The sequence below is a fragment of the Plantibacter lichenum genome (assembly GCF_050587525.1).
Lineage (GTDB): Bacteria > Actinomycetota > Actinomycetes > Actinomycetales > Microbacteriaceae > Plantibacter.
In genome coordinates this window covers 1-57,671 of the sequence record NZ_JBOBFT010000013.1, presented here as the reverse complement: position 1 = coordinate 57,671, position 57,671 = coordinate 1, and the positions used below count along the sequence as shown (strand labels likewise).

General features: G+C 67.8%; 45 protein-coding genes and 1 pseudogene (1 of these 46 running past the window's edge). 29 read left to right on the top strand and 17 right to left on the bottom strand.

The genetic code is table 11. The annotated features are described in order from the left end of the window. Positions 1 to 1,957 carry the 3' portion of a bifunctional lysylphosphatidylglycerol flippase/synthetase MprF gene (locus ACQ3HB_RS16635; RefSeq protein ID WP_430921481.1) on the top strand. Its footprint begins 608 nt before the window's first position, so only the last 1,957 of its 2,565 coding nucleotides appear in the window; the start codon falls outside the window, past its left edge; it ends in the stop codon at positions 1,955 to 1,957. A gap of 84 nt (positions 1,958 to 2,041) precedes the next feature. On the opposite strand, the gene ACQ3HB_RS16630 is transcribed toward ACQ3HB_RS16635, so the two are convergent. Continuing rightward, positions 2,042 to 2,620, bottom strand: a complete 579-nt coding sequence (locus ACQ3HB_RS16630; RefSeq protein WP_430921479.1) for a TetR/AcrR family transcriptional regulator — start codon at positions 2,618 to 2,620, stop codon at positions 2,042 to 2,044. 398 nt (positions 2,621 to 3,018) lie between these two features. Here ACQ3HB_RS16630 and ACQ3HB_RS16625 point away from each other — a divergent pair, with 398 nt between their 5' ends. Together ACQ3HB_RS16625 and ACQ3HB_RS16620 are read left to right on the top strand one after the other, a co-directional pair. Beyond that, positions 3,019 to 4,026: a CE1 family esterase gene (locus ACQ3HB_RS16625; protein ID WP_430921477.1), complete on the top strand. Its 1,008-nt coding sequence runs from the start codon at positions 3,019 to 3,021 to the stop codon at positions 4,024 to 4,026. 359 nt (positions 4,027 to 4,385) lie between these two features. Next, positions 4,386 to 5,858, top strand: coding sequence for an HNH endonuclease signature motif containing protein (locus ACQ3HB_RS16620; protein ID WP_430921475.1), 1,473 nt, complete (start codon positions 4,386 to 4,388; stop codon positions 5,856 to 5,858). A 355-nt stretch (positions 5,859 to 6,213) separates the two neighbouring features. Here the strand turns inward: ACQ3HB_RS16620 and ACQ3HB_RS16615 are convergent, their stop codons facing one another. From ACQ3HB_RS16615 to ACQ3HB_RS16595, 5 genes are all read right to left on the bottom strand, one after another. Further along, positions 6,214 to 7,938, bottom strand: a complete 1,725-nt coding sequence (locus ACQ3HB_RS16615) for an ATP-binding cassette domain-containing protein (RefSeq protein WP_430921473.1) — start codon at positions 7,936 to 7,938, stop codon at positions 6,214 to 6,216. 137 nt (positions 7,939 to 8,075) lie between these two features. Next, positions 8,076 to 8,867, bottom strand: a complete 792-nt coding sequence (locus tag ACQ3HB_RS16610; RefSeq protein WP_430921471.1) for an ABC transporter permease — start codon at positions 8,865 to 8,867, stop codon at positions 8,076 to 8,078. A 243-nt stretch (positions 8,868 to 9,110) separates the two neighbouring features. Beyond that, positions 9,111 to 10,199, bottom strand: a complete 1,089-nt coding sequence (locus ACQ3HB_RS16605; RefSeq protein WP_430921469.1) for an ABC transporter permease — start codon at positions 10,197 to 10,199, stop codon at positions 9,111 to 9,113. A gap of 95 nt (positions 10,200 to 10,294) precedes the next feature. Then, complete coding sequence (locus ACQ3HB_RS16600) at positions 10,295 to 11,866, bottom strand: ABC transporter substrate-binding protein (protein ID WP_430921468.1); 1,572 nt, start codon at positions 11,864 to 11,866, stop codon at positions 10,295 to 10,297. A gap of 162 nt (positions 11,867 to 12,028) precedes the next feature. Then, positions 12,029 to 12,844: a DUF427 domain-containing protein gene (locus ACQ3HB_RS16595; RefSeq protein WP_430921466.1), complete on the bottom strand. Its 816-nt coding sequence runs from the start codon at positions 12,842 to 12,844 to the stop codon at positions 12,029 to 12,031. A 220-nt stretch (positions 12,845 to 13,064) separates the two neighbouring features. On the opposite strand from ACQ3HB_RS16595, the gene ACQ3HB_RS16590 reads away from it, so the two are divergent. The 5 genes from ACQ3HB_RS16590 (at position 13,065) to ACQ3HB_RS16570 (ending at position 18,855) form a co-directional block, all read left to right on the top strand. Then, complete coding sequence (locus tag ACQ3HB_RS16590) at positions 13,065 to 13,442, top strand: DUF427 domain-containing protein (RefSeq protein WP_430921464.1); 378 nt, start codon at positions 13,065 to 13,067, stop codon at positions 13,440 to 13,442. Continuing rightward, the gene (locus ACQ3HB_RS16585; RefSeq protein ID WP_430921462.1) at positions 13,439 to 14,545 is read left to right on the top strand and encodes an LLM class flavin-dependent oxidoreductase; all 1,107 of its coding nucleotides are present in this window, start codon (positions 13,439 to 13,441) and stop codon (positions 14,543 to 14,545) included. Before ACQ3HB_RS16590 ends, ACQ3HB_RS16585 begins: the two co-directional genes overlap by 4 nt. Continuing rightward, positions 14,542 to 15,876 (top strand): LLM class flavin-dependent oxidoreductase, encoded by a 1,335-nt coding sequence (locus ACQ3HB_RS16580; RefSeq protein ID WP_430921460.1) that lies wholly within the window; start codon positions 14,542 to 14,544, stop codon positions 15,874 to 15,876. Before ACQ3HB_RS16585 ends, ACQ3HB_RS16580 begins: the two co-directional genes overlap by 4 nt. Beyond that, positions 15,873 to 17,249 carry an NtaA/DmoA family FMN-dependent monooxygenase gene (locus tag ACQ3HB_RS16575; RefSeq protein ID WP_430921458.1) on the top strand — a complete coding sequence of 459 codons (1,377 nt, stop codon included), beginning with the start codon at positions 15,873 to 15,875 and terminating at the stop codon, positions 17,247 to 17,249. Before ACQ3HB_RS16580 ends, ACQ3HB_RS16575 begins: the two co-directional genes overlap by 4 nt. A gap of 343 nt (positions 17,250 to 17,592) precedes the next feature. Beyond that, positions 17,593 to 18,855, top strand: coding sequence for a helix-turn-helix transcriptional regulator (locus ACQ3HB_RS16570; protein ID WP_430921598.1), 1,263 nt, complete (start codon positions 17,593 to 17,595; stop codon positions 18,853 to 18,855). Between the two features lie 73 nt (positions 18,856 to 18,928). Here the strand turns inward: ACQ3HB_RS16570 and ACQ3HB_RS16565 are convergent, their stop codons facing one another. Beyond that, positions 18,929 to 19,570, bottom strand: a complete 642-nt coding sequence (locus ACQ3HB_RS16565) for a HutD/Ves family protein (protein WP_430921456.1) — start codon at positions 19,568 to 19,570, stop codon at positions 18,929 to 18,931. A 125-nt stretch (positions 19,571 to 19,695) separates the two neighbouring features. Here ACQ3HB_RS16565 and ACQ3HB_RS16560 point away from each other — a divergent pair, with 125 nt between their 5' ends. The 14 genes from ACQ3HB_RS16560 (at position 19,696) to ACQ3HB_RS16495 (ending at position 35,751) form a co-directional block, all read left to right on the top strand. Next, positions 19,696 to 20,442 (top strand): IclR family transcriptional regulator, encoded by a 747-nt coding sequence (locus tag ACQ3HB_RS16560; protein WP_430921454.1) that lies wholly within the window; start codon positions 19,696 to 19,698, stop codon positions 20,440 to 20,442. Then, positions 20,439 to 21,596, top strand: coding sequence for an ABC transporter ATP-binding protein (locus tag ACQ3HB_RS16555; RefSeq protein ID WP_430921452.1), 1,158 nt, complete (start codon positions 20,439 to 20,441; stop codon positions 21,594 to 21,596). Before ACQ3HB_RS16560 ends, ACQ3HB_RS16555 begins: the two co-directional genes overlap by 4 nt. After that, the gene (locus ACQ3HB_RS16550; RefSeq protein ID WP_430921450.1) at positions 21,593 to 22,243 is read left to right on the top strand and encodes an ABC transporter permease; all 651 of its coding nucleotides are present in this window, start codon (positions 21,593 to 21,595) and stop codon (positions 22,241 to 22,243) included. The genes ACQ3HB_RS16555 and ACQ3HB_RS16550 overlap by 4 nt, the downstream gene beginning before the upstream one ends. 97 nt (positions 22,244 to 22,340) lie before the next feature. Continuing rightward, on the top strand, positions 22,341 to 23,072 hold the full coding sequence (locus ACQ3HB_RS16545) for an ABC transporter permease (protein ID WP_430921448.1): 732 nt from the start codon (positions 22,341 to 22,343) through the stop codon (positions 23,070 to 23,072). Between the two features lie 139 nt (positions 23,073 to 23,211). Further along, positions 23,212 to 24,171 carry an ABC transporter substrate-binding protein gene (locus ACQ3HB_RS16540; protein ID WP_430921446.1) on the top strand — a complete coding sequence of 320 codons (960 nt, stop codon included), beginning with the start codon at positions 23,212 to 23,214 and terminating at the stop codon, positions 24,169 to 24,171. Positions 24,172 to 24,264: 93 nt separating this feature from the next. Next, on the top strand, positions 24,265 to 26,025 hold the full coding sequence (gene hutU, locus ACQ3HB_RS16535; protein WP_430921445.1) for a urocanate hydratase: 1,761 nt from the start codon (positions 24,265 to 24,267) through the stop codon (positions 26,023 to 26,025). Positions 26,026 to 26,027: 2 nt separating this feature from the next. After that, complete coding sequence (locus tag ACQ3HB_RS16530; protein ID WP_430921443.1) at positions 26,028 to 27,620, top strand: HAL/PAL/TAL family ammonia-lyase; 1,593 nt, start codon at positions 26,028 to 26,030, stop codon at positions 27,618 to 27,620. Beyond that, positions 27,613 to 28,821 (top strand): CaiB/BaiF CoA transferase family protein, encoded by a 1,209-nt coding sequence (locus ACQ3HB_RS16525; protein WP_430921442.1) that lies wholly within the window; start codon positions 27,613 to 27,615, stop codon positions 28,819 to 28,821. The genes ACQ3HB_RS16530 and ACQ3HB_RS16525 overlap by 8 nt, the downstream gene beginning before the upstream one ends. Continuing rightward, entirely contained in the window at positions 28,821 to 29,741 is a 921-nt protein-coding gene (locus ACQ3HB_RS16520) for a 3-hydroxyacyl-CoA dehydrogenase family protein (protein WP_430921440.1), read from the top strand. The genes ACQ3HB_RS16525 and ACQ3HB_RS16520 overlap by 1 nt, the downstream gene beginning before the upstream one ends. Continuing rightward, positions 29,738 to 30,541 (top strand): enoyl-CoA hydratase-related protein, encoded by an 804-nt coding sequence (locus ACQ3HB_RS16515; RefSeq protein ID WP_430921438.1) that lies wholly within the window; start codon positions 29,738 to 29,740, stop codon positions 30,539 to 30,541. Before ACQ3HB_RS16520 ends, ACQ3HB_RS16515 begins: the two co-directional genes overlap by 4 nt. A gap of 2 nt (positions 30,542 to 30,543) precedes the next feature. After that, a complete protein-coding gene (locus ACQ3HB_RS16510; protein WP_430921436.1) occupies positions 30,544 to 31,758 on the top strand; it encodes an allantoate amidohydrolase in 1,215 nt (404 codons plus the stop codon). Further along, complete coding sequence (locus ACQ3HB_RS16505) at positions 31,755 to 33,170, top strand: formimidoylglutamate deiminase (RefSeq protein WP_430921435.1); 1,416 nt, start codon at positions 31,755 to 31,757, stop codon at positions 33,168 to 33,170. The genes ACQ3HB_RS16510 and ACQ3HB_RS16505 overlap by 4 nt, the downstream gene beginning before the upstream one ends. Before the next feature lie 29 nt (positions 33,171 to 33,199). Further along, positions 33,200 to 34,363 (top strand): imidazolonepropionase, encoded by a 1,164-nt coding sequence (hutI, locus tag ACQ3HB_RS16500; protein ID WP_430921596.1) that lies wholly within the window; start codon positions 33,200 to 33,202, stop codon positions 34,361 to 34,363. A gap of 119 nt (positions 34,364 to 34,482) precedes the next feature. Then, on the top strand, positions 34,483 to 35,751 hold the full coding sequence (locus tag ACQ3HB_RS16495; protein ID WP_430921433.1) for an LCP family protein: 1,269 nt from the start codon (positions 34,483 to 34,485) through the stop codon (positions 35,749 to 35,751). Positions 35,752 to 35,839: 88 nt separating this feature from the next. Here ACQ3HB_RS16495 and ACQ3HB_RS16490 read toward each other — a convergent pair whose 3' ends face one another. Both ACQ3HB_RS16490 and ACQ3HB_RS16485 read right to left on the bottom strand, forming a co-directional pair. Continuing rightward, positions 35,840 to 37,027 (bottom strand): NYN domain-containing protein, encoded by a 1,188-nt coding sequence (locus tag ACQ3HB_RS16490; RefSeq protein ID WP_430921431.1) that lies wholly within the window; start codon positions 37,025 to 37,027, stop codon positions 35,840 to 35,842. Between the two features lie 81 nt (positions 37,028 to 37,108). Then, on the bottom strand, positions 37,109 to 37,918 hold the full coding sequence (locus ACQ3HB_RS16485; protein WP_430921430.1) for an isocitrate lyase/PEP mutase family protein: 810 nt from the start codon (positions 37,916 to 37,918) through the stop codon (positions 37,109 to 37,111). A gap of 212 nt (positions 37,919 to 38,130) precedes the next feature. Between ACQ3HB_RS16485 and ligD the strand changes: the two genes are divergently transcribed. Next, positions 38,131 to 39,153, top strand: coding sequence for a non-homologous end-joining DNA ligase (gene ligD / locus ACQ3HB_RS16480; RefSeq protein ID WP_430921429.1), 1,023 nt, complete (start codon positions 38,131 to 38,133; stop codon positions 39,151 to 39,153). A gap of 74 nt (positions 39,154 to 39,227) precedes the next feature. Here ligD and ACQ3HB_RS16475 read toward each other — a convergent pair whose 3' ends face one another. The 7 genes from ACQ3HB_RS16475 to ACQ3HB_RS16445 form a co-directional block, all read right to left on the bottom strand. After that, the gene (locus tag ACQ3HB_RS16475; protein ID WP_430921428.1) at positions 39,228 to 40,622 is read right to left on the bottom strand and encodes an APC family permease; all 1,395 of its coding nucleotides are present in this window, start codon (positions 40,620 to 40,622) and stop codon (positions 39,228 to 39,230) included. A 191-nt stretch (positions 40,623 to 40,813) separates the two neighbouring features. Continuing rightward, positions 40,814 to 42,292 carry a DUF2252 domain-containing protein gene (locus ACQ3HB_RS16470; protein WP_430921426.1) on the bottom strand — a complete coding sequence of 493 codons (1,479 nt, stop codon included), beginning with the start codon at positions 42,290 to 42,292 and terminating at the stop codon, positions 40,814 to 40,816. A 49-nt stretch (positions 42,293 to 42,341) separates the two neighbouring features. Then, on the bottom strand, positions 42,342 to 43,232 hold the full coding sequence (locus tag ACQ3HB_RS16465) for an Fpg/Nei family DNA glycosylase (protein WP_430921424.1): 891 nt from the start codon (positions 43,230 to 43,232) through the stop codon (positions 42,342 to 42,344). A 91-nt stretch (positions 43,233 to 43,323) separates the two neighbouring features. After that, complete coding sequence (locus ACQ3HB_RS16460; RefSeq protein ID WP_430921422.1) at positions 43,324 to 44,844, bottom strand: xylulokinase; 1,521 nt, start codon at positions 44,842 to 44,844, stop codon at positions 43,324 to 43,326. A gap of 131 nt (positions 44,845 to 44,975) precedes the next feature. Further along, on the bottom strand, positions 44,976 to 46,169 hold the full coding sequence (gene xylA, locus ACQ3HB_RS16455; RefSeq protein WP_430921420.1) for a xylose isomerase: 1,194 nt from the start codon (positions 46,167 to 46,169) through the stop codon (positions 44,976 to 44,978). 152 nt (positions 46,170 to 46,321) lie between these two features. Then, positions 46,322 to 47,389 (bottom strand): ABC transporter permease, encoded by a 1,068-nt coding sequence (locus ACQ3HB_RS16450; protein ID WP_430921419.1) that lies wholly within the window; start codon positions 47,387 to 47,389, stop codon positions 46,322 to 46,324. A 91-nt stretch (positions 47,390 to 47,480) separates the two neighbouring features. Continuing rightward, entirely contained in the window at positions 47,481 to 49,061 is a 1,581-nt protein-coding gene (locus tag ACQ3HB_RS16445) for a sugar ABC transporter ATP-binding protein (RefSeq protein ID WP_430921418.1), read from the bottom strand. Between the two features lie 412 nt (positions 49,062 to 49,473). Here ACQ3HB_RS16445 and ACQ3HB_RS16440 point away from each other — a divergent pair, with 412 nt between their 5' ends. The 6 genes from ACQ3HB_RS16440 to ACQ3HB_RS16415 all read left to right on the top strand — a co-directional run bounded on the left by ACQ3HB_RS16440 (position 49,474) and on the right by ACQ3HB_RS16415 (position 57,213). Continuing rightward, positions 49,474 to 50,520 (top strand): substrate-binding domain-containing protein, encoded by a 1,047-nt coding sequence (locus ACQ3HB_RS16440; RefSeq protein WP_430921416.1) that lies wholly within the window; start codon positions 49,474 to 49,476, stop codon positions 50,518 to 50,520. A 155-nt stretch (positions 50,521 to 50,675) separates the two neighbouring features. Next, a complete protein-coding gene (locus tag ACQ3HB_RS16435; RefSeq protein WP_430921594.1) occupies positions 50,676 to 51,887 on the top strand; it encodes a Gfo/Idh/MocA family protein in 1,212 nt (403 codons plus the stop codon). A 122-nt stretch (positions 51,888 to 52,009) separates the two neighbouring features. After that, positions 52,010 to 53,011: a sugar phosphate isomerase/epimerase family protein gene (locus ACQ3HB_RS16430; protein ID WP_430921415.1), complete on the top strand. Its 1,002-nt coding sequence runs from the start codon at positions 52,010 to 52,012 to the stop codon at positions 53,009 to 53,011. 99 nt (positions 53,012 to 53,110) lie between these two features. Further along, positions 53,111 to 54,430 carry an ROK family protein gene (locus ACQ3HB_RS16425; protein WP_430921413.1) on the top strand — a complete coding sequence of 440 codons (1,320 nt, stop codon included), beginning with the start codon at positions 53,111 to 53,113 and terminating at the stop codon, positions 54,428 to 54,430. A 19-nt stretch (positions 54,431 to 54,449) separates the two neighbouring features. Next, positions 54,450 to 55,739: an ROK family protein gene (locus ACQ3HB_RS16420; RefSeq protein WP_430921411.1), complete on the top strand. Its 1,290-nt coding sequence runs from the start codon at positions 54,450 to 54,452 to the stop codon at positions 55,737 to 55,739. A 298-nt stretch (positions 55,740 to 56,037) separates the two neighbouring features. Then, positions 56,038 to 57,213: an MFS transporter gene (locus ACQ3HB_RS16415; protein ID WP_430921410.1), complete on the top strand. Its 1,176-nt coding sequence runs from the start codon at positions 56,038 to 56,040 to the stop codon at positions 57,211 to 57,213. A 305-nt stretch (positions 57,214 to 57,518) separates the two neighbouring features. On the opposite strand, the pseudogene ACQ3HB_RS16410 reads toward ACQ3HB_RS16415, so the two are convergent. Then, positions 57,519 to 57,668 (bottom strand): annotated as a pseudogene (locus ACQ3HB_RS16410) (HNH endonuclease); the annotation flags it as partial. Between the last annotated feature and the right edge of the window lie 3 nt (positions 57,669 to 57,671).

Genomic DNA, 57,671 nt, shown 5'->3' with positions numbered 1-57,671 from the left:
AGACGCCTACCGGCTCATCGCCGGTCTCGCGGGTCTGCTGCTCGGTGCAGCCCTGCAGCACGGAGGTGCGCGCTTCAACCTGCACCGCAGCTCCCACGCGGAGACGCGCAACCTGCTGGCGCTCACCGTCGCGATCAGCGCGATCGGTCCCGTCATCGCCGCCCTCAACCCCACCGGGATCGGTGTCCTGTCCATGTTCGGTTGGATCTTCGGCGACCCGTTCCCGGACTCCGCGGGCGTCAAGGAGGCATGCGCGAACGAATCCGCCCTCGCTTGTGCGCACGACAGCGCGTTCCTGCAACTGCACGGCCCCGGGTCGATCATCCTGCTCTTCCTCCCGCTCGCCCTCCTGCTCGTGGCCGCCATGGGGCTCCGCAAGGGGCGTCGCCTGGGCCTCCTGCTCGCCGTCGTCGTGAACCTCGTCATCGCAGCGCTCGCCTCGGTGTTCGCGATCCTCGCCCTCGGTGTCGTCTTCGACCCGAGCTCCACCGGGCTCCGCGCCATCGATGCGATCGAACTCCTCCTCTGGGCCGGCGGACCGATGCTCGTGCCCGTCATCGTGAGCATCGTGCTGCTCGTCAACCGGAGGCACTTCGCGATCCGCTCGGATCCCTCGGCCGTTGCGCGGTTCTCCGTCTGGACGGGGGTCGGATTCTTGCTCCTCACGGGGCTCACCCTCCTCGCGTCGCTCCTCACGATCAGTTCGTTCAGCCCCGTCGTTGCGCCGCAACAGCTCCTCGTCGACGCGCTCCTCCGCTTCCTGCCGGTCAACTTCCTCCTGACGAACGACGCGGTCTACTCGTCCACGCATCCCGTCACGGCGATGGTGCTGCAGTGGGTCGGCCCCGTGTTCTGGACGCTCGTCGTCATCGGGCTCGTTCGGGTGCTCGGCTCCTCGCGTTCCGTCGCCAGTCGCCTCGGCGAGACCGAGGTGCGTCGACTGATCGAACGCGGCGCCGGTACGCTCGGCTTCATGGCGTTGTGGCCAGGCAACCAGTACTGGTTCAGCGCCGACAGGCAGGCCGCCGTCGCGTACCGCGTGATCGGCGATGTCGCCATCACCCTCTCCGACCCGATCTGCCGTCCGGAACTGGAACGCGAAGCAATGCTCGGCTTCATCGCGCACTGCGACGCGAACAGCTGGATCCCGGCGTTCTACAGCGTGCACGAACGGCTCCTGCCCATCGTGGATGAGCTCGGTTGGGAGTCGTTGCCCGTCGCCGTCGAGACGACGCTCGACCTCACCACGCTCGCCTTCACGGGCAAGTCGTGGCAGAACATCCGGACGCCGCTCAACCGAGGGACCAAAGAGGGCATCTCCGCCCAGTGGACGAGTTACGACGAACTCGCGAAGCCGCTGCAGACGCAGATCCGCGACATCTCGGAGCAGTGGGTCACGGAGAAGGAGCTGCCGGAGATGGGCTTCACGCTCGGTGGCTTCGAGGAGTTGCAGGACCCCGATGTCGCCCTCATGGTGGCGGTCGGTCCGGACGGTCGGTTGCAGGCGGTCACGAGTTGGCTGCCTGTGTTCCGTGATGGTCTCACCGTCGGCTGGACGCTCGACTTCATGCGGAAGTCTCCCGACAGCATGCCCGGGATCATGGAGTTCCTGATCGCTTCCGCAGCGCTGCGCATGCAGGCGGACGGGGCTGAACTCCTGTCGCTGTCTGGTGCTCCGCTCGCCACTCCGCCGCTCGCCGACGGTGAGGAGCAGGAGGCGCCGACCGTGCTCTCACGGGTTCTCGACGTCCTCGCCAGGAAGCTCGAGCCCGCCTACGGCTTCACGTCGCTGTTCCGGTACAAGGCGAAGTTCCACCCGCGGTACGAGACGCTGTCGCTGGCCTACCGGGACCCGCTCACGCTGCCCGTCATCGGGCGGGCGATCGGCGGGGCGTACCTGCCCGAGCTGTCGAGGCAGGAGACGTTCGCGCTCGTTCGGTCGTTGTTGAGCGCGTAGGTGCCTGGGCGGGGTGCGTGGATGCCTGGGTGCGGGGCGGGATGCGTGGGTGCGTGGTGCCCGGTTGGTGTCCGGGGTTTCCGCTCAGCGCTGCACGAGTCCGTCGAGCAGTGCGCCGAGATAGCGTTCGGCGACGACCGCTCGCGGACGTTCCGGTGACAGCCTGACGGCGTAGGCGATGCCGCACACGAGGGCCATCGCATCGTCCGCTCCGACCGACGCCCTGAGCCCGTCGGCGTCTGCGACCCGTTCGAGGAGACGGCTGAACTCCGTGAGCAGGCCCATCCTGAGTCGTCGCGTCTCCTGGCGCGCCGGCCTGGCATTCGTCGCGGCCGTGGCGAAGAGTTCGTCCTCGACGTAGACGAGCACGGAAGCGCGCAGGAACGTGCGGAACGCTTCGACGGGATCGATGGCGTCCGCTGCGGCTGCGGCGTCCGCGGTCAGGCTGATGAACCGGTCGTCGACGAGGGTCTCCAGGAGGTCTTCGACCGTCGGGAAGTGCCGGTAGACGGTTCCCACGCCCACTTCCGCGGCTCGGGCGACCGCGTTCAGCTGTACGGGTTCGCGGGCGTCCGCCATCGATCGGGCGGCCGTGATGATCGCCGTCCGGTTCCGTGCGGCGTCGCTGCGGAGGCGAGTCGGTGAGTCGTCTGCCGGCGTCATGCTTCGACCGTTCGTGTCATGGTTCGACCGTACACCAGACGGATCCCGAATCCGAGTGGATAGGTCATCCGTTTGTGGTACGGTCGGCGTGATGGCGGTCGCCACCGCGGATCGCGCGGTCGTCGCCATGGAGCACGGCGGTGATCGCCGGGAATCGAGGAGTGATGTCGCGAGTGGTGCGTGGGAGCGATGGGCGTGGGAGCGGCTCGGATGGAAACAGGGCGCATGGAAACAGTGGGCATGGAAACAGCGCGCATGGAAACAGTGGGCGTGGGGGTGCCGGTGGGGGTGGGTCGGTCGAAGAGCGTCGGCGGATCGGCGGGGATGGGCGCAGTGGTGAGCTGCGGAGTGAGCGCCTCGTCCTCGATGTCGGAGGGCATGAGCGTTCGGCTCTCGTCGTGCGGCCTCCGGTCGGGCGGGAGGACGGGTCCGTGGTCCTCGCGTTCCATGGTTCCAATCAGACCGGTGCCATCCTCCGCTCGTTCGCGGGTGGGACGTTCGATCGCTTCGCCGGTGGGTTCGGTGCTGCTGCTGCCGGCGGTACTGCTGCCGGTTCTGCGGGTGCCGCTGGTTCTACTGCCGGCGGGCTCGTCGGCGGTGGTTCGATCGTCGTCTATCTCGATGGTCACAAGCGTCACTGGAACGATGCGCGCCGTTCGTCCGACTTCGCTGCACGGCGTGACGGGATGGACGACACGGCGTTCACGATCGCTGTCGTCGATCGGCTTCGGGAGCGGTTCGGCATCGATCCGGCTCGTGTCTACGCCATCGGGTTCTCGAACGGTGGCCAGATGGTGATCCGTCTTGCTCATGAGATCCCGGATCGCCTGGCCGGCATCGCGATCGTCTCCGTCACGCAGTCCGTTCCGGCGGAGTTCGCGCCCGGTCCCGTGCCGTCGCGTGATGGTGGGCTTCCTGGTGCTGCTGTGCTGTCGAGTGCTGCTGTGCCGCCTGCCGATGTGCTTGCTCCGGCGCATCCTCATTCGCTGCCGACGATCCTCTTCCACGGCACCGCGGATCCGCTCGTGCCCTACGGTGGTGGGATGGCGAGCCTGTGGGGATTCCGTCCTCGTGGGCTCGGGATGTCGGCGCCAGAAACCGCTGCGTACTTCGCTGAGCGCAATGGTTTCCCGGTCGCTGGTGTGGGTTCTGGTGCTTCGGGGCTGCCGGGCGGTGTTGGCGGTGTTCCGACGACGTCCGCCGTGGACGCTCCGGGTCGTTCTCGGACGTCGATCGTTCGGACTGATTATCGTGCCGACGGGCTTCAGCCCGTCACGCTCGTGACGATCGAGGGTGGTGGACACGTCGTTCCGAACCCGAAGCGGGCTCCTCGGATCATGGGCAGATCGACCGATCGGCTCGTGGCTGCGGACTGGATCGCCGCCTTCTTCGGTCTGCTGGCCTGACGTTTGTTCTCGGCTTCCTGGCGCCGCGCTCTTTCCGCCCGGCCGCCGAGCCTGTCGAAGTGCGTCGCCCCAGCCCGGTCACTGAGTCCGTCGAAGTGTTCTCCCGGTCACTGAGCCTGTCGAAGTGCGTTGCCCTCGCAATACCGCCGCGCTTCTCGCTCCCGGTCACTGAGCCTGTCGAAGTGGGTCGCCCCAGCTCGGTCACTGAGACTGTCGAAGTGCGTCGCCCTCGCAATACCGCCGCGCCTCTCAGTCCCGGTCACTGAGCTTGTCGAAGTGTGGGGTCTAGGTGCGCAGAAGTTCTCCACAGATTCTTCGAACCCCTGTTCTAGAACACGTCTCCTTGGTATTCTTGATGAGTGGACATACCTTCGACTCCGGACGCGATCGCCGCTCGTCTCACGAGCCTCGGCGAGCAGATCGTCGCGGAAAACGTCTGTATCGCGGCAGCCGAAGCACGCAAGGCCACCCTGTTCGCCGAGGCCGCCCGCCTGTCCGACCTCACCGCGCTCACGCTCGCTCCTCCCGGCACGACCTCGGCCCGGGCGAAGGACCTCGCCCGTCTCTCCCTGCACCTGGAGCTCTCTGCGATGACGCGGGTTCCGGAGCGCACGATCCAACATCGCATCGCCGAGTCCAAAGTCCTCGTGGACCAGCTCCCTGCCACGCTTGCCGCGCTCTCCGGGGGTTCGATCTCGGTCGGGCATGCTCGGGTGATCGTGGAGCAGCTCGCGGATGTCGACTCTGCGGATCGTGCAGAGTTCGAGACTCGGATCCTGCCCCTCGCGCAGACCTGCACCGCGGCACAGCTGAAGCAGCTGGCTCGGCAGTTGCGGGAGAAGCTCCACCCGGAAACCATCGGTACCCGTCACCACCGGGCCAGGCAGGACCGCCACGTGACCCTGACCCCGGCACCGGATGGCATGTCGTGGCTGTCGATCCTCACCACGGCGACCATCGCAACTGCCGCCTACAACCGCCTGTCCGACCTCACTGCGGCCACGCAACGCCGCGGCGATTCCCGCACGCGTGCGCAGTTGATGGTCGACAACGCCCAGAGTCTGCTCCTCTACGGTGTCACGGCGTCTTCTGGGCGTCCCGCACTGGTCGCGGCGCCCATAACGGCCACACCAGTTGTCGAGGATGAGGAAGTCCCTGCGTGGGCGGCACGGTCCCTACCAGCGCGTCCCGCCGCGTCCATGGACGACGGGGCAACCACACCGACACCGAACGTGGCTGTCCTTGACCGTGGCCGCGCGGCCCTCTCGGCCCTTGAACCCCGCACCGCGACCCGTCCGCTCCCGAGCATCGAGGACATCACGGAAGGCATCATCCCCACCGTGCATGTCACGGTCCCGGTGATGACGATCCTTGGTCACGAGCACCAACCAGGTTCCCTCGAAGGCTACGGTCCCATCGACCCGGAGACCGCGGTCAGGCTGAGCGTGCACGCGAAGTCCTTCACCCGGATCCTCACCCACCCTGAGACCGGGGCGGTCCTCTCGGTGAGTCGAGAACGATACGTGCCACCCGCGGACATGAAACGAGCCCTCGCGATCCGAGACACCCACTGCCGAGCACCGGGCTGCAACCGCCTCGCGAAGGGATGCGAACTGGACCACACGGTCCCGTGGTCGGAGGGAGGTGAAACGTCGGTGGAGAACCTCGCGCACCTGTGTCCGAAGCACCACCACCTCAAACACGAAACCAACTGGTCCCTGGAACCGGGTCCGGACGGGGTGCTGCACTGGATCAGTCCGAGTGGTCAGGTATTCACCACGGAACCGGATCCCCCGGACTGGTACCCCCTCGAACCACTCCCTGACACATGACCACATCAACCCGGTCCCAGACCCTGCCGCACCCGGTCGCTGAGCTTGTCGAAGTGCGGACGACCCATATCCCCGACCCACACCCTTCGACAGGCTCAGGGACCGATACCGCACCCGGTCGCTGAGCCTGTCGAAGTGCGGACGCTTCGGATCCGTGCCCCCTTCCCTTCAACAGGCTCAGGGACCGACACGGCACCCGGTCACTGAGCTTGTCGAAGTGGAGACGCCCCAGATCCTCAAACCCCCGCCCTTTGACAGGCTCAGGGACCGAAAGGCTCAGGGACCGACAGGCTCAGGGGCCGAAAGCTCAGGGAACAGGGGTCAGATCGCGTCTACAACCTCACAGGAACGACAGCTAGACGACGCCAACCTCAACGTCACCCTCCACCGCACCCTCGACCTCAACAGCGCGCAGCTCTCGAGGACTCTGCTCCACGCGGTGGTCATGTTCCTCACGCTCACGCCCACGCGAACGCAGACGGCGAGCCGCACCGATCAACGACTCCGTGTACGGATGCCGACCACCCGCGAAGACCTCCTCAGTGGCTCCCACATCCACGAGCGAACCGTGATTGAGGACGGCGATCCGGTCGGCGATCCGACGAACGACAGCCAGATCATGCGTGATGAAGAGGTATGAGACACCGGTTCGTTCCTGCAACTCGGCGAGGAGATCGAGAATGCGGGCCTGGACGGAGACATCGAGGGCCGACGTCGGCTCATCGCACACGACGAGCGGAACAGGACCGGCGAACGCTCGAGCGATCGCAACACGCTGCTTCTGGCCACCCGACAACTCGTGCGGGAACTTGTCGAGCGCATCGATCGGGAGACCGGTCGACTCGGCGAGCGTGACGGCGTCCGTGTCTCCACCCAACAGGGTGATGGAACGCGACAACACCTGACGCACGGTCCTTCTCGGATTGAGCGAAGCATCAGGGCTCTGGAACACGATCTGTACGGGAGGGACGTCGCGCTTCGTGCGGTTCACTGAAACTAACGGAGCGTCCGTGGCATCAGTGGCGCCAGTGGCATCAGAGGCATCGGCGAATGTGATCGACCCCTCGAACGTCGTGAGCCCGGCCACTGCCCGACCGAAGGTCGTCTTGCCGCTGCCGGACTCGCCGACGATGCCGAGAACCTCACCCCGACCGAGCGTGAGGTCGACACCATCGAGCGCGAGCTTCGTTCCGTAACGTTTCGTGAGCGCACGAATCTGAACGAGAGGAGCCTCGACGAGTGGACTGTCGCTTCTGCCCGCAGCGCGGTCGACGACCGAAATCGCCTCGTGCGCACGCCCAGTATGCCCAGCACGCACAGCACGCGGAGCCTCGAGGTCCGGGAGCGCAGCGACGAGTGCCTGCGCATAGGGATGCTGCGGAGCATCGATGACGGCACCCGCCTCACCGGTCTCGACGAGGACACCGTTCTGGAGGACACCGATACGACGGCAGTGCGTCGCGACGAGCGGCAGGTTGTGACTGATGAGCAGGGTCGCGAACCCGAGGTCGGCCTGGAGCCGATCGATGAGCGCGAGAATGTCGGCTTCGACGTTGCTGTCGAGACCGGTCGTCGGCTCGTCGAGGATGAGGAGCGCAGGCCGCGTCGCAAGAGCCATGGCGATGACGACCCGCTGCTGCTGGCCACCGGACAGCTCGTGCGGATACCGGCTCACGATGCGGGCGGGATCGGGGAGGCCGACGAGTTCCATGGCCGCAATCGTCTGCGAGCGGCTGGCCTTCGCCGAAGAGCCGTGCAGCCGGTAGACCTCGGCCAGCTGTTCGCCGACACTCGACGTCGGATTGAGCGCCAGTCCCGGCTCCTGGTAGACGACGCCGATCGCCGTCGAGCGGTAGCGACGAAGCGCCCGTTTGCCGAGCGAAGCGACCTGCTCGCCGGCGACCGTGAGCTGATCGGCCGTCACCGTCGCAGTGCGGGGGAGATACCGGGTGAGCGCGAGAGCGATCGTGCTCTTGCCGGACCCGGATTCACCGACCAGACCGAACGATTCACCGGCCGCGATGTCGAAGGAGACATCGGCGACGACCTCCCGGTCCACCTCCTCCGTCCGGTAGCTCACCCGGATGCCTCTGACTCGGACGGTCGGTTCGGCTGCGGCGAGTCGGCCTGCCTCTGTTCCGACAGTCGCACCTGTTCCGACAGTCGCACCTGGTCCGACAGTCGCACCTGGTCCGACAGTCACTCCTGTCTCAGTACTCATCGGCGGAACACCTCCTTCAGGTTGTCGGCGATCAGATTCACGGCGACCACGAGCGATGCGATGCCGAGAGCCGGGAAGACGAGGGTCCACCAGGCGGTCTGCAGGTAGATGCGGTTCTCGTTGATCGCGAGTCCCCAGTCGGGAGACGGCGGAGCGGCGGCGAGCCCGAGGAAGGAGAGCGATGAGGAGATGAAGATCGCCGCACCGAGACTCAGTGTCGCCTGCACGATGATGACGGGGACGATGTTCGGAAGCAGCTCCCGGAAGAGGATCCGCACCGACGACTCCCGCTGCATCTTCGCACTCGTCACATATTGCTTGCCCATCTCGACGAGCACTGCGGCACGGACGATCCGGGCGATGCTGGGGGCGAAGAGGAGCCCGACCGTCAACGTGAGCACGGGAACACTGCTGCCGAACCCGCCGACGATGACGAGCAGGAAGATGAGCGTCGGCAGAGCGAGGAAGACGTCGAAGATCCGCATGAACACCGTGTCGACGAACCCGCGGTAGTAGCCGGCGATGAGCCCCATCGCGGAACCGAGCACGGTCGCGAGGAGCGTCCCAGCCGGACCGATCTGCAGTGCGGGTTCTGCACCGGCGAGGACCCGGGCGAAGACATCCCGACCCAGGTGATCGGTCCCGAACAGATGGGCGAGGCCGGGAGCCGCGAGCTTCGCGCCGGTGTCGCCGAATGGGTCCAATCCGAACCAGCGCCATGCGATCGCGGCGACGACCCACCAGAGGACGACCACGGCGCTCACGGTGAACGTCGGACGGCGGAGCAATCGCCTGATCCTGGTCGAACGGGGGGAGCGGCCGGACAGGGAAGACGGGCCGGACAGGGAAGACGGGCCGGACGGGGAAGACGGGCCGGACGGGGAAGATGGGCCGGATGGGGAAGATGGGCCGGATGGGGAGGACTGGCCCGATGGGGACTGGCTGCCAGGATCAGACCGCTCGGCCTCACCGAGTACTTCGGGAGGACTCGCGAGTCCACTCGTCACTTCAGATCGCAGGATGCTCACGGGTCACTCGCCGTCGTCGAATCGGATGCGGGGGTCGATGAGGAGGAAGCAGACGTCGGCCAGGAGCAGAGCGACGAGCGAGATGACACCCGTGACCATGACTCCAGCTTCGAGGAGGAACACGTCCTTCTTCTCCGTCGCGGTTACGAGCAGCGCGCCGAGCCCGGGATAGCCGAAGAGCGTCTCGACCACGGCACTGCCGCCGAGGAGGGTGCCGAGGTAGATCCCGAGGAGGGAGACGGTCGGGATGAGGGCGTTGCGCACGACGTGACGGCGGACGACCTGCGAGGGGGAGAGGCCCTTGAGGACCGCCGTGCGGTGGTACTGGGAGGTGATCGTCTCGAGGACGCCGGAGCGGACCATTCGCGCCAGGACGGCGAGGTAACCGAGCGCGAGCGTGACGGCGGGAAGGGTCATGGCGCGGAGTCGGAGGAAGGGATCGGCGGCCGTGGCATCGGCTCCCGCGTGGACGGGCAGCCAGGCCAGGCCGACGGCGAAGACGATGAGGAGGACCACGCCGATCACGAACTCGGGGATCGCGGAGAGCGACATGAGCACGACGGTGATGGCGCGGTCCGATCGCGACCCCTCGCGGTACGCCTGGACGGCGCCGAGGGCGATGGCGATCGGCACCATGATGAGGAACGCGTAGAGGCCGAGGAGGAGCGAGTTGCCGAGGCGGCCGAGGATGAGTTCGGAAGCCGGGCTCGAGTAGATGAGGCTCGTGCCCCAGTCGCCCGTGAGGAACCCGCCGATCCAGTGCCCGTAGCGTTCGAGCAGGCTTCCGACGAGGCCGTGCTGCTCGTTCCACAGCTGCACCTGCTCTGCGGTGGCGTATGGCCCGAGCGCGTTGCGACCGGGATCGCCCGGCACGACCTGGACGAGCCAGAAGACGAGGATCGAGACGACGAAGAGGACGAAGGGGATCTGCAGGACCCGGCGACCGATGACGCCGAGGATCCTGCGATGCCGTTCGGGGAGGGTGGGACGTGCCGCGGACGGAGGAGCGTGTTCAGCTCCCCGCCCGGACGCAGCGGGCGGAGCGGCAGGGCTCGCCGTCGTGCCGTCCTGGCGGGGGCTGAACACGCTCATGTGATGAGGTCTCTCTGGTCAGATGCGGCTGTGAAGAGCAGCCGCGGTTTCGTGATGGAGATGCCGGTTCCGTTCTCTCGGTTCCGTGATCTCGATCACGTGATGGAGATGCCGGCGAAGGAGAAGCCGGCCGGGAAGTCGAGTGCGCCCTTGAACTGGCCCTGCACGCGCTTGTCCTGGAGCACTTCCGCCCTGGTGAAGGCCGGCACGATGACCGCGAGGTCCTTCCACTGGATGGCCGCGATCTGGTCGGCGAGCTTCTGGCGCTCGCCCTGGTCGGTCGTGGCGTCGTAGGAGGCCGAGAGCGCTTCGAGCTCCGGGTTGCTGTAGTGCGAGGCGTTCCAGTCCGCGCCGGTCGTGAAGATGAGACCGATGTACTGTGACGGCACGCGGGCTGCCCAGTTCGTGACGGTGAGCGGAGCGTTCAGCCACGGCGAGTCGGCGCCGTCGGCGTAGTACTGCGCGCTCGTCAATACGTCGAGCTTGACGTCGAAGCCGGGAACAGCGTTGAGCTGCTGCTGCAGGACCTCGCCGTAGAGCTGGTTCTCGGTCGCGATCGTGATGGTGAACGAGACGGTGCGCCCGTCGAGCAGCTCCGCGACCTTCTTGAGGTCCTGCTCACGCTGCTCGAGTCCCTTGGGCTGGATGTCGTAGTCGGGGAAGTACAGGGCGTCGTTGGCGACATCGGCCGTTCCGTCGTACACCTTCTCGATGAGCTTCTTGCGGTCGATCGCCCACGCGACGGCCTGACGGACCGTCGGGTCGTTGAACGGAGCGACGGACTGGTTGAGGAAGATGCCGTCGAACTTGTTGTATCCGGCGCTGATCGTGTTGTACTTCGACACGTCGACGGCTGCTCGAACATCAGGGGACAGGGCGATGCGGTCGACCTCGCCGGCCTGGAAGGCGAGCAGCGCGGCCTGCGGGTCGGCGTAGACCTTGAGCTCGACGCCGTCCACCTTGATGTCCTTCGCGTCCCAGTACTTCGGGTTCTTCGTGAACTTCGCGGATTCGCCCACCGTGTAGGAGTCGAGGACGAACTGTCCGGCGCCCACCGGGTGCTTCAGCCAGTCGCCGGGCGTGTAGCCGGCCGGCAGGATGGCGGTGTTCGCTCCGGCGAGCAGACGGGGGAAGTCCGAGAACGGCCGGGCGAGCGTGAAGTCGACCGCGCTCCCGTCGGCGGTCGGCGCCACTCCGGAGAGGATGCCCGTGAAGCTGCTCTTGCCGGGCGACGTGCTGTCGGGACCGGTGATCGTCTCGAAGGTGGAGACGACGTCCTTCGCGGTGACGGGCGTTCCGTCGTTGAACTCGGCACCCTCACGCAGCTTCACCGTCCAGGTGAGGCCGTCCTCCGACGGCTCCCATGAGGTGGCGAGACGCGGGAACAGCTTGCCCTTGGCGTCGATCGAGACGAGTCCCTCCGATGCGAGGCCGGCGATGAGCATCGCGTTGTAATCGGAGACGGTGAGCGGATCGATGTCGCCGCCCGGATCGCTGATCGGCACGCGATAGATCGCGGTGCCCGTGCCGCCGCCGGCGGAATCCGCCGAGGTGGAGGTGCCGCATGCGGTGAGGGCGAGCGTGATGGCGCCGATCGCGACGGCCGCCGCGAGCAGACGCAAGCGGCGTGGCCTGGGGGGATCGATGGTGCTGGTGGCTGAATGCATGTGGATGCTCCTGTGGGTGCGGGCTGTGTTGTGCGGGCTGTAGCTGGGGAAGCCGGTCGGGTGGCCCGTAGGGCTTGGGTGACCATCGAACAGTTGTTGCCGTGATCCGTCGAATGCCCGGCGACACATCCCGCAACATGCGATCCGGCCGCGAGTGCGGGATCAGTGCGCGGGGACCCCGTCGACCGTGATCGAGACCCGCTCCGGGTAGAACGCGATGCGGTCGACGATGGGGCCGACGGGCGCCTTCGGCTCCGGATACGACCACGCGACGTCCTCGAGGACTCCTTCGGCGTCGGGGAGCGCCCAGTAGTCGGTCGCGTACCCCTTGTACGGGCACTCCGACCAGGTCTCCGACGGGGTGAGCCGGTCGAGATCCACATCGGCCCTCGGCAGGTAGTACCTCGTCGGCAGGCCGGTTTCGAAGACGAGGACGGGGGAGTGGCTGTCCGCGATCACCTGCCCGTCGTGAGTCACGACGACGTGGCGGCTGCTCGGGATCGCGTCCACACGGTTGTAGGGATCGCGGGGGTGCGTCATGACCTGCTCGTCCTCCTCCACCCACCGGTCGAGGACGTCGTGGAACCAGTTCACGGCGATGAAACCCTCGAGCTCTGGGACGTCCCACGTCCACGCGGCGTGCTCGACGAGGCGCTCGCCGAGACGCAGGTCGAACCAGCTCTTCGCCGGACGACGTGGTCGGTAGAAACCGCGATCGGCTGCGGGCGGTTCGGTCGGCACGAGGAGGTCGGTGCGCACCTGTTCGAGCGGGAAACCGTACTCCGGGACCTTCGCCCGAGGCTCCCAGACGAGGATCTGCTGGCGACTGTCGACGACGGCGACGTCGTCGACGAAGCCGCGCAACCAGCGGGAACTCGGGGTGAACGACCACGTCGACGGGTAGCTCGGGAATCGTTCCACGAGGTTCGGGCTGGACGTCGGCAGAACGGGGGCTTGCGTCGTGGGGAGAGCGGTCATCTGGGGGTCCTCCGGTGTCGGGAGCGGTGTCGGGACGGTATCGGTCGGGTGCTGAGACCCAGTGTGCGGTCGCGCTCGCCGCCACCGGAAGTCGTGCCGAAGGATGGAGGAAACATCTCGTCATCAAGGGCTGAACCGCCCGCATCCGCCGTTAGCGTTGCCCCGATTCACCTGAGCACGTCGAGGCTCACCTCACCAGACCAACCGCATGGAGGAACCCGTGGCCGAGAACCAGACAGCAACGCAGGCAGCCGCACAGTCGGAACGCATCCGGATCCTGCCTGCCGCAGGGACGGTCGAGATCCGCAACGGCGAGCGGCTCGTCGCCACGACGGATGCTGCGCTCGAACTCCACGAACGCGGCCACGACGTGCGCTACTACCTGCCGCGGTCAGACGTCGACCTCACGCAGTTGCAGCCGATCGACACGACGAGCCACTGCCCGTTCAAGGGAGATGCGAGCGACTACTGGGCGCTCGCCGACGATCCCGAGGGCACGCCCGTCGCCTGGTCGTACCCCGAGCCGATCGCCCTGTCCGCGCCCATCGCGGGCTACGTCGCCTTCACCGACACGCTCCAGCTCGAGGTGCACGCATGACCGGCGGCTTCTCGATCGATCGTGTGACCGATGCGCCGTTGCAGCTCGGCGTCTTCGCGCACTTCGCCGAAGAGGCATCGGCGCACGACGTGTACACGGACTTCCTCGACCTGTTCGCACATGCCGAGGAGCTCGGCTTCGGCTACGCGTGGCTCCGCCAGTTCCACCTCCAGGACGCCCACGGGAACCGGGCAGGCGGCCTGCCGTCGCCGTTCGTGTTCCTGGCCGCGCTCGCCAGCAGGACGAGTCGCCTGCGGCTCGGAACCGCAGCCGTGACGCTGCCGCTCGAGAGCCCGTTGCGGGTCGCCGAGGACGCGGCGGTGCTCGATGTGCTGAGCAATGGGCGCGTCGAGCTCGGCATCGCGAACGGAGGTGGGATCCCGGGGCTCGCCGACGCCTTCGGGCAACGGCTCGCCGAGGACCCGTCCCAGCGACGAGCAGCACACCTGCGCTCGCTCGAAGCGCTCCTCGCGGCCCTCGACGGGCTTCCCGTGAACGACTCCGGACAGGTCCTGTCTCCACCGACGCCCGGCCTGACCGCCAGGGTCTGGGAGGCGACGCTGAGCGACACGAGCGCGTTCGAAGCCGCCACCCGCGGACACGGCGTGCTGGTCGGCACGACGCAGACCGTGCCGGCCGAAATCACGACCGCCGCCTACTTCCGTGGACTGCCGGAGGGCGTCACGCCTCGCGTCGGCGTCTCGACCCTCATCTACCCGGCGGCCGACCGCGAGACGGCGCTCCGCGAGGCCGAAGCCGGCATCCTCCGCAAGTGGAAGTGGGGCAAGGACTTCCTGCCGCCCGCCCACACGCTCGCGGAGAAGGCCGCATCGCTCGGGATCCACTACGGCACGGCTGAGCAGATCACTGAATCGATCGCCGCACACCCGTCGTTCCCCTACACGACCCACCTCCAGGTGCAGGTCGAACTGCTCTACTCGAGCTTCGCGAAACGTCACGACGCGCTCGAACTGTTCGTCCGCGACGTCGCTCCCTCGCTCGGCTGGGCGCCGCCGTTCGAAGGTGCTGGTGCTGGTGCCGGTGCCGGTGCCGGTGCTGGTGCTGGTCTGGGCGCCGACGTATCAGCGGGAGCCCTCCGATGAGCGCGGAACGCGAACCCCTCGCCCTCGGCGCAGGGATCTTCTACCCGGGCGGCGAGCACGTCACGAGCTGGCGCTCCGAGGCCGGCCAACCCGATCGGTACCTCGACCTCGACTACTACGCGAACTTCGCGAAGACGGCGGAGGACGGGAAGTTCGCGACCCTCTTCATCGCCGATGAACTGTACGTCTGGGATCGCTTCGCCTCCGGCATCGACCACGGGGTCAACATCCGCCCGGAGCCCTTCACGCTCCTCGGCGCGCTCTCGCAGCTGACGACGAAGATCGGGCTCGCCGCGACCGTGTCGACGAGCTACAACGAGCCGTACCATGTGGCCAGGAAGCTCGCCTCGCTCGACCACCTGAGCCACGGACGAGCCGCCTGGAACCTCGTGACGAGCGCGAGCGACGAGGAGGCGCGCAACTTCGGGCGCGACAGCCACTTCGACCACGACGTCAGATATCGCCGGGGCGAGGAGTTCGTCGAGGTCGTGACCGGGCTCTGGGACAGCTGGGACGACGACGCCTTCCGCTACGACCGGGAGAGCGGGATCTTCGCCGACCGCGACAAGCTGCACGTCCTCGACCACGAGGGGGAGTTCCTGCGCGTCCGAGGCCCGCTCAACGTCCCGCGTCCTTCCCAGGGCCACCCGCCGCTGTTCCAGGCCGGGGCCTCCGAAGCGGGGCGAGCCCTCGCGGGACGGACCGCGGAGGCCGTCTTCACGATCAGCCCCGACGACCTCGACGGAGCCGTCGCCCTCTACGACGACTACAAACGACGAGCGGTCGAAGCGGGCCGCGACGCGGACGCGCTCCGAGTGCTCCCCGCCCTCTCGCCCGTCATCGGCAGGACCATCGCCGAGGCGGAGGAACGCTTCCGCGCGATCGAGGAGCTGACGCCCGACCGCGTCTCCCTCGACCTCCTCTCGCACCACCTGGGCGAGGACCTGAGCGACCGCGAACTCGACGCCCCGTTCGTCTTCGACTTCGATCCGGAGCGGTTCAACCAGTCGAAGTCGTTCTACGCGCTCATCGCCTCGCTCGTGGAAGGACAGGGCCTCACGCTTCGCGAGGTCTACCGGACGCTCCTGCGCCGGCGCTTCCTCCTCGGCACCCCGGACACGCTCGGCGACTGGATCGCCGACCGCTACGAACAGGGAGCGGCCGACGGCTTCATCGTCATGTTCCCCACCCTGCCCGACTCCCTCGAGGACTTCGTGGAGGGCATCGTCCCGCGGCTCATCGACCGTGGCGTCTACCGCTCCGAGTACCTCGGGGACACCCTGCGCGAGAACCTCGGTCTCGCTCGACCAGTAGGAAGGTACGTGCGATGAGCGAGTACACAGGCAGCACAGGCAGCGCCCGCAGACTGCTCCTCGGAGCGTTCCTCTTCCACCCGGGCGGGGCGCACGTCACGGGCTGGCGCCATGGCAGCGCTGAACCAGAGAAGCACCTCGACATCGATTTCTTCAAGCGGTTCGCGCAGACGGCGGAGCGAGGGTTCTTCGACACCCTCTTCCTCGCCGACGGCCTCTACCTGTGGGATCGCTACCCGTCCGGAACCGACCACTACAGCCAGGTGCGACCCGAGCCGCTCACGCTGCTCTCCGCGCTGTCCGTCCACACGAAGCACATCGGGCTCGCAGCGACCGTCTCGACGACGTACAACGAGCCGTACCACGTCGCGCGTGCGCTCGCGACGCTCGACCACCTGAGCGGGGGACGCGCCGCTTGGAACCTCGTGACCTCGCGCTACGACGAGGAGGCCCGCAACTTCGGCGGCGACAGCCACCTCGACCACTCGCGCCGCTACGAGCGCGGGGCCGAGTTCGTGCAGGTCGTGGAGGAGCTGTGGGACAGCTGGGCCGATGACGCGTTCCCCGCCGACAAGGCGAGCGGGATCTTCGCGGACGCCTCGAAGCTCGCCACCGCGGACCACCGCGGCGAGTTCTTCACGGTTCGCGGCCCGCTCAACGTGTCGAGGCCGCCGCAGGGGTACCCGGTTCAGTTCCAGGCGGGCGGATCACCGGCCGGTCAGGAGCTCGCGGCGGCGACGGCCGACGCCGTGTTCGCCAGGCTGCTCCCGCTCGGTGAGGCGCAGCGCTTCTACAGTGGGCTCAAGGAACGCGTCGCGGCTCACGGCCGGGATCCCGAGCGGTTCGCGATCCTGCCCTCCATCCGTCCCGTGGTCGCGGTCTCCAGAGCGGAGGCGGAGGACATCGCCGAGGAACTGCTCGCATCGACGCCAGACGCGCTCATCCTCGAGGACGTCGCGCACTCGATCGGTCAGGACCTCACCGGGCTCACCGCGGACGACCCGTTCGTCTACGCGCCGGACATCGACACCTCGAACGAGGGGAAGTCTCCCGGCCGCATCAACGATGCGCACATCAACGGCGGACCCGTGACGGCACGTGAGATCTACGCCTCCGCCTTCCGGGAGCAGACGCTCATCGGCACGGCGACGGACATTGCGGACGAGATCGAGGGCCGGTTCACCTCGCGGGCCGCGGACGGCTTCATCGTCCAGTCGTTGACCCTGCCGGACGGCATCGAACGGTTCGTCGACCTCGTGACGCCGGAACTGCAGCGCCGGGGACTCACGCCCACGGCGTACGGCGACGGCACGCTCCGGGATCGACTCGGTCTCGAGCGACCTGCGCGTGGGCGGGTCCACGGTGCTGCAGCGGTACCGGTGACGGCGTGAACGAGCTGCTGTTCTGGTATCCGGCGATCCACGGGACCGCTGCGATCGGTTCCGGTGACGGTTCGGCGTGGCCCCAGGGCGATGGCGTGACGGAGACCGCTGAGTAATTTTCACCGATGACGTCCGCACGCCCCTCCGCTGTAGTGTCGAGAGGTCGCGTGCAGCGCGCGCGACGACCCCGCCCGGTCTGACCCGACAACACCGGAGTGGCGGTGCGGTCCACGACGATGTGGCTCGCCTTCGGCTGACCGACCCGACATGGCAGCCCGTCGTCCTGCGCGCTGCACGGACCGTCTGCGCGAACGGCCCACTCCGGCTGAGCGATACGATGTGGAACGTGAGCATGGACGACGTCAGCGAGAGTATGGACGACGTCAGCGAGAGCGAGGAGACGAGCGACTCGCTGGAGGGCTCGGCCATGCAACTGCACCTGCACGACGGGGACCTCGAGGGTGCGCTCGCCCTCCTCGATGAGCTTCCCGAACCGCGTCGATCCGCCCTCCGCGCCCAGCACCGCTACTACAGCGGCGACCTGCGCGGCTCTGCGCCGCTGCTCAGCGCGGTGTGCGCGGAACCGCCCACACCGGCCACGATCGACTGCTTCGCCTCGCTCGTCGCCGTCCTCGGCATGCAGGGGCGCCGAGGAGAGGCAGGAACGCTCTTCCAACGAGGGGTTCGGGCGCAGCTCTCGATGCGGACGCTCGACTCCCAGCCCTTCGTCGAACTCGGCGCCGGCATCGTGCTCGCGGAACTGCTCGGCGGTCGCCCGCGGCGTGCGGGCCTCATCCTGACGGCGGGGGAGGCGATGCTCCGCGGCAAACGGGTCGACGCCACGAAGGACGCCTCGCTCATGTCCCTCGGCACCACGATGATCGACGTCGCCAACGGGCGGTGGAGCGATGCCAGGAGGCGGTTGGACGCGATCGCCGCGGAGCTGGAGGCCGCAGGACCGACGGAGGAAGCCGCGCCTACGGACGCAACCGCGCACGTCGCCGCCTACCTCGCGCTCGTCGCCGCGGTGCAGGGCGACGTCAGCGTCTCGCTCATCGCGAGGGAGGACGCGCGCACGGCCATGCTGACCGGTAATCGCTCGCTCGAAGCGCACATCCGGTACCTCTGCACGCTCGCATCGCTCTGGGTCCGGCTCGACGACGTCGCGAGACACGACGCCGACGAGTTGCGCGTGTACTCGATCCGCCACGATCTGCCGCTCATGGAACTGCATGCGATCCACCTGCTGTCTCTGTGCGGCGGGCGCGATGCCGCGCTGCTCGAACGCGCGGAAGTGCTCGCCCGACGATGCGATGCGGCCGTCGCGGAAGCCCTCGTCGATCAGATCGAGGTGGGTCGGACGACGTTCGGCGTCCGTGAACTCGCGAGACACGGTGTCTGGGTCCCTCCGCACCCGTCGACGCTCGACGAGCTGAGCGCCCGCGAACGCGAGATCGCGAACTACACAGCGCTCGGGTTCTCCGCATCCGATGCGGCGAAGCGGCTGTTCATCTCACGACGGACCGTCGAATCGCACCTGCGCAACATCTTCGCGAAGCTCGGCGTCACGAGTCGTGACGAACTCGCGGACGTCCTCCACGACCTGCGGTACTGAGTACCGGACCCGGTCACTGAGCCCGTCGAAGTGTACCGACCCGGTCACTGAGCCTGTCGAAGTGTGCCCAGCATCACAACCCGACGGAGGCGACCTCGACGACCGCAACGCACCCGTCCCCGACGAACAGCTCACCCGCGTGGATCCGCTCACCGGCGCCGACCCACAGGCAATCGCCGAAGCCGAGACCGGCCAGCCCCTCCTCCAACGCCACGAGCACCCGCGGGGCGTCCGTGACCGGAACGACCTCGGCGCCTGCAGAGACGCGCACCACGCCAGAGGCGGCGTCACGCCTCGTGAAGAGGTTGAGGACTCTGGTCGTTCCGGCGGGCGGCACGCAGTCGACCGTGGCCTCGCCCGCGAAGCGCTCCTGCTCGAAGCGGTCGACCGCGACGATCGGAGAACCGTCGAGAGAGAGCTCGACAGGACCTGGAGCGGCGGACTCCGCGCCTGGATCAGCAGCCGCAGCACCGATGACCGTGAACGTCCGGTCGTAGCCGGGGAACGACGAGAAGGCAGATGGTCCGGTGAGTTCGGCGATGCTCAGCCGCCACTCCGGATCGAGTAGGGCCTCGGAGAACGGCGGGAAGATCCGACCGGTCTCGAGGTCGCTCACCCGTCCTGCGGCGATCGTCGTGGTGGTCCCGCCGAGCCCTCCGGAACCCTTCCAGCCGGCGGGGACGAGGGACGCGAACGAACTCTGGAGAGGAGACATGCAGGCACGGTACTGCGAATTGACCATTGCTATCTAGTGGCAACCACGTTTTACTTAGTGGAAACATTCGCCGCTGAGCGACGAAACAATCCCTCACTAATGTCAATGACGACAGGAGGAACGACATGGCAGAATCGTCAACCCGCACGGTCGACCGAGCACTCTCCCTGCTGGGGATCGTGTGCGGTCGAGGCTCCGTGTCGCTCGCTGACGCGGCACGCGACGCAGACCTCTCTGCGAGCACTGCGCTCCGACTGCTCCGCACCCTCGAAGCGCAGGAGTTCATCCGTCGGGAGACCGACGGCCGCTACACACCGGGCGCCCGCATCGTCCAGCTCGGGGCCTTGGCCCTCGCGAACGAGTCGCTCGTCTCCCTCGCGAGCGAAGCCATGCACCGCATGGTCGCAGCGACGGGGGAGTCCTGCTACCTCTCCATCCACGGCGCCGGCGAGACGGCCCTCTACATCGCGATCGTCGAAGGCACCCACTCGGTCCGTCACGCGAGCTGGGTCGGTCGTTCCATCCCGCTCCACGGTTCCGCCGCCGGCACCGTTCTCACGGGCGACGTCGACCCGATCGGCTACACGATCGTCCGGCAGGGCGTGGAGTCCGACGTCACCGCCATCGCCGTTCCCGTCATGATCGGCCACCGCATCGTCGCGGCGCTCTCGAGCGTCGTCCCCAGCTACCGCGTCTCCGACGAGCAGATCGCTCGCATCGGAGAGCTGCTCATCACCGAAGCCGGCTCGATCATCGCTGCACCAGCGGCGTCGAGCGCAGCGACCGACCCCGTCGCCCAGGCAGACCTGAACAACACAGACCAACACAGCCGGAACCACACGGACCGGCCCTCCGAGGAGCTCGCCTCATGATCACCTTCGAGAACGTCACGAAGACCTACCCGGACGGCACCAACGCCGTCGACGGGCTCACGATGGTCGCCCCCACCGGCAAACTCACGGTCCTCGTCGGACCGTCCGGGTGCGGCAAGACCACCTCCCTCCGCATGATCAACCGCCTCATCCGCCCCACCTCCGGCACGATCAGCCTCGACGGCGAATCGACGAACGGCATGGACGAAGCGCTCCTGCGCCGCCGCATCGGCTACGTCATCCAGCACGCCGGCCTCTTCCCGCACCGCACGATCCTCGACAACGTCGCAGCGACACCACGCCTCGCCGGCAGGTCGGCGAAAGAGGCGCGGAGCATCGCGATGGAGCTGATCGAACGCGTCGGTCTGCCCGCGACCTTCGCGAAGCGGTACCCGTGGCAGCTCTCTGGCGGTCAGCAGCAGCGTGTCGGCGTCGCTCGTGCGCTCGCGTCCGATCCCGCGTTCATGTTGATGGACGAGCCGTTCAGTGCTGTCGACCCCGTCGTGCGAGCGCAGCTGCAGGACGAGTTCCTGCGCCTCCAACGCGAGATCGGCAAGACGATCATCATGGTCACCCACGACATCGACGAAGCATTGAAGCTCGGCGACCAGGTGGCCGTCATGCGCACGGGCGGCAAGCTCGCCCAGCTCGCGACGCCGGAGGAGCTGCTCACGGACCCCGCGGACGATTTCGTCGCCGATTTCGTGGGGCGCGACCGCGGGTACCGTTCGCTCGGGTTCACGCAGGCGGCTCCCGGTCTCCGGATCCGGCCGGAGCCCGTCGTGACCCTCGGCGCCAGTGCGGAAGAGGCCCTCGCGGCGACGACCGACGCGTGGCTCCTCGTCCTCGACGACGATGGACGACCCGTCGGCTGGGTGGAACCCCGCACCCTCACGGGCCCGGTCCGCTCGGGCGACCTGAATCTCAGCGGCACCGTCGCACCGACCACGGGGACGATGCGGCAGATCCTCGACGCAGCGCTCAGCACCCCCAGCCGTCGCGGCGTGCTCGTCGACGACCACGGGCAGCTCGTCGGATCCGTCACGGCCGCCGATGTCGTCTCCTCCCTCGACGAGAACCGCGGCAGCCTGCAGACGGGTGCGGTCCCGACCGTCCGCCAGCAGGCACACTCCGCAGGCCGGGCGACGTCATGAACTTCGACTGGATCGCCAGACAGTCCGGTGACATCGCCGTCCTCTTCGGCTGGCACGTCGTGCTGTCCATCATCCCCGTGGTCCTCGGCCTCGCGATCTCGCTGCCACTCGGCTGGTTCGCCCAACGCAGCGGGGTCTTCAAGTCCGTCATCCTCGGCACGACCGGCCTCCTTTACACGGTCCCGTCGCTCGCGCTCTTCGTGCTCCTCCCACCGCTCCTCGGGACGAAGATCCTCGATCCGCTGAACGTCGTCGTCGCGCTCACCGTCTACACCGTCGCGCTCCTCGTCCGGACCGTCTCGGACGGCCTCGACTCCGTCCCGCCCGAGACGGTGCAGGCGGCGACGGCGATGGGCTACCGCGGCTTCCAACGGCTCGTCTCGGTCGAACTCCCCGTCGCGGTGCCCGTCATCGCCGCCGGCCTCCGCGTCGCCGTCGTCTCCAACGTGAGCGTCGTCGCCATCGCGGCCCTCATCGGCACCCAGCAGCTCGGCCTCCTCTTCACCCAGGGCGCCCAATTGCGCTTCCTCACCCCGATCATCGTCGGCATCGTGCTCTGCCTCATCCTGGCGGTCCTGCTCGACGGGCTCGTAGTGCTCCTCAACACGTGGCTGACGCCCTGGACCCCGAAGGTGGTGGCGGCATGATCGACCGGCTGCTCGAGCTGTTCCGAACACCTGTGCGCATCGGACTGGCCTGGCCAGAATCGACCGCGTGGGCCACTGCGCGAGGGGTGGTGGCGGCATGATCGACTGGCTGCTCGATCCCGCGCACTGGACCGGAACCGATGCGATCCAGGTCCTGCTCGTGCAGCACCTGATCTACACGGGACTCGCCCTCGTCGTCGCCGCGCTCATCGGTGTCCCGATCGGCCTCTACGTCGGCCACACGGGCAAGGGCACCTTCCTCATCGCCGGTGTCGCGAACGCACTCCGCGCCCTGCCGACCCTCGGCCTCGTCATCCTCCTCGTGATCGTGATCGCACCCGTCTTCGCCTCCGACCTCGCGTTCATCGTCCCGAGCCTGATCGTCCTCGTGCTCCTCGCGGTGCCGCCGATCATGACGAACACCTACGCCGGAATCCGCGCCGTCGACCCGGGCGCGGTCGATGCGGCCGTCGGGATGGGCTTCCGCCCGCTCAAGGTGCTCTTCTCCGTCCAGGTGCCGTGTGCGATGCCGCTCATCCTCTCCGGGCTGCGCGGGGCGACGCTCCAGGTCATCTCGACGGCGACGATCGCCGCGTACGTCTCGCTCGGCGGCCTCGGTCGGCTCATCATCGACGGCCGCGCACAGAACGACTACGACCAGATGCTCGTCGGAGCCGTCCTCGTGGCCCTCCTCGCCCTCCTCGTCGACCTCGGCATCGGCCTCATCGCGAGGTTGACCGTGTCCCCAGGCCTCACCAGGCGCGTCACCCGCAGCTCGGTGATCCAGACCGCTCCCGTCCGCGCGACCCCCGCTCCGGCCGTGGTCTGAACAGGCCTCCCACCGCACCGCCAGCAGTACTCGCACCCTGAACCAACCGGCACCACAGCACACAGCACGGCTCCATGATCCTTCCCACCCACGCAGGTCCGATCCCCTCGACCAGCGTCAGAAAGCCTAAGGACCCACCATGAATAGCCCCTTCAGCCCCACCCGTCGAGGCACGCGCCTCACCCGCCGCACCGCGCTCGCGACGATCGCCCTCGCCGCGACGACGGCACTCGCCCTCTCCGCCTGCTCCGGCGGAGGCGACCCGCTCGCCGCCGACAAGCCCTCCGGTTCCACGGGCGGAGGCAGCATCATCGTCGGCTCGGCCGACTTCCCGGAGAGCCAGCTCCTCGCGACGATCTACGCGCAGGCGCTCAACACCGCCGGCATCGACGCCACGACGAAGCTCAACATCGGCAGCCGCGAGGTCTACATGCCTGCGCTGCTCGACGGCTCCATCAACCTCCTGCCCGAGTACGCCGGCGCGACGCTCAGCTACCTCGACAAGACCGTCGAGGCGACGACCCCGGAAGAGGTCGCGGCCGGCCTCGAGAAGGCCCTGCCGAAGGGCATCTCGATGCTGACGCCGTCGGACGCGCAGGACTCGGACACCCTCGCCGTGACACGAGAGACCGCTGACAAATACAAGCTCACGACGGTCTCCGACCTCATCCCCATCGCCGGTGACATCGTCCTCGGCGGCCCACCGGAGTGGAAGACGCGCCACGAGGGCGTCGCGGGACTCAAGGAGGTCTACGGCCTCGAGTTCAAGGAGTTCAAGACGCTCGACGTCGCGGGTCCGCTGACGCTCACGGCGCTCCTCAACGGGCAGATCCAGGTCGCCGACCTCACCTCGACCGACCCGGCGATCGCCGAGAACGACCTCGTCGCGCTGAAGGACGACAAGAACCTGTTCCCCGCGCAGAACATCGTGCCGATCGTGGCGACCGACCAGGTCACCGACAAGCTCACGAAGGTGCTCGACAGCGTCTCGGCCGCCCTCACGACGAAGGCGCTCATCGAGATGAACGGCCGCCTCGCCAAGCAGGAGAGCATCGACACCGTTGCAGCCGACTGGCTGAAGGCCAACAAGATCGGCTAGTCGATCGTCGGTCGCTGAGCGTGTCGAAGTGCCCTTCGACACGCTCAGGGGCCGGAACCAAGCGCTCATCGCATCACCGAAAGGAACCACACCATGACCGGATCTCGCGCCGTGCGCGCTGCCAGAGGAACCGACCTCACCGCCAAGAGCTGGCAGACCGAAGCACCGCTCCGGATGCTCATGAACAACCTCGATCCGGAGGTCGCCGAACGCCCAGAGGACCTCGTCGTCTACGGCGGGACGGGCAAGGCCGCTCGCAACTGGGCGAGTTTCGACGCCATCGTCGCCTCCCTCACCGATCTCGCGGACGATGAGACGCTCCTCGTCCAGTCAGGGAAGCCCGTCGGCGTCTTCCGCACGAACGTGTGGGCACCGCGTGTGCTCCTCGCCAACTCCAACCTCGTGGGCGACTGGGCCACGTGGCCCGAGTTCCGCCGCCTCGAAGCCGAGGGCCTCATGATGTACGGCCAGATGACGGCCGGTTCGTGGATCTACATCGGCACGCAGGGCATCCTCCAGGGCACCTACGAGACCTTCGGCGCCATCGCGAAGAAGCGCTTCAACGGGACGCTCGCCGGCACGCTCACCGTGACGGGCGGCTGCGGTGGCATGGGCGGCGCCCAGCCGCTCGCCGTGACGCTCAACGGGGGAGCCGTCCTCATCGTCGACGTCGACGAGACCCGCCTCCGTCGACGCCTGTCGAAGCGGTACCTCGACGCGGTCGAGACCGACATCGACGTGGCGCTCGAACGTGTCCTCGCCGCCAAGGCCGCTGGCGAAGCGCTCTCCGTCGGCCTCGTCGGCAACTCGGCGGAGGTGCTGCCGCTGCTCCTCGAACGGGGCGTGCCCGTCGACATCGTGACCGACCAGACGTCAGCGCACGACCCGCTGTCCTACCTGCCCGTCGGCATCTCGGTCGAGGACTGGCGCGCCGAGGCCGAGCGCGACCCCGAGGGGTTCACGCTGCGGGCCCGTGAGTCGATGGCGCGCCACGTGGAGGCGATGGTCGGCTTCCTGGACGCCGGTTCCGAGGTCTTCGACTACGGCAACTCGATCCGCGACGAGGCCCGTCAGGGCGGCTACGACCGCGCCTTCGCGTTCCCCGGATTCGTCCCGGCCTACATCCGTCCGCTCTTCTGCGAAGGTCTCGGACCGTTCCGCTGGGTCGCGCTCTCCGGCGACCCTGAGGACATCCGGGTGACCGACGAAGCGATGATCGAGCTGTTCCCCGAGAACGAGGGACTGAAACGCTGGATCAGGGCGGCACAGGAGCGCGTCGAGTTCGAGGGCCTTCCTGCTCGCATCTGCTGGCTCGGCTACGGCGACCGCGCGAAGGCAGGCGTCCGCTTCAACGAACTCGTCGCGGAAGGCAAGCTCAAGGCGCCCATCGTCATCGGTCGCGACCACCTCGACTCCGGTTCCGTCGCTTCGCCGTACCGTGAGACGGAGTCGATGGCGGACGGCTCCGACGCGATCGCCGACTGGCCCATCCTGAACGCCCTGCTCAACACGGCGTCAGGCGCCACCTGGGTGTCCCTGCACCACGGCGGCGGCGTCGGCATCGGCCGTTCCATCCACGCCGGACAGGTGTCGGTCGCCGATGGCACGCCCCTCGCGGCCGAGAAGCTCTCGCGCCTGCTCACGAACGACCCGGGCATGGGTGTCATCCGGCACGTCGACGCCGGCTACGACCGTGCGATCGAGGTCGCCGAGGAGCGCGGGGTCCGGATCCCGATGCTCGCCGAAGCGAAGGAACTCGCAGCGGCGCACGCGCGTCGGGCCGCAGAGCAGGCGGCGGCCCGTGAAGCCGACGAACGGGTGTCCGCGGCTGCATTCGCGGCAGCGCAGGCCTGATCGTGGCAGCGAGTTCCAGCAGCGGGGCCAGCAGCGGGGCCAGCAGCGCTGCAGACCCGACCGTCACGATCAGCCTCGGACACACCTCGATCGAGGACGTCGTCGCGATCGCGAGGGGTGCACGGGTCGAGATCGCGCAGGACGCTCTCGACGGCATGCTCCTGACCCACGACCTCGTCGGTCAGGTGCTCGCCTCCGGGCAACCCGTCTACGGGCTGACGACGGGCGTCGGCGACCAGTACTCGGTCGCCGTCGATCCGGACGGCATCGCGGAAGCCCAGCTCGGGATGCTCCGCAGCCACGCGAGCGGTGTGGGGGCTCCGCACGACGAGGAGGCGGTCCGGGCGATCATGGCCACGATGATCGTGGCGCTGGCGCAGGGCGCGAGCGGCGTGAGCCCTCGCCTCGTGCTCACGCTCGCGGAACTGCTCAACCGCGGTGTGACCCCGTGGGCGCCGTCGCAGGGCTCCGTCGGCTACCTGACCGCGACCGCGCACATCGGCCTCTCGCTCTACGGCCTCGGGAAGTCCTGGTTCGAGGGAGAGTTGCTGCCGGGAGCCGAGGCGCTCCGGCGCGCAGGCGTCGAGTCGTTCACACCCGGGCCCCGCGAGGGCCACGCGCTCGTGAGCGGCACCTATGAGATCTCCGGTCTCGGGGCGCTCGCGCTGCACCGGGCGAGAGCGCTCGTCGCGATCGCCGATGCGGCGGGTGCGCTCAGCCTCGAGGCCCTGCGCGGCAACAGCAAGGGCTATGACCCGAGGCTGCAGCGGATGCGTCCGCACCCCGGTCAGATCGACACGGCCGCCCGGCTGCTCCAGCTGCTCGACGGCAGCGAGATCCTCGAAGCCAACCGCGACCACCGCCTGCAGGACGCGCTGAGCCTCCGCTGCATCCCGCAGGTCCACGGTTCCGTGCGCGACGCGATCGACTTCGCCTGGCGCACGCTCGACATCGAGATCAACTCGGTCACCGACAACCCCGTGTTCGTCGTCGAGGACGGCGAGCTGATCGCACTCCCGGGCGGTAACGGCCACGGTGCGCCGGCGGCCGTCGCCCTCGACGTCCTCGCCATCGCCATCGCAGAACTCAGCACGATGTCGCAGGCGCGCTCGGATCGCCTCACCAACCGGCACCTGAGCGAACTTCCTCCGTTCCTCGTGACCGGCGGTGGGGCCGGCTCCGGGTTCATGATCCCGCCTTACGTCGCCGCTGCCCTCGCCGGTGAGAACCGGGCCCTCGCGGCTCCGGCGACCGTGCACACGGTGTCGACGTGCGCCGGGCAGGAGGACCACGTGAGCATGGGCACGACGGCCGCGATCCAAGCCCGGACGGCCGCTCGGAACGTGGCCAACATCCTCGCGATCGAGCTCCTGTGCGCGGCGCAGGCCATCGATTTCCACGCACCGCTCCGACCCGGGCGCGGAACGGGAGCGGTCTACGACGCGATCCGCAGTGTTGTGAGCGTCCGCGAGGACGACCGCGAGATGTCGCCGGACCTCGAAGCGGTGCTCGCGCTCGTCGACGACGGCACGCTCAGCACGATCATCAGCACGCACACGAGCACGCCAGCCCCGGAAGGGAACGATCATGACTGACCAGAACAGCAGCACCGGAGGACCGCTCACCGGGGTCAAGGTCCTCGACCTCGCTCGGGTGCTCGCCGGGCCCCTGTGCTCGGCGATGCTCGGCGACCTCGGCGCCGACGTCACGAAGGTCGAGCTGCCGGGGAGGGGCGACGACTCGCGCGACTTCACACCGCATGTGAACGGTGAGAGCAGCTACTTCATGCTCCTCAACCGCGGGAAGAAGAGCATCACGATCGACTTGAAGTCCCCGGAGGGGCACGCACTCCTGCTGCGGCTGATCGAGCAGGCGGACGTCCTGGTCGAGAACTTCCGGCCGGGCGTCACTGCTCGGCTCGGCATCGACTACGAGACCGTCAAGGCGCGGAACCCGCGCCTCGTCTACGTGAGCATCTCCGGCTTCGGCCAGACCGGTCCGTACGCGCACCGCGCCGCGTACGACCACATCGTGCAGGCCATGGGCGGCATCATGAGCGTCACGGGATGGGCCGATGGTCCGCCGACGCGCATCGGCGACGCGGTCGGTGACGTCGTGGCCGGCGTCTACGGCTCGTGGGGTGCTCTCGCCGCGCTGCTGCAACGCGGCATCACTGGCGAGGGCCAGCACGTCGACGTCGCGATGCTCGACTCGATCTTCTCGCTCCAGATGGTGTCGCTCTCGCAGCTGCTCGGTGGTGCGGGAGCACCGTCGCGCATCGGCAACAGCCACCCCATCAGCGCCCCCATGGACGCCTATGCCGCAGCTGACGGCCACGTGGTCATCGCGGTCGCGAACGATCCGCTCTTCGTCCGCCTGACCACGGCGATGGGACGTCCTGAGCTCCTTGCCGATCCGCGATTCGCGACCGATCCGGGCCGTCTCAGGCACCAGCACGACCTCCGCGTCGTCATCGAGGAGTGGACCGGAGCGCACACCGTCGATCAGATCGTGACCGTCCTCGAGACCGCCGGCGTCCCCGCTGCGCCCATCTGGGACATCGGACAGGTCGCCTCGAGCGATCACGCCAGGCACCGCGGCCTCGTCCAGACCGTCGAACACCCGGTCGCGGGAACCGTCCAGGTCGTGCCGCAGCCCGTGCACTTCAGTGCGCAGTCTGCTGCGCCGGACCTCGTTGCACCGACCCTCGGCCAGCACACCGACGCGATCCTCCGCGACGAGCTGGGGCTCAGTGACGCCGAGATCCGGGCCCTGCACGAGAACGGCGTCGTCTGATGGGCCGGGGATCACAGCAGGCAGGTGCCGGCTCCGGGCGCGTCGCCGTCGTCGGCGCAGGCACGATGGGCGCCGGGATCGCCGGGGTGTTCGCGGCGAAGGGCTACACGGTGTCGCTGTACTCGCGGAGCGTGGCGACCCTCGATCGTGCGCTGCAGGACGTCGAAGGACGCATCGGCTCGGCCGTCTCGCGGATCGCGACGACCACCGACCTCGCCGACGCGGTCCGAGGCGCCGAGCTCGTGAGCGAGAACGTCCTCGAGGACCTCGCGCTCAAACGGTCCGTGTTCGCCGAGATCGAGGCGATCGTGTCCGACGAGTGCGTGCTCACGACCAACACCTCAAGTGTCCCGATCACCTCGATCGCCGCGGGCCTCCGGCGTCCGGAGCGGTTCGTCGGCCTCCACTGGTTCAACCCGCCCGCGGTCATGCCGCTCGTCGAACTCGTTCGCGGCGAAGGGACCGACGACGAGACGGTCGCTCGCGTCCGTGAGCTGTGCGTGATCATCGGCAAGGAGGTCATCGAGGTGCGTCGGGACGTCCCCGGCTTCGTCGTGAACCGCCTCCAGTACGCGATGCTGCGCGAGGCCATCGCCCTCGTCGAGTCCGGTGTCGCGTCGATCGAGGACGTCGATCGCGCCGTCGAGACGACGCTCGCCCCCCGCTGGTCGGCTTCCGGGCCGTTGCAGCTCATGGACCTCGCCGGACTCGACACGGTCGAGAAGGTCTCCGCCGTGCTCATGCCTGCCCTCAGCACCGCTGCAGGTGTTCCGGACCTCGTCCGCGACCGGGTCGCCGACGGCGCGCTCGGCACCAAAGCTGGGCGCGGCTTCTACGAGTGGACGTCGGAGGCCATCGCAGCCGCGGTCAGTCACCGCGACGAGACCGTCAGACTGCTGACCGAACGGAGGACGTCATGAGCGGCCAGGACGTCATGAGCGACCAGCACGAGCGGCCCCTCCTCCGTATCGAGCGGGACGGGCACGTGGCGACCGTCACCCTCAACCGCCCGGAGAAGCGGAACGCGCTGAACCGCGAGTTGCTGAAACACCTCGTCGAGACGCTTCGAGCCCTCGAACGGGACGGCACGACCAGAGTCGTCGTCCTCCGCGGGGACCGTCGTGCATTCGCCGCGGGAGCCGACATCGGCGCGCTCGGCGATGCTGGAGCGATCGAGCTCTACACGGCGGGCTTCAGCGAGCTGTGGGATGACGTCGCGGCGGTGCGGCTGCCCCTCGTCGCGGCCGTGTCGGGGTACGCCCTCGGCGGAGGTTTCGAACTCGCCCTCATCTGCGACGTCGTCGTGGCGGGGGAGAGCGCGCAGTTCGGCTTCCCTGAGACGGGCATCGGGATCATCCCCGGTGCCGGAGGGACGCAGCGCATCGTTCGCGCCGTCGGGAAGTCGATGGCGATGGACCTCGTGCTGACCGGACGTCGTCTCGGAGCTGCGGAAGCACTCGCGAGCGGCATCGTCAGTCGTGTCGTCGCCGACGACGCGCTCGATGCCGAAGCGCGGACGGTCGCGGAGCGGATCGCCGCCGGTGCCCCGCTCGCGACCAGGATGGCGAAGCACGCCGTGCTGTCCGCGTACGACTCCGGGCTCACCGCCGGTGTCGCCCACGAACGAGCACTCTCGGCGCTCATCGCCGCGAGTGCGGACCGGGCAGAGGGCATGCGTGCCTTCGGCGAACGGACGACGCCGCGATTCGAGGGGAAGTGATGATGCCGGGTGCGAGCACGACCACCGTCAGCTCCCTCCTCGACGCCATCGAACCGCTCGGCCGCGACAGCGCGACGGGCGGATATCGTCGGCCCGTGTTCTCGGCGGCCGAGCTCGAACTGCGCGAGTGGTTCGTCGCGGAAGCGGAACGGCGCGGCCTCGGCGTCGACGTCGACCGCAACGGCGTCATCTGGGCCTGGTGGGGTGAGCCGATGACGGGGGCCCTCGTCACCGGCAGCCACCTCGACTCGGTTCCGGGAGGCGGCGCCTTCGACGGCCCGCTCGGCGTCGCATCGGCGCTCATCGCGATCGACCGGATGCGTGAGCGGGGCGTCACCCCGTCGCGCTCCCTCGCCGTCGTCGTCTTCCCGGAAGAGGAGGGCTCGCGGTTCGGCGTGGCCTGCCTGGGTTCGCGACTGCTCACGGGACTGCTCGACGCCGACCGGGCCAGGACGCTCACCGACCGCGACGGGACGACGCTCGCGGAGGCGTATGCCGCTGCGGGCATGGATCCGGCCCACCTCGGAGCCGACCCTGAAGCGCTCGCGAGGATCGGCCAGTTCGTCGAGCTGCACGTGGAACAGGGTCGTGGGCTCGTCGACCTCGGGAAGCCCGTCGCGATCGGTTCGTCGATCCTCGGTCACGGCCGGTGGAAGGTCGTCGTCCGCGGGCAGGGAAATCACGCCGGAACGACGCTCATGGTGGATCGGGCCGATCCCGTCGTCGCCGCGGCCGACGTCGTCGGAGCGATCGCGGAACTCGCCAGGCAGACCGACGACGCACGCGCCACGGTCGGCCGATTCGAACCGATCCCAGGCGGGACGAACGTGATCGCCTCCAGGGTCGAGCTCTGGATCGACGTCAGACACCCGGACGACGCCGTCACCCGTGAGCTCGTCCGGACGATCAGCCGTGAGGCCGCGGTCCGTGCCGAACGCCACGGCTGCACTGCGGAGGTCGTGGAGGAGTCCTGGAGCCCGACCGTCGGATTCGATCCTGCGCTCGGTCGTCGACTGGCCGAGCTGGTTCCCGGCGCCCCCGTCCTCCGGAGCGGTGCCGGACACGACGCCGGCATCCTCGCGGGCTCCGTGCCGAGCGCGATGCTCTTCGTCCGCAACCCGTCCGGGATCTCGCACTCGCCGGAGGAACACGTGGAACGCGCCGACGCCGACGACTCCGCCGATGTGCTCGCGACAGTGCTGGCGGGGCTGCTGTGAGCGGGGCTGTCGTCGGGGTTCATCGAGTCTGGGCTCATCGGGTCTGGATCGGGCGAAGCATCGCGAACGACGTGCGCATCGCCGTCGCCGAGGACGGGACGATCGCCTCCGTGACCGCGGGTGTCGCTGCGGAGCCGGGCGACACGGTCCTCCATGGTGTGGTGTACCCGTCCGGCGTCAACGCCCATTCGCATGCGTTCCATCGTCTCCTGCGCGGCCGCACCCACGGGGACGGCGGCAGCTTCTGGACCTGGCGTGAGCTCATGTACGAGGAGGCCGCGCGTCTCGAACCCGTCTCCTACGAACGTGTCGCGACGGCGGTGTACGCCGAGATGGTCGCCGCGGGCTGGACGAGCGTCGCCGAGTTCCACTACGTGCACCACCGGACCGATGGCACGCCGTACGGGAAGCCCGGAGCCTCGACGCACGGCGGGGAGCCGACAGCTCGTGAGCACGCGATGGAACGTGCGCTCGCGAACGCTGCGGTCGCGTCCGGCATCCGTCTGACGCTCCTCGATACCGCCTACCTGGCCGGCGGCTTCGGCACGAGCCTGGCCGGCGGCTTCGGCACGAGCCTGGGTCCAGAACAACAGCGCTTTGGCGACGGGTCGATCCAGGCCTGGCTCCGTCGTGGTCGACGTCTCCGAGATGCCTTCGCCGAGGAGTACGACCCGCGCTTCGTGACGGTCGGTGCTGCGCTGCACTCCGTCCGTGCGGTCCCGGCCGCAGACCTCGCGATCGTCGCCGCCGAACTTCATCCGGACATCCCGCTCCATGTGCACCTCTCGGAGCAGCCGGCCGAGAACGAGGCCTGCCTCGCGGCCACCGGCCTCACCCCGACGGAGCTCCTCGCCGCGAACGGTCTGCTCGGCCCTCGACTCTCGGCCGTCCATGCGACCCACCTCTCCGAGCACGACATCGAGCTGCTCGGAGGGGCCGGGGCGACGATCGTGATGTGCCCGACGACGGAAGCCGACCTCGGCGACGGCATCGGTCCCGCACGTGCGCTCGCGGACGCGGGTGCGACGATCGCCCTCGGCACCGACCAGCACGCCGTCGTCGATCCCCTCCTCGAGATGCGGGCGCTCGAACACGGTGAGCGCCTCGGGTCGGGTCGTCGCGGACGATTCAGCCCGGCCGAACTGGTGGCGGCGGTGAGCACGGGAGGAGCGGCGAGCGTCGGCCGCACGGGCCTCGGCTCGCTCGCCGTGGGATCGCCGTGCGACCTCATCGAACTGGATCCAGCATCGAGCCGAACGATGGGCGGTGATCCCGCACAGCTCGCGCTCACCGCGACCGCCTCCGATGTGCGGACCGTGGTCATCGGTGGCAGGGTGATGGCACGGAACGGTGTCCACGCCGAGCTCGGCGCACCCGCCGAACTCCTCGCATCGGGAATGGAGCTGCTGTGACCGAGCTGATCACAGGCATCGGGGAACTCATGACGCAGGACGTCGAGCGCCGGGTGCTCCGGGACGCGGCGATCGTCGTCGAGGAGGACCGCATCGTGTGGATCGGTCAGGCGGCCGAGGCGCCCGCCGCGGATCGCCGGACGGAGCTCGACGGTCGAGCACTCCTGCCCGGCTGGGTCGATTCGCACAGCCATCTCGTCTTCGCCGGCGACCGGACGGCCGAGTTCGAAGCCCGCATGGCGGGGGAGAGCTATTCGGCAGGCGGCATCGCGGTCACGACGGGGGCCACCCGGCTCGCGAGCGATGCGCAGCTCTCCGCCCTCGTCGAAGCGCGAGTGCACGAGGCTCTCTCGCAGGGGACCACGTTCCTCGAGACGAAGACGGGGTACGGACTCACGGTCGAGGACGAGCGCCGGAGCGCCGTGATCGCAGCAGGCCACGCGGACGAGTCCACCTTCCTCGGTGCACACCTCGTGCCGGACGGGATGGATCCGGACGAGTACGTCGATCTCGTGTGCGGACCGATGCTCGCGGCGGTGGCGCCCCACGTGTCCTGGGCGGACGTGTTCTGCGAGCGGGGCGCGTTCGATGAGGCGCAGTCGCGTCGGGTACTGAGAGCGAGTCGTGCGGCCGGTCTCGGGCTCCGCGTGCACGGCAATCAACTGGGCCACGGACCGGGGATCCGACTCGCGGTCGAGTTCGGTGCTGCGAGCGTCGACCACTGCAACTTCGTCGACGACGCCGACCTCGATGCCCTGGCCGGCAGCTGGTCCGGCTGGGACACGAGCACCGGCACGGGCGAGCGGGGGACAGTCGCGACCGTCCTGCCCGCCTGCGACCTGTCGACGCGTGCGCCGCTCGCTCCGGCGAGACGACTGCAGGACGCCGGCGTGCAGGTCGCGATCGCTTCCAACTGCAACCCGGGGACGTCGTACACGACGTCGATGGCGTTCTGCATCGCCACCGCGGTCCTCCAGATGGGCCTGAGTGTGAGCGATGCCGTTCGCGCCGCGACATACGGTGGAGCGCTCGCGCTCGGCCGCGCGTCCGGCGACGGAGCCGTCGGTTCGATCGCGGTCGGCCACCGAGCCGATCTGCACGTGCTCGACGCTCCATCGGCCACGCACCTCGCCTATCGGCCGGGTGTGCCCCTCACGAACGCCGTCTGGCGTGCGGGTGTGCGTGTGGTGTGAGCGGGCTGTGTGGTCTGCACACTCACCGCGCGCGGTCAGAGGCTGTTCAGGTCCGGATGGGTAGGCTCTCCCGGTGGCCTCGCCCAGGCCGCAGCATCACTTGAAGCGAATGGATCTGCGTGCGACGACCGACTCCGCCCAATCAGAACGAAGGCGCTGCACGTGCCCAGGAACCGCAGGCGGTCCTCCCATCGAGGCATGCGGCGAGGCGGACACGGGCCAAGCGAACTCGTCGTCGGCGGATCATCGGTTGGACCTCCGGCGTCCTCGCGGTCGTCCTCGTCGCCGGCATCGCGTTCGCCGCCGTGACGTACTTCCGCGTCGTCGGCAACATCTCCGACAACGTCGTCGCTCGTCCCGGCCAGAGTGAGACGCCCCTCGCCATCCCCAATTGGGACGGGGCCGTCAACCTGCTCATCATGGGCTCGGACACGCGGACCGGCCAGACGACTGGCGAGTACGGTCAGGCGGACGAGGCCGGTGCTCGATCCGACGTCATGATGGTGCTCCACGTCTCCGCCGACCACAAGAACGCGACGCTCATCAGCATCCCGCGTGACACGATGCTGCCGATCCCCGAGTGCACCGATCCTGACGGGACGGTCGTCGACGCGCAGAGCATCGGCCAGATCAACGGCGCCCTCGACCACGGTCCGTACTGCTCGCTCGACGCGATCAAGCAGTTCACGGGGCTCGACATCGATCACTTCATCGTCGTCGACTTCGACGCCGTCATCGGGATGACCGATGCCGTCGGCGGTGTCGACGTGTGTGTCGCCGAGGACGTCGACGACCCGTACTCCGGTCTGTCGCTCACCGCCGGCGAGCACAGCATCCAGGGCGCTCAGGCGCTCGCGTTCCTCCGCACCCGTCACGGGTTCGGCGACGGCAGCGACCTCGGCCGCATCGGTGCGCAGCAGACGTTCCTGTCTGCACTCGCCCGCAAGGTGAAGAGCGCTGGAACGCTCTCGAACCCCATCGCCCTGTTCAACCTGGCCGATGCCGCGACCAAGTCGGTCACGGTCGATGAGGGGCTCGGTTCGCCCGCAGCGCTCGTCGGTCTCGCCGGGACGCTCGCGAACGTCGACCTCGACAAGATGGTCCTCGTCCAGCTGCCCGTGGAGGACTACCCGGCCGACCCGAACCGCGTCCAGCCGATCGACGACCAGGCGCAAGCGATCTTCGCGGCGCTGAAGGCGGATCAGCCGCTCACGTTCCAGGCGCCGGACACGGGCGACGGGTCCACGGACACGCCGTCAGATGCGCCGACCGATGCGTCCACGGGTGCGCCGGGCGACGGTTCGACCACGCCCGCGACGACCGTCCCCGTCCCGCTGCCCGATCAGGCCAAGGGTCGCACTGCGAACGACGCCACCTGCGCGAAGTAGGGCACTTCGACAGGCTCAGTGACCGGAGTCCCGGTCACTGAGCCTGTCCCGGTCACTGAGCCCGTCGAAGCGCGTGAGACCCGCCGCCCTAGTCCTCGTCGGCGAGCGAAGGAGCCAACCGGACGAGCCGTGCGGTCGTGCTCTCGTCGAGCTCGGCGACATCGTCCCGTGACTTGATGAAGTCGGAGAAGGACCGGAACCCGAGTGCCTTCTCGCTGAAGGACGGGTCCATGCGCTTCATCTGGGTCTTGACGTTGGAGCTGTGCAGCCAGTCGGCGTCGTCCTTCTCGTGTCCGAGGCGGAGTGCGCGTTCGAGGAGCCCCGTCGCGATGTCCTGGGGGTCCTCCGCGTCCGGGTCGAGGTCGTCGAGCTGCTGGACGGGCGACTTCGCTCGTCGGGGTGAGCGCTTCCGGGGACCGTCCGCGTCTGCGTCGTCGCCGGCTCCCGTGCCGACTCCGGTTCCGTCCGCATCATCGTCGGCGTCCCCGTGATCGATGACCGGCATGGGCTCCGGGATCGTCCCGGAGTCGGACTGCGGGCCTGCTCCGGCCTCGGCGCTGAACGTGGGGAGGATGGTCGCCCGCGACTTGAGGTCGGGCTTCTCGGCTGTTGCGGCGCCGGTGGCGTCCTTGGCTGCTTTGGCGCTGCGGCCGGACTTCGCACCGGTCTCCTGGACGACGACGGTCGAGGGCGGAGCGATCGGCTTCACGCCGGGGAGAGCGTCGTACGTGGCGAACTCGTCGCACGCGGCGGCGAGTGAACGGCTCGTGGAGCCGGCGACGCCGATGCCGACGACGTACCGTCCGAGTCGCTTGCAGCGCTGGGCGAGGGCGATGTAGTCGGAGTCGCCTGCGACGATGACGACGTGCGTCAGGTCGGGCAGCCGGAACATGTCCTCGACGGCGTCGACCGCGAGGCGGATGTCGGCGCCGTTCTTGGCGTAGGCGGCAGCGGGGAAGAGCTGGACGAGGTCGACAGCTCGGCTGACGAGCTGGCCGCGGTAGTCCGCGTTGACCTGGGCGGACCAGTCCGCGTAGGCGCGGGTGAGGACGAGCGTGCCGAAGGAGGAGGCGAAGTCGATGACGGCTCCGATGTCGACCGTCGCGCGATTGAGCTTCTCGGCGATCTCGGGATCGGCCTGGCGGTCCGCCTGGCTGAAGCCCTTCTGCTTGTCGCGCATGAACTGGCTGCGGCCGTGGACCTGGTCGTACCGGGAGATCACGATGTTGTCGAAATCGATGTAGACGGCGACGCGGGAGTCGATGGGTTCGGTCATCTGGTGCTCTTCTCGATCGGACATGTACCCCCAGTCTGTCGTGTGTGTGCCGAGACCGGCAATCCGAGTGGGCCGGATCGGTCAGCCGAGGATGCGGTTGAGCTCGCTGTAGCTCACTGTCGGGGCGGTCGCGGTCGCCGTCCCGGCGGGGTCGAGCATCGCTCCGGCCAGATCGCCGACGAGCCCGTAGGCGGCTTCGGCGATCGAGGATCCGGCGCTGATCCGTGCGGCTCCCGCGGCGGCGAGCTCATGGACGGACAACGTCCCCGGGCCGTATGCGACGTTCACGGGGACGTCGACCGCCGTCACGAGCGCTCGGACCGCTTCGGCTCGGAGCGCGCCGAGGACGAACACTCCGCTGGCTCCCGCCGCCCTGTACGCACGTGCCCTCGCGACCGTCTCGTCGAGCCAGGCGGTGTCGGGAAGTCGATGCGTGTCGATCCGTGCATTGATGAAGAGGGGGATTCCCGCATCGTCCGCGGCGGCGCGGGCGGCCTGGAGCCTCAAGACCTGTTCGTCGATCGGTCGGAGCGAATCCTCGAGGTTGACGCCGACGACCCCGGATGCAATGGACCAAGCGACCGTGTCGCCGACGTCCGACGGTCCGTCGCCGAACCCTCGTTCGATGTCGGCAGTCACGGGGAGGTCGACGGCGTGCACGATCCGCGCGACTGCCTCGAGCGCGAGCGATCTCGTGACTCCTTCGCCGTCGGTTGCGCCGAGCGACCAGGCGACACCGGCACTCGTCGTCGCGACGGCCCGTGCGCCCGCGGCTGCGACGATGCGTGCAGAGGCCGCATCCCATGCGTTCGGCAGGACGAGCGGGTCACCGGGCACGTGGAGTCTGGCGAAGGCTCGCGCGTCGGCAGTCTGATCGGATGATGTCGGCATGGCTCAAGTTGAGCACAGGAGGAGGGGCTGCGGTGGCGGACGGTGCGGTCCACCTGCGGGTCCCCGGACTGCTCGTGCTGCGCTCGTGCTGCGCTCGTGGTGCGCTTCTTCTGGGCTCCTTCTGGGCTCCTTCTGGGCTCCTTCTGGGCTCCTTCTGGGCTCCTTCTGGGCTCCTTCTGGGCTCGCGCGAAGCACAGGCGTATGGTGCTGCCATGGCAGACACGGCGGTCCACCTGAGCGTTCCCGGCCCACACGGCGAGAGGGAGGTGCGGTTGTCGAGTCCCGATCGGGTGCTCTGGCCGGAGATCGGGCTCACGAAACGCGACCTCGCGGAGTACGTCATCGAGGTCGCGGATGCGTTCCTCGCTGCGAACGGCGATCGTCCGATTTCTCTGCAACGCTTCCCCGGTGGCGTCGACGGCGACCAGTTCTTCTCGAAGAATCCGCCGAAGGGTGCTCCCGACTTCGTCAGATCGGTTCCCGTCGTCTACCCGAGCGGAAGATCGCATCCGCAACTCGTCCTCGATGAAGCCGCGGGCATCGTATGGGCAGTGCAGATGAACACCGTCGTCTTCCACCCGTGGGCGTCGAGGGCCGGCGACCCGGACGACCCGGATCAGCTCCGCATCGACCTCGATCCGCAGCCGGGGACGGACTTCTCCGATGCGGTTCCGGTGGCCGAGGAGTTGCGTCGGGTGCTCGACGAAGCCGGTCTGGAGGCGTTCGTGAAGACGTCGGGGAATCGTGGGCTGCACGTCTTCGCCCCCATCGAACCGACCCACGAGTTCCTGGAGGTCCGCCACGCGGTCATCGCCGCCGCCCGCGAGCTGGAACGACGACTGCCCGAGACGGTGACGACGAATTGGTGGAAGGAGGAACGGGGAACGAAGCTCTTCGTCGACTACAACCAGGCGAACCGCGATCGGACGATGGCCGGTGCGTACAGTCCTCGTGCGCTCCCGAACGCCTCCGTGTCCTGTCCCGTGGAGTGGGACGAACTGCGCGACGTCGATCCGAGGGCTCTGACGATCCGCACCGTGCCGGAGCGGCTGCGTACGACCGGTGACCCGTGGGCGCGGATGGGTGAGCATCCCGGTCGCATCGACGCGCTGCTGGAGTGGTGGGATCGCGACCTCGCCGCCGGCCTCGGTGAGCTGCCGTTCCCGCCTGACTTCCCGAAGATGCCGGGGGAGCCGCCCCGGGTGCAGCCCAGTCGCGCTCGGAAGGAGTCGTGAGCGGGCTGCACCGGAGACTGAGCGGGCTGCACCGGAGACTGGGCGGGCTGCACCGGAGACACTGACGCCGGACGTCAGCGAATGACCTCCGCGGACGGCTGGAGTGCGGCCGGGTCCTCCTCGGAGAAGTCCATCACGGGAGGCGTCCGGCGGAAGCCCTTCGTGAGGGCCGCGAGGATGACCACTCCGACGACGACCCAGATCGCACCGGCGATGAGCGTCGTGCTCGTGAGGCTCGTCCAGAGCCACACGGTGAGCGCGAAGCCGATGAGCGGGATCACGCCGTAGAGGATGATCGCTCTGGCTCCCCGCCCTCCCTTGTCGAAGAGGTAGTGCTTGACGACGGCGAGGTTCACGAAGCTGAAGGCGACGAGCGCTCCGAAGCTGATGACCGATGCCGCGATGTCGAGCGGGATGAACAGCGCACCGAAGAGGCCGACGGCGCCCACGATGACGATCGCGATCCACGGGGTCTGGAAGCGCTTGTGGAGCACCGCGAAGACGCGCTTCGGGAGCTGGCCGTCACGCCCCATCGCGAACAGGATCCGAGCGACGCTCGCCTGTGACGTGATCGCGGAGGCGAACGATCCGGCGATGTACGCGGCCGTGAAGAATGTGAACAGGGCCGCTCCACCGATGCGGGTCATCACGTCGAGGGCCGCGGAATCGGTGTTCTGGAAGTTCTGGAAGTCGGGGAACACGAGGCCGGCGACGTACGCCGTGATCGTGAAGAGCAGACCGCCGACGAGCGTGCAGAGGATGATCGCGCGCGGGATCGACGTGCGGGGTTCCTTGGCCTCCTCGGACAGGGTCGATACGGCGTCGAAGCCGAGGAACGCGAGGGCGAGGACCGCTGCGCCTCCTGCGATGCTGCCGATCGACGCGTCGCCGCCGAAGATCGGACCGAAGACGTCGGCGGGCTGTGCGGCGCCGCTCAGGTAGCTGACGCCCGTCGTGACGAAGACGACGAGGAACACGAGCTGGACGCCGACGAGGGCGAGGTTGATGCTCGACACGAGCAGGACGCCCACGACGTTCAACGCGGTCACGAGGAGCACCGATGCCACGACGAAGACCCAGACGGGGATCGCCGGGAACGACGCGTTCAGGTAGATCCCGATCACGAGGTAGTTGAGCAGCGGCAGCGCCAAGTAGTCGAGGAGGAGCGTCCACCCCGTGAGGAAGCCGAGGTGCGAGCCGAAGGTGCGCTGCGTGTACGTGTACGCCGAACCCGCGACGGGGTACGCCCGAACCATGTTGGCGTAGCTGTTGGCGGTGAAGAGCATCACGATCGTCGTCACGATGTACGCGCCGGCGAGGTGGCCTGACGTCATCTCGGTCACGAGGCCGTAGGTGGTGAACACCGCGAGGGGAAGCATGTAGGCGAGGCCGAAGAGCAGGAGGGCTGGCGTCCCGAGTGTTCGTTTCAGTCGGTTGCCGGAGTTTGCTGCGAGTGCCGCTGTCGTCATTGAGTGCGTCATTCCTTGCGTGGGGGGTGCTCGGGTTCGGATGAGATCGCCGCGTCGGTACCGAGTCGGGAAACCGTTTACCCGCGGTGGAGTCATTCTTACACCCAATCGCCCGTGTGGTACAGATGTGGTCTTAATTTGGCGCGGAGAGGTAATGCGCGCGAAATGTGACCGTTACACATCCGGCCGCGCTAGCGCCCCTCGACGACGACCTCGACCTCGCCGCTCTCGGCAGCATCGCGGAGTCGCTCGAAGTCACGCAGCGACTGCGCCGCGTAGCCGAAGGACCACTCGACGACGGCTCGGTCGAAGCGGTCGGAACGGCCCAGGTAGCCCGCGACGGCGGAGGCGTTCGCACTCTGGGCGTGAGCCCTGGCGAGGAGGATGGCGCACCCCTCCACGTACGTCGTGAACGCTGCCGGATTCAGCGTCTCTGGATCGATCGACCCCTTCTTGTCGCGGAACTGGCGGACGTAGAAGTCGTGGTGCGTCGCATCATCGGTCGCACCGAGCTTGCCCGTGCTGCGGAGGAAGCCGAGGAACGGATCGGAGACCGCCTGCAGGATGCGCTGATTCCCGACGACTCGTCGTCCTTCGTTGGGAACGTGCGTGAGAGCGTCGATCTCTCCTCCGCCGATGAGGCCGGCGCCGACCGTCCAGTCGGCGGACGGGACCGCATCAGGAGCGATGCCGCCGTACCGCTGGAGGACCGACATCGGCGCCTCCTTGATCTGCAGGACGAGCGACTCCCGATTCGGTCCCGTGAGCATGAGGATGAAGCACCTGGTTCCGACGCTCCCGACGCCGACGACCCGCATCGCCAGGTCCGTCAGGGTGAACTGCGACAGCAGGTGGGCCACGTCCTTCGGAACCGACTCTCGATACTGTTCGAAGAGGGCCTCGATGTCGGTCTCCGACGCCTCGGGCACGTGGGTGAGCACCGGTGGGTTCTCGATCAGGACCCGCGTGCCGTCGGCAGCCCGGCTCGTGATCTTCTCGACGTAGGCGGCGGAGGTCCGTCGCTCGGCCTGCCGTGCGGCCTTCGTGAGGATCTTCCGTCCCTCCTTGCCGACCTGCGCTCGGATCGTCTCGATGTCGGCGAGCGAGTAGTAGCGGCGGAGCGCATCGCTCGACATGAGTGCGTTGATCGACTCGCGGTACACCCGTGCCGCCCCGAGCGCGGCGGAACGGATGTCGGCCTCGGCGAAGCGCGAGTGCTGACCGCTCACGACGACGCTCGTGAGGAGACGTTTGAGGTCCCACTCCCAGGGCGCTGGTGCTGCTTCGTCGAAGTCGTTGAGATCGAACACGAGGCTGCGCTGCGGGGAGGCGAAGAAGCCGAAGTTGCTGATGTGGGCGTCACCGCAGGCGACGACGGGGATGTCCGTCGAGGCGTTCCTCGCGAGGTCCGCTGCCATGATCGCTGCGGTTCCCCGGTAGAAGGTGAACGGGTTCGCGAGCATCCGCCCCATCCGCAGCGGCACGAGGCTCGGCACCCGCGTCGCGTTCTGCTCGGCGAGGATGACGAGGGGGTCGCGATCGCCCGTCCGGTACTCCGCGTGGGCGGATCGCGGGACGTCGCCGCGTTCCGCTCTGCCGACCTCGAGGAGTTCGGCGTGGGTCGCGGTGGGGGCATGCAGCCGTTGCAACCGGCTGAGGTGTGTCGACATGGTCTCATCTTGCCGGACCCGAGTGCGGTGACGGGTCGATTCCGGCCGGCTACTTCAACAGTCTCGACAACACCCGATCTGCCAGTGGCTTCCCGCCCGTCTGGCAGGTGGGACAGTACTGGAGGGTCGAATCCGTGTAGATCACCTGTCTGACGGTGTCTCCGCACACCGGGCACGCTTCGCCGGTCCGCCCGTGGACCTGCATGCTCGTGTGCTTCTCCCGCTTGAGCTCGGATGCCGCCAGGCCGTCCGAATGCTCGATCGCGCCGCGGAGCGTGCTCTGCATCGCGGCATAGAGGCGGGAGACGTCGTCCTCAGCCATGTCCGCCGGCGTGAACGGTGACATCCGGGCGGCGTGCAGGATCTCGTCCGAGTACGCGTTCCCGATGCCGGCGATCACGGACTGGTTCCGGAGCAGCTTCTTGATCTGCGATCGGCCGGCTCCGGCGAGGATCCGCTGGAACACGGCCTCCGTGAATGCGTCGCCGAGCGGGTCCGGCCCGAGGTTCGCGATCGCCGGGACCGATGCCGGATCCGCGACGAGCCAGATCGCGAGACGCTTCTTCGTTCCGGCCTCCGTGATGTCGACGCCCGATCCCGGCTGTGGTGCTGACAGTATGAGCCGAGCAGCCAGAGGGCCTCGACCAGCTCGTCCCGTCGGCGGCTTCGGTGCGCCGTCCCGCCAGCGGATCCCGCCGGCGCGCGCCAGGTGGAGGACGAGGTGCAGGACGCTGCCCGCGGCATCCGGAGCGATCGCGATGTCGAGGAACTTGCCGTGCCGCAGAACGCCTGTGATCGTCCCGCCGGCGATGGCGGACACCGGCGGGTCGAAGGTCTTGAGCGCGGCGAAAGAGACGACGTCGAGCCGCTCGATGACCCGACCGGTCAGTCGAGCACTCAGATCGGTGACGAGCGCATGGACTTCGGGAAGTTCCGGCATGGTTCCAGTCTCGTGGGACGAGGCCCGCCGCGCCAGGGCTTGTGCGCCCCGACGCGAGCACCCCGACACGAGCACCCCGACGCGAGCACGGCTACACGAGCACGGCTTCACGGTCGGCGAGACCGGACGCCGAGGAACCGGCCGCCGCCGCGGTGGCCGCCGCGGCAGCAGCCGCGTACTGCTCGCGGATCACGGCCCGATGGTCCGGGGCGGGTTCCGCCACGACGTCGAGGGGCCATTCCGGGCGGGAGCCCGTGAGTGCCCACACGGCCTGGACCGCGCCTCCGTCTGCGACGTACTCGCCGGGCTTCGGGATCACGATCGGGGTGTCGAACACCTGTGCTGCGATCCGTTGCACGGCCGGGTTCTGGGCCGCTCCACCGACGAGCAGGAGTCTGGTGTCCTGCACGCCGACGGCTCGTACCGCGTCGAGCCCCGCTGCGAGACCGCACAGCATCCCCTCGATCGCTGCACGGGCGACGTTCGCCCGTGTCGTCGAACCGATGGTGAGCCCCGTGAAGCTCGCGGTCGCATCGGGCAGGTTCGGAGTGCGTTCGCCTGCGAAGTAGGGGACGAGGACGACTCCGTCCGCACCGGGTTCGGCCGAGAGCGCGAGGTCGGCGAAGTCGGCGTGGTCGACGCCGAGGAGCTCTGAGACCGAGCCGAGCACCCGTGCCGCATTGAGCGTCGCGACGAGGGGGAGGAATTGTCCGCTCGCGTCCGCGAACCCGGCGACCGCTCCGGTCACGTCGGTGACGGGGTCCGGCGTCACCGCGAACACGGTCCCGCTCGTCCCGATCGACACGACGACGTCGCCGGCTCGTGCGCCGAGTCCCAGAGCCGCCCCCGCGTTGTCGCCCGCCCCTGCAGCGATGACGATTCCGGCGGGGATGATGCCGGCGGGGAGAGTGCCGGACGCGCCGTCCGGCGTGACGCCCGCTCGTTCGCCGGGACCGAGGATGCGCGGGAGGACCGCTGCGTGGCCGAGCGCGAGGTCGACGAGTTCGCGGTCGTAGTCGTCGGTGACGGGGCTCCAGTAGCCTGTGCCACTCGCGTCGGACCGGTCGGTCGTGAGCGCGCCGAGATCCGGTCCCGCCGGGTTCTCGGTCCGTTCCGCAGCGGTCGTGTTCGGTCCGTGACCGAGAAGGCGCCAGGTGAGCCAGTCGTGGGGGAGCGCGACCGCAGCGACCCGGGCGGCGTTGTCGGGTTCCGCATCGCGGAGCCAGCGCAATTTCGTCGAGGTGAAGGAGGCGACGGGGACCGATCCGCTTCGCGTCGCGAGGGCATCCGCCCCGAGCTCGTCGATGAGGTCGAGGGCCGCCGGAGCCGACCTCGTGTCGTTCCAGAGCAGTGCCGGACGGATGACCCGACCGTTCGCGTCGAGCGTGACGAGGCCGTGCTGCTGTCCGCACACCGCGAGCGCTGCAACATCGTCGAGCCCTCCCGCATCGATGATCGCGGCTTGCAACGCGTCCCACCAGGCTGCGGGGTCCACTTCCGTCCCTGTCGGGTGGGTCGCTCGTCCTTCGCGGACGAGTGCTCCGGTGTCGGCGTCGCGGATGACGACCTTGCAGCTCTGTGTCGACGAATCGACGCCTGCGACGAGTGTCACGGGATGGCCCCTGTTCTGTGCTGGTGGGTGTCCTGGTGGTGGTGTCCTGGTCGTGGTGCGCTGGTGGTGGTGCGCACGGTGCGATGGCGCCGCCGGTGAGCCGGCGGCGCCATCGTGTTCCGGGGGAGGTGTTAGCCCCGTGCTCCCATGAGGTGCTCGATCGTCAGCTGCTGCAGACGGACGAAGCCGTAGCCGTTGCCACCGAAGTGCGCTTCTGCGTCGTAGTCCTCGTAGGCGCTGCGGTCGGCGAGGAAGTCGTCGTACGACTCCCCGGCGTTGAGCGTCGGCTGGGCGAGCTCGGCGACACGGGCGGCGAGCAGTGCCTCCTGCACGTCAGGGTCCGCACGGAACGCTTCCGTGCGCTCCTTGAGGAGGAGGTACATGCGCATGTTCGCCTTGACCGACTCCCACACGCCGTCGATGTCCTCGGTGCGGGACGGCTTGTAGTCGAAGTGTCGCGGACCGGTGTAGGACGGGCCTCCGCCGGGGCCTCCGTGCTCGAGGAGGTCGACGAGCGAGAACGCGTTCTGCACGTCGCCGTGGCCGAAGACGAGGTCCTGGTCGTACTTGATGCCGCGCTGACCGTTGAGGTCGATGTGGAAGAGCTTGCCCTGGTAGAGCGCCTGGGCGATGCCGGCCGTGTAGTTGAGCCCGGCCATCTGCTCGTGCCCGACCTCCGGGTTCACGCCGAAGAGCTCCGGGCGTTCGAGCGTGGAGATGAACGCGAGAGCGTGGCCGAGGGTGGGGAGGAGGATGTCGCCGCGCGGTTCGTTCGGCTTCGGCTCGATCGCGAACTTGATGCCGTAGCCCTTGTCCTCCGTGTACTGCGCGAGGAGGTCGACGGCTTCACGGTAGCGCTCGAGTGCGCTCTGCACGTCCTTCGCGGTGTCGTACTCGGCGCCTTCCCGACCGCCCCACATGACGAAGGTCTTGGCGCCGAGTTCTGCGGCGAGGTCGACGTTCCGCATGACCTTCCGAAGCGCGAAGCGCCGGACGCCGCGGTCGTTCGAGGTGAAGCCGCCGTCTTTGAAGACGGGTGCGCTGAAGAGGTTCGTCGTGACCATCGGGACGACGATGCCGGTGTCGGCGAGCGCCTGCTTCATCCGGTCGATCTGCTTCTGGCGTTCCGCATCGGTCGAGCCGAAGGCGAAGAGGTCGTCGTCGTGGAAGGTCAGCCCATATGCGCCGAGCTCGGACAGTTTGTTGATGCCCTCGACCACGTCGACGGCCGGTCGGGTCGCTGGACCGAAGGGGTCCGTTCCGTTGTACCCGAAGGTCCAGAGGCCGAATGCGAAGCGGTCGGCGCGGGTGGGAGTGATCGTCATGAACTGGTCTTTTCTGTTCGGCAGAGCGTGCTCTGCTGGGTGTTCTGGGTGTTCTGGGTGTTCTGTGGTGTTCTGGGTGTTCTGGGTGTTCTGCGGTGTTCTGGGTGGAGAGCGAAGCTGCGTTGGTGGAGCAGTGGGCTGGCGCGGTGCGCTCAACCGCCCCGTTTCGCCCGAGCGGCGAAGCGCTGCTGCAGGAGCACGGCGGCGACGATGATGACGCCCTTCGCGATGGCCTGCACCGAGGTGGACAGGTTGTTCTGCGTGAAGACGTTCGTGAGGGTCGCGAAGATGAGCACACCGAGGACGGTGCCCATGATCGTTCCGCGTCCACCGATGAGCAGTGTTCCACCGACGACGACGGCTGCGATCGCGTCGAGCTCGTACAACGTGCCGTGGGTGGAGGTTCCAGCGGTCGTCCGACCGAGCATCATGAGCCCTGCGATGCCGGCGGTGAGGCCAGCGAGGACGTACAGGTACACGAGGTGTCGCTTGACCTTGATGCCTGCCAGTCGTGCGGCTTCGAGATTGCCGCCGATCGCGACCGTGCGACGGCCGAACGTCGTTCGGTTGAGGAGGAACCACCCCGCCACCACGACGACGATGAAGATCCAGATGAGGACTGGGATACCGAGGAAGTCGCCGCGGAAGAAGTCGAGGAAGCCCTTCACGTTCACGATCTGGGTCGTCCTGTTCGCGAGCACTTCCGCGAGTCCCTTCGCCGCGACGAGCATGGCGAGGGTCGCGATGAACGCCACGACGTTGCCGTAAGCGATCACGACCCCGTTGATGAGGCCTGCGCCTGCACCGACCGCGAGGGCGATGACGACCATGAAGACCCAGCTCGTCTGGTTCGCGAACTGCTGCACCCACGCCATCGTCGCGACGACGGAGGAGAGGCCGAGGACGGAACCGACGGACAGGTCGATGCCTCCCGCCGTGATCACGAAGGTCATGCCGATGCTGACGACGCCGATGATGGAGGCGTAGCGGACGATCGTGAGGACGTTCTCGATGTTCGCGAAGCGGTCTCCAGCGGTGATCGTGCCGACGATGAACAGCACCACGAGGGCGATGATGAGGCCGATGCTGCGTGCGGCGGAACCGCCGAACAGTCGGCTGAAGACGTTTCCGGAGGTGCTTCCGGTGTCGCCGGAGTGCGGCGCGGGTCCGCCGGACGGGTCGAGGGTGACCTGTCCGGCCGCTGTGGTGTGCTCGCTCACGCGACGCTCGCTTTCTCGAGGATGGTGCTCACTGGGATTCGGGTTGGGGCTGCGATTCTGCTGTGCGCTGGGGGCCGAGCGGTGCGCTGCATCATGCTGCGCTGCCCTGCATCACGAGGTCGAGGACGCCGTGTTCGTCGATCTCGCTCGTTGCGGTCGTGTGGACGACTCGTCCTTCGGCGATCACGAGGACGCGGTCGGACAGGCCGAGCACCTCGTCGATCTCGCTCGAGATGACGACGACGGCCGTTCCCGCTTTCGCGAGCGCACGGATGAGCGAGTAGATCTCCGCTCTGGCTCCGACGTCGACGCCTCGTGTGGGTTCGTCGAGCAGGAGCACTCGTGTGCCGTGGACGAGCCAACGGGCGAGGAGGATTTTCTGTTGGTTTCCGCCGGAGAGCGTCCGTGCTGCGCGGTCGGGGTCTGCCGGACGGAGTTCGAGCGATTCGAGTTCCGTGCGTGCGACGGAGCGTTCTTCACGTTCGTTGAGGAATCCGAAGCGCGCCCACCGGGTGAAGGTGGCGAGCGTCACGTTGCGGTAGACGGGCTGGTCGAGGATGAGCCCCTGGCTCTTGCGTTCCTCGGGGGAGAGGCCCATGCCGGCGTGGACTCCCGCTCGGACGGAACCGGCGGGGAGTGCCTTCCCGTCGACACGAACGGTCCCTGAGCTCGCTCTCCTGGCTCCGTAGACGGTCTCGATGATCTCGGAGCGACCGGAGCCGACGAGACCTGCGAGCCCGACGATCTCACCGGCTCTGACGTCGAAGCTCACGTCGCGGAAGACGCCGTCGAGGCTCAGCCCTTCGACCGAGAGGAGGATGGGCGCGTCCGCGGCGATCGGGGTCGCGGCCGGGAAGATGTTGGTCACGGAGCGACCCGTCATGAGCTTGATCAGCTCCGCCGTCGGCGTGTCGTCGACGGGCAGGTTGTTCGCGACGCTCGCGCCGTCTTTGATGACCGTGATCCGGTCGCCGATCTGGCGGATCTCCTCGAGGCGGTGCGAGATGTAGATGACCGCGATGCCTGCTGCCGTCAGTTCCCGGACCACGCGGAACAGGTTCTTGACCTCCTCGGAGTCGAGGACCGCGCTCGGTTCGTCCATGATGATGAGCTTCGTGTCGTGGGACAGTGCTCTCGCCATGCTGACGATCTGTTTGTTGGCGGCGGACAGGTGGGCGACCTCGCGGGTCGGTGGGATGCTGCCGTGACCGAGGCGCGTCATGATCTCGCGAGCCCGCTTGTTCGTCGTCCGGCGGTCGGTCACGCCGGCCGTCGAGTACTCGTGACCCAGGAAGATGTTCTCGGCGACGGTGAGGCCGTCGACGACGTCGAGTTCCTGGTACATCGTGGCGATGCCGAGTCCGAGTCCCGCGACGGGATCGGTGATGGCGAGCGTCTCGCCCTGCCAGGTGATGGTTCCTCCGTCGGGCTGGTGGACGCCGGAGAGCGTCTTGATGAGCGTCGACTTGCCGGCGCCGTTCTGACCGAGGACGCAATGGACCTCTCCCGGGATGACATCGAGGTCGACGCCTTTCAGCGCCTGGACTCCGGCGAAGCTCTTGGTGAGGCCGCGCACCTGCAGGAGCGGAGCTGGCAGGGGCGATGCCTGCTGATGTGGTGCTCGAGCTTCGGGCTCCTGGCCCGACGCCGCAGCATGGTCGTCGTTGATCATGGAGGCAACATAACAGAATTGTTGTGGCTGTGCACGCAATTGTTGCGATGGCGCTCGAACAGGGGCTTCCCGCGGATTCGTTCTGCCCGAGAATCGCGATTATGCTCGCGAATGCCCGTCGGTGAGCCGGTGTTGCACTGAAGTATCTCGACGTCGCGCGGTTTGTTGTCGTCCACCATGCCGAGGAAGCCGTTGCTGAAAAGTGACCGAAATTAATCCAACACTCGGTGCAGAAGTCTGTTATGTTGCATCAAACGTCAATGTGGACTCTCGTCGAGACGACGGCATGAACCCCCTGTGCCGCAGCTCGCCAATGCACCCTCCTCGTTGGCGCGCACTGCACTCTCACCCGCATTCACCGCATGGGGCCGCACTCAGCTGCAGCCACGTGCATTCACCCAGGAGGAAACACATGCTTGCATCACGCACGCTGCGCCGTCGGCTGCTGATCGCTTCGGGCGCTTCGCTCGCCGTCATCGGTCTCATGACCTCGTGTACGGCCGGGACGACCGAATCCACCTCTGCCCCGGCGGGCAACTCCGCCGAGGACAACGCCAAGGCCGGAGACACGATCACGATCGGCTTCTCCGGTCCTGCCGCCGACCACGGTTGGCTCGGCGCCATCAACACTGCCGCCCTCGCCGAAGCGAAGAAGTACAGTGACGTCAACCTCGTCGTCGCCGAGGGCACCAACGACGCCAACCTGCAGATCAGCCAGGTCGAGACCTTCATCAACGACAAGGTCGACGCCATCGTCCTCCTGCCGACCGACGGTGCAGCACTCACCGACGTCGCCATCAAGGCCATGCAGGCGGGCATTCCCGTCATCAACGTCGACCGGGAGTTCTCGAGCACCTTCGCCGCACGCACGACGATCCTCGGCGACAACTACGGCATGGGCGTGAGCGCCGGTACGTACATCTGCGAGCAGCTCGACGGCAAGAAGGACGCCGTCGTCGCCGAGATCGCCGGCATCGACAGCCTTCCGCTCACGCAGGAACGCAGCAAGGGCTTCAAGGACGCGCTCGATGACTGCGGTCTCGACGTGACGAACCGCGTCGCAGCCGACTTCACGGTCCAGGGCGGTGAGGCTGCAGCATCGCAGCTCCTCGCCTCCGCACCCAAGATCGACGCCATCTGGAACCACGACGACGACCAGGGCGTCGGCGTCCTCGCAGCCATCGACGCTGCGGGTCGTTCCGAGTTCTTCATGGTCGGCGGCGCCGGATCCGCGAACGTCATGCGTTCCATCAAGGCCGACGACACGGTTCTCAAGGCGACGGTCATCTACCCGTCAACGCAGGCCGCAGACGGCATCGCGCTCGCTCGCCTCATCGTGCAGGGCAAGGGCATGAGCGACCTCGTCGAGTCGAGCGTTCCCCGCAAGGTGCAGCTGTTCGCACCGGTCGTCACGAAAGAGAATGTGGACGTCTACCTGCCGAGCGCTTTCGAGAGCTAAGCAGCCGCACCGATCTGGTGCCCGGCCGCTCGGGTGCCGTTCCACGACCGGGACGGCACCCGAACTCCACCACCTGTACCAGACGCATCCACACACCACAGAAAGAGAGCAGCAGCGTGACCGTGAGTGAACCAGGACCCGGACTTCGGGTCGCGATGATCGGCGTCGGCTTCATGGGAGCAGCGCACTCGCAGGGATGGAGGGTCGCTCCTCGATTCTTCGACCTCAGTGCCCAGCCGGAGATGGCCGTCCTCGTCGGTCGCGATACCGCTCGCACGGCCGCTGCCGCCGACAACTGGGGCTGGGCGGAGTCCTCGACCGACTGGCGTGAGGTCATCGCCCGGGACGACATCGATGTCGTCGACATCGTCACTCCGGGGGACTCCCACGCCGAGATCGCGATCGCTGCGCTCGAGGCCGGCAAGCACGTCCTCTGTGAGAAACCTCTCGCCAACACCGTCGCCGAGGCCGAAGCGATGACGGAGGCCGCGGCTCGTGCCGTCGAGCGCGGTGTCCTCGCGATGGTGGGCTTCACGTATCGTCGGGTTCCCGCGGCGACGTTCGCTCGGGACCTCGTCGCCTCCGGTCGCATCGGTCGGATCCGTCAGGTGCGTGCGTCCTATCTGCAGGACTGGCTCATCGACGAGCAGAGCCCGATGACCTGGCGCCTCGACAAGCAGCTCGCCGGCTCCGGTGCGCTCGGCGACATCGGTGCGCATGCCGTGGACCTCGCTCAGTTCATCACCGGTCTTCGGCTCGCCTCCGTGTCCGGTGTCCTCGAGACGCTCGTGACCGAGCGGCCTCTCGAAGCCGACGGTCGTGGGCTGTCGGCATCCGCTGGTGGACTGACGGGTGGACAGACGGGTGCCGGGTCTGCAGGTGCAGGCACGAGCTCGAGCACGGCCAGCGGCACCGTCACCGTCGACGACGTCGCCCTCTTCACCGGACGGTTCGAGAACGGTGTCCTCGGGTCGTTCGAAGCGACGCGCTTCAGTACGGGCCGCAAGAACGCCCTTCGCATCGAGATCGCCGGCTCCGCAGGTGCGATCTCCTTCGACCTCGAACAGCTGAACAGCCTGCAGCTCTACGACGCGACGGCTCCCGCCGGCGAACAGGGCTTCACGACGATCCTCGTCACGGAGCCGGAACACCCCTACATCTCGGCCTGGTGGCCGGCCGGTCACCTGCTCGGCTACGAGCACGGGTTCTCCCACCAGGCGCGCGACTTCGTCGAAGCGATCGCGGCCGGTGTGCAACCGGAGCCGTCCTTCGCCGACGGGCTCCAGGTGCAGCGTGTCCTTGATGCCGTCGAGACGAGCTCGGCCAACAACAGCGTCTGGACTCCGGTCACTGCCGATCGAGTCTGAGACACCGGGACCACGTCGCCGGGATCATGTCACCGGGATCACTTCCCGGAATCCTTCTCCCGGAACGATCCTTCCGAACCCTCTCCCCGAAACACCTCCACGAGACCTAGGAGCAGAACACCATGGCACGACCGATCACCCTGTTCACCGGCCAGTGGGCCGACCTTCCGTTCGAAGAGGTCTGCTCGCTCGCAGCGGGCTGGGGCTATGACGGCCTCGAGATCGCCTGTTGGGGCGATCATCTGGACCCGTGGCGCTGGGACGACGAGGAGTACGTCGCGGGCAAGCTCGCGACGCTCGAACGTCACGGACTCCAGGTGTTCGCGATCTCCAATCACCTGAAGGGGCAGGCGGTGTGCGACGATCCCATCGATCAGCGTCATCGTGACATCCTGCCCGATGTGGTCTGGGGTGATGGAGACCCTGAGGGCGTCCGTCAGCGTGCCGCGGAGGAGATGAAGAACACGGCTCGCCTCGCGGCGAAGCTCGGCGTCGAGACCGTCGTCGGATTCACGGGTTCCAGCATCTGGAAGTACGTCGCGATGTTCCCTCCCGTGTCACAGGAAGCGGTCGACGCGGGGTATCAGGACTTTGCCGATCGCTGGAACCCGATCCTCGACGTGTTCGACGAGGTCGGCGTCCGGTTCGCCCACGAGGTCCACCCGTCCGAGATCGCCTACGACTACTGGACAACGGTACGGACGCTCGAGGCCATCGGGCATCGGAAGGCCTTCGGTCTCAACTGGGACCCCAGTCACTTCGTCTGGCAGGAACTCGATCCGGTTGCCTTCATCCTCGAGTTCGGTGAGCTGATCTACCACGTCGACTGCAAGGACGTGAAGATGAACACGGGCAACGGTCGCAACGGTCGGCTCGGCTCCCACCTCGCCTGGGCGGACCTCCACCGCGGCTGGGACTTCGTGTCCACCGGTCACGGTGACGTCCCCTGGGAGATGAGCTTCCGTGCGCTCAACTCGATCGGCTACGACGGTCCCATCTCCGTCGAATGGGAGGACGCGGGCATGGACCGACTGCTCGGCGCTCCTGAAGCCCTGGCGTTCGTGAAGCGGCTCGCCTTCGAAGCGCCGACGGCCGCGTTCGACTCGGCGTTCAGCACGCGCTGAGCGCACGCGCGTGAGGCACCGGGGCGGCTGGATCGCAGCCGCCTCGGCGCAGCTGTGCCTCCGCTCACCGATCTCATGAGAGCCGAAGACAGGGGACCGATGTCCAGGACCGAACCACCACTGTTCGGTGAAGCGCGTGCCGCGACCACGAACGACCACACCCGTCGGACCAACCTGTCGCTCGTGCTGTCCCTCGTACACCACCAGGGCACGTTGACGAGAGCCGAACTCGCCAGGGCGACGGGGCTGAACCGATCGACGGTCGGAACGCTCATCGGCCAGCTCGGTGAGCTCGGCCTCGTATATGAGACGGCACCGGGCAGCAGTACCGGTGTGGGGAGGCCCAGTCCTCTCGTGCACGCGGATCCAGCCACCGCTGCGCTCGCCGTCAATCCGGAGGTCGATGCGATCACGATCGGTCTCGTCGGGCTCGGTGGGACGGTCATCAAACGCATCCGCTACGAAACGGCGCATCTGCCGACCGCCGAGGAGGTCGCGAACATCGCAGCGGCGGTCATCGCCGGGATGCGTGCAGAGCTCGACGCCTCCTATCGCATCGTCGGCATCGGTGTGGCTGTTCCCGGTCTTGTGCGTGCGGATGACGGTGTCGTCGGCTACGCACCGCACCTCGGGTGGACGGACGAGCCGATCGCTCAGATGCTCGCGACCGCAACCGGCTATCCGGTCCATGCCTCCAATGACGCCTCCCTCGGCGCCGGGGGAGAGATCCTCTTCGGAGCAGGGAGGGGGAGTCTTGACCTCGTCTACCTCAACGGAGGGGCCAGCGGCATCGGTGGAGGAATCATCAGCGGTGGCAGTCTGTGCGGTGGTGCAGCGGGCTATGCGGGTGAACTCGGACATACGCTCGTCCGCTCCGGTGGTCGGCTCTGCCACTGCGGTGCCGTCGGATGCCTCGAGACGGAGGTCAGTCGCGCCCGCCTCCTCGAGGTCGTCGGTCTCGACGGCGGCGACAGCGATGACCTCGAGCGTGCCCTCGCCGCATCGACCGATCCCGCCGTCGCCGCGGAGGTGCAGCGGCAACTCGACTATCTCGCCGTCACCCTCCGTGGTGTCGTCAACGTCTGCAATCCCGAACGCATCGTCCTCGGTGGCTTCCTCGCGACGCTCTTCGCGCTCGACGAGCAACGACTCACCGATCTTGTCCTCTCCGAAGCGCTCACCGGCCCTGCAGACGGCGTCACGATCCATCGCGCTCAGTTGGGATCCGACCTCCTGATGATCGGTGCGGCTGAGCTCGCCTTCTCCGGTGTCCTCGCCGATCCTGCAGCGGTCACGGCCGCGATGGCTTCCGTGCGTCCGGCGCAGGCGTACAGTGTGAAGGTCTCCCCGCGCGGTGGGATCGACGGCGCCGACGGTGTCGTCGGAGCACCAGCACCGGTGACGACGAAACACCGGTGATGAAGAGAAAGGATGCTGGATGTCCACCTCCGGCGTCGAAGACTCCTCCCCGGTACAGGCTGCACAGTCGCAGGATGCAGGGCCGAAGGGCGCCGGGCAGGCACGGACACCCATCAAGGGCAACAACCTCGACGACGTCCGCCGGAACAACCTCTCGGCAGTCCTCGAGATCGTCCACACGAGTGGTGCCGTCTCCCGTGCGCAACTGACGCGTGAAACCGGACTGAACCGGTCGACCATCGGTGCGCTCGTCGCAGAGCTCGTGAGCCTCCGTCTCGTGACTGAAGCGGAGCCGAGCGGAACGAAGCAGGTCGGACGTCCTTCACCGGTCATCGTTCCGAGTCGGAAGACCGTGGCGCTCGCCGTCAATCCGGAACTCGATGCGGTGACCATCGGTCTCGTCGGTCTCGGCGGTCAGGTCATCAAGCGCATCCGCTACGACACGACTCGCATCCCGTCTGCCGCTGAGGTGGTGAACATCGTCTCCGCCGTCGTCGCCGGGATGCGGGATGAGCTCGATCAGGTCTACGACACGGTCGGTGTCGGTCTTGCCGTTCCCGGTCTCGTCCGTGCGAGCGATGGACTCGTCACGCTCGCTCCTCACCTCGGGTGGCACGACGAGCCGATCTCCCGGATGCTGCACGATGCGCTCGGGCTCCCCGTCCATGCAGCGAACGACGCTTCGGTCGGCGCGACCGCGGAGAGCATATTCGGTGCGGGTCGTGGGGTCGATGATCTCGTGTACCTGAACGGTGGTGCGAGCGGCATCGGTGGTGGCGTTCTCAGTGATGGGCGGCTCCTCGGTGGCGTCAGCGGCTACGCGGGTGAACTCGGGCACACGCTCGTCAACAGTGCTGGGCTCGTATGCCACTGTGGTGCGGTCGGATGCCTCGAAACCGAGGTGACGCGTGGTGCTCTGCTCGATGTCCTGGGACTCGAGAGCCATCGAGGCAATGATCTCGAAGCGGTCCTTCTCGACGCGTACCGTGATCCTGATGCCGTCGATCCTGCTGTCGCTTCGGTGGTCGACCGTCAGCTCGACTATCTGGGCGTGGCGCTCCGCAACATCGTCAACGTCTTCAACCCTCGTCTCGTTGTGCTCGGTGGGTTCCTCGGAGCGCTGTCGGAGGTGGCTCCTGAGCGGTTGGAGAGTGCTGTCGCTCGAACCGCGATGATCGGCCCTCGTGACGACGTCACCATCACTCGTGCTGCGCTCGGTGGCGATCTGCTCATCGTCGGTGCTGCTCAGCTCGCGTTCGCTCCTGTGCTCGCCGATCCTGCTTCCGTCGCTCAGGTCCTCGCCAGCTGACCTCCGGCTCGCTGAGCGTGTCGAAGGGTGTGCTGCCGGTCCCTGAGCCTGTCGAAGGGTGTGCTGCCGGTCCCTGAGCCTGTCGAAGGGCAACGAGTTCAGCGACTGGACGATGGCTTTCCGAGTGCCGTGCTTTCCTCCAAGCAGCGTGCCCCACCCAGTAACGTGTCCCTCCCAAGCTCGTGCTCTCCTCCAAGAAACAGGGTTCATCCGTTCCATGGCTCGTCGTCTCTTCGTCCGCGTTCGTCGGCTCGCTTCCTTCGGTCGCGCTGGGGATCGGGTTCCTCTGCCTCGTGACGTGCGTGTGCTCGGAGTCGTTGCCTTCTTCGTGATGCTCGGCTTCGGTGTCGTCGTACCCGTGCTTCCTGTCTTCGTTCGGAGCTTCAACGTCGGGTACGTCGAGGTCGGTGCTGTCGTCTCCGCGTTCGCTCTGATGCGGCTGATCGCGAATCCGTTCGTCGGATGGGTCGTCGACCGTGTCGGCGAACGAACGGTTCTCGCGATCGGCATCGGTATCGTCGCTCTGTCGAGTGGGCTCGTCGGGATCGCGGTGGACTATCCGCAGGTGCTCGTTCTGCGTGGTGTGGGAGGCATCGGTTCTGCGATGTTCTCCGTCGCTGCGATGACCCTGCTGCTCCGCACCACCGATCCGGCCCGTCGTGGTCGTTCGGTCGGCTTCTACCAGGGCGGATTCCTCGTCGGTGGCATGGCCGGTCCTGCTGTCGGTGGACTTCTTGCGTCCATTTCCTTGACGGCTCCGTTCTTCTTCTATGCGATCACGCTCACGATCGCGGGTGCGATCGGTCTGTTCCTGTTGAGCGGGAAGGAACAGGTCTCGACGTCGACCGATGCCGTTCCTGTCCTTCCGCCGACACCGTTCCGAGTTGTGCTCCGGGATCGACGGTTCCAGTCCGCTCTCCTCGCGAACTTCGCTTCGGGGTGGTCCGCGATGGGGGTTCGTGGAGCTCTCGTTCCTGTGCTCGTCGTCGAGGTGCTGCACGATGAGCCGGCTTGGACGGGAATCGCCTTCGCCGTTGCTGCTGTCGTCCAGACGATCGCTCTCGGTCCGGCCGGACGCTTCGTGGACTCGGTGGGTCGTCGTCCGGCGATCATCGGTGGGTTCGCGGTCGGTGCAGCTGCGATGCTCGCGATGCCGTTCGCGACCGAACTGTGGATCCTCATCACTCTCCTGTGCGTCTACGGTGCCGCTGCAGCGCTGATGGGCACTGCTCCCGCTGCTGCAGTCGGTGATGCGGCCGGTGGTCGAGGTGGTCGTCCGGTCGCTGTGTTCCAGGCGGTTTCTGATCTCGGTGCGATCATCGGACCGCTCGCTGCCGGTGCTCTGCTCGATGCATTCTCCTTCCCTGCTGCGTTCGCGTCTGCGTTCGTGTTGATGCTGGCTGCTTCGCTGTTCGCTCTGCGAATGCCTCGTGAGCGTGCCAGTGCTACCGATGGTGCTGTTACTGCTCCGTGAGCCGTCCGGCGCCGTAAGCTATATCCTCCGTTCCCTGAGCTTGTCGAAGGGTGGGGGTCTGGGTGGTTGGGGTCATGCACTTCGACAGGCTCAGTGACCGGGGTCGGGCGTCTGCGGGCAGGGTCTGGTCCCTGAGCTTGTCGAAGGGTTGGGGTCTGGGGTGGGTTGGTACGGGTTATCCGGTGTTGTTGGGGTGGAGTGTGCCGCCGCGTCGGGGGGGTGCGTGTCCGGTCGAGGTGGGCTGGCGGGATGAACCACGGGGACCCGTCACGGATCCGGATGTCCCACCCGTCGGCATGCACCCGATGGTGGTGATGTGAACACAGCAGGATGCCGTTGTTGAGGTCGGTGGTGCCGCCGGTTGACCACCAGGTGATGTGGTGCGCTTGGGTGTAGGCGGGTGGGTGTGGGCATCCGGTCCAGGCGCAGCCGCCGTCGCGTTCGGCGAGGGCGATCTT

Excerpts from the sequence above, each read along its gene's own strand:
- hutU (WP_430921445.1), top strand. The coding sequence starts at position 24,265 with ATGACCGGATCTCGCGCCGTGCGCGCTGCCAGAGGAACCGACCTCACC.
- ACQ3HB_RS16440 (WP_430921416.1), top strand. The coding sequence starts at position 49,474 with ATGCTTGCATCACGCACGCTGCGCCGTCGGCTGCTGATCGCTTCGGGC.
- ACQ3HB_RS16565 (WP_430921456.1), bottom strand. The coding sequence starts at position 19,570 with ATGTCTCCTCTCCAGAGTTCGTTCGCGTCCCTCGTCCCCGCCGGCTGG.
- ACQ3HB_RS16445 (WP_430921418.1), bottom strand. The coding sequence starts at position 49,061 with ATGATCAACGACGACCATGCTGCGGCGTCGGGCCAGGAGCCCGAAGCT.
- xylA (WP_430921420.1), bottom strand. The coding sequence starts at position 46,169 with ATGACGATCACTCCCACCCGCGCCGACCGCTTCGCATTCGGCCTCTGG.
- ACQ3HB_RS16490 (WP_430921431.1), bottom strand. The coding sequence starts at position 37,027 with ATGACCGAACCCATCGACTCCCGCGTCGCCGTCTACATCGATTTCGAC.
- ACQ3HB_RS16555 (WP_430921452.1), top strand. The coding sequence starts at position 20,439 with ATGATCACCTTCGAGAACGTCACGAAGACCTACCCGGACGGCACCAAC.
- ACQ3HB_RS16430 (WP_430921415.1), top strand. The coding sequence starts at position 52,010 with ATGGCACGACCGATCACCCTGTTCACCGGCCAGTGGGCCGACCTTCCG.
- ACQ3HB_RS16540 (WP_430921446.1), top strand. The coding sequence starts at position 23,212 with ATGAATAGCCCCTTCAGCCCCACCCGTCGAGGCACGCGCCTCACCCGC.
- ACQ3HB_RS16605 (WP_430921469.1), bottom strand. The coding sequence starts at position 10,199 with ATGAGCGTGTTCAGCCCCCGCCAGGACGGCACGACGGCGAGCCCTGCC.
- ACQ3HB_RS16435 (WP_430921594.1), top strand. The coding sequence starts at position 50,676 with ATGATCGGCGTCGGCTTCATGGGAGCAGCGCACTCGCAGGGATGGAGG.
- ACQ3HB_RS16550 (WP_430921450.1), top strand. The coding sequence starts at position 21,593 with ATGAACTTCGACTGGATCGCCAGACAGTCCGGTGACATCGCCGTCCTC.
- ligD (WP_430921429.1), top strand. The coding sequence starts at position 38,131 with ATGGCAGACACGGCGGTCCACCTGAGCGTTCCCGGCCCACACGGCGAG.
- ACQ3HB_RS16425 (WP_430921413.1), top strand. The coding sequence starts at position 53,111 with ATGTCCAGGACCGAACCACCACTGTTCGGTGAAGCGCGTGCCGCGACC.
- ACQ3HB_RS16575 (WP_430921458.1), top strand. The coding sequence starts at position 15,873 with ATGAGCGAGTACACAGGCAGCACAGGCAGCGCCCGCAGACTGCTCCTC.
- ACQ3HB_RS16560 (WP_430921454.1), top strand. The coding sequence starts at position 19,696 with ATGGCAGAATCGTCAACCCGCACGGTCGACCGAGCACTCTCCCTGCTG.
- ACQ3HB_RS16580 (WP_430921460.1), top strand. The coding sequence starts at position 14,542 with ATGAGCGCGGAACGCGAACCCCTCGCCCTCGGCGCAGGGATCTTCTAC.
- ACQ3HB_RS16585 (WP_430921462.1), top strand. The coding sequence starts at position 13,439 with ATGACCGGCGGCTTCTCGATCGATCGTGTGACCGATGCGCCGTTGCAG.
- ACQ3HB_RS16525 (WP_430921442.1), top strand. The coding sequence starts at position 27,613 with ATGACTGACCAGAACAGCAGCACCGGAGGACCGCTCACCGGGGTCAAG.
- hutI (WP_430921596.1), top strand. The coding sequence starts at position 33,200 with ATGACGCAGGACGTCGAGCGCCGGGTGCTCCGGGACGCGGCGATCGTC.
- ACQ3HB_RS16470 (WP_430921426.1), bottom strand. The coding sequence starts at position 42,292 with ATGTCGACACACCTCAGCCGGTTGCAACGGCTGCATGCCCCCACCGCG.
- ACQ3HB_RS16475 (WP_430921428.1), bottom strand. The coding sequence starts at position 40,622 with ATGACGACAGCGGCACTCGCAGCAAACTCCGGCAACCGACTGAAACGA.
- ACQ3HB_RS16485 (WP_430921430.1), bottom strand. The coding sequence starts at position 37,918 with ATGCCGACATCATCCGATCAGACTGCCGACGCGCGAGCCTTCGCCAGA.
- ACQ3HB_RS16520 (WP_430921440.1), top strand. The coding sequence starts at position 28,821 with ATGGGCCGGGGATCACAGCAGGCAGGTGCCGGCTCCGGGCGCGTCGCC.
- ACQ3HB_RS16600 (WP_430921468.1), bottom strand. The coding sequence starts at position 11,866 with ATGCATTCAGCCACCAGCACCATCGATCCCCCCAGGCCACGCCGCTTG.
- ACQ3HB_RS16570 (WP_430921598.1), top strand. The coding sequence starts at position 17,593 with ATGGACGACGTCAGCGAGAGTATGGACGACGTCAGCGAGAGCGAGGAG.
- ACQ3HB_RS16420 (WP_430921411.1), top strand. The coding sequence starts at position 54,450 with ATGTCCACCTCCGGCGTCGAAGACTCCTCCCCGGTACAGGCTGCACAG.
- ACQ3HB_RS16465 (WP_430921424.1), bottom strand. The coding sequence starts at position 43,232 with ATGCCGGAACTTCCCGAAGTCCATGCGCTCGTCACCGATCTGAGTGCT.
- ACQ3HB_RS16545 (WP_430921448.1), top strand. The coding sequence starts at position 22,341 with ATGATCGACTGGCTGCTCGATCCCGCGCACTGGACCGGAACCGATGCG.
- ACQ3HB_RS16510 (WP_430921436.1), top strand. The coding sequence starts at position 30,544 with ATGCCGGGTGCGAGCACGACCACCGTCAGCTCCCTCCTCGACGCCATC.
- ACQ3HB_RS16630 (WP_430921479.1), bottom strand. The coding sequence starts at position 2,620 with ATGACGCCGGCAGACGACTCACCGACTCGCCTCCGCAGCGACGCCGCA.
- ACQ3HB_RS16595 (WP_430921466.1), bottom strand. The coding sequence starts at position 12,844 with ATGACCGCTCTCCCCACGACGCAAGCCCCCGTTCTGCCGACGTCCAGC.
- ACQ3HB_RS16515 (WP_430921438.1), top strand. The coding sequence starts at position 29,738 with ATGAGCGGCCAGGACGTCATGAGCGACCAGCACGAGCGGCCCCTCCTC.